We start from the raw sequence: 53,955 nt of genomic DNA, 5'->3' as shown, positions 1-53,955 counted from the left end.
GGTGTCGTCACAGCCCAGCAGCCAGCGGCTGGGCCGCGTGAATGTCTCCCAGGCACGCCCCTCCTCGATCAGGTCCGCCAGGGCCACCGCCCGGGCATGCCCCCCCAGGCGCGCCTCGAGCCGCTCGGTCTCGCCCACCGGGAAGGTGGAATGGTTGACCAGCAGGCGCAGCCCCTCGGCGTCGGCCAGCGCGGTGAACAGGGCCTCGAGCCCGTCGCGCTGCTGCGGGGAGAGCGACAGCCAGACCACCTCCTGGGGACTGGCCACGGCGTCCCGGGCATCCGTCGCCAGGCACAGGTCCCCGGCGACCAGGGCGCTCTCGAGGCGCTCGAGGAGCCCCGGTTCGCGCACCAGCCACTCCGCCTGGCGCAGGGCCTCCCAGGGCTGGTCGGGATGGGGCAGCCAGGTGACACTGTGGCCGACCCAGGAGAGGGCGGCGGCGGCCGCCGCCGCCGACAGTTCGCTGCCGTGGATCAGGACGCGCATGCTTACGCCTCCCCGGCGTAGCGGGCCAGCAGCTCGCGGAAGCCCTGGCCGTAGCGGGGGTGGCGCTGGCCGTAGGCGAGGATCGCCTCGAGGTAGCCGAGCTGGTGGCCGCAGTCGAAGGTCTTGCCGCGCATGCGGTAGGCGTCGACCCCCTCCTGGCGACGCAGGCTCTCGATGGCATCGGTGAGCTGGATCTCGTCGCCGGCGCCGGGCGGCGTCTCGGCGAGCAGCGAGAAGATGCGGCCGGGCAGCGCATAACGACCGATCACCGCCAGGTCGGAGGGGGCCTCCTCCACCGCGGGCTTCTCCACCACCCCCACCAGGGGACGCGACTCGCCAGGCCCCGGCGCGTCGCCGCCGGTGTCCACGATGCCGTACTTATGGGTCATCTCGTGGGGCACCTCCTCGACCATCAGCTGGGCACGGCCGGTGCGCTCGAAGGCCTCCAGCATGCCGGCGAGGTCGTTGCGCGCAAGCCCCTCGTCGTCCACCAGCACATCGGGCAACAGCACCGCGAAGGGAGCGTCGTCGCCCACCACCGGGCGGGCGCAGAGCACGGCGTGGCCCAGGCCCAGGGGCTCGGGCTGACGCACGCTGATGATGTTGACGTCCTCCGGGACGATGGCGCGCAGCTCCTCGATAAGCTCGTGCTTGCCCTTGGCCTCGAGGCTCGCCTCCAGCTCGAAGTGCTTGTCGAAGTGGTTCTCGATGGCGCCCTTGCTGCCATGGGTGACCAGCACGATATCGCGGATCCCGGCGGCCACCGCCTCCTGGACCACGTACTGGATCACCGGGCGATCGACGATGGTGATCATCTCCTTGGGAATCGCCTTGGAGGCCGGCAGGCAGCGGGTGCCGAAACCGGCGACGGGAAGCACGGCCTTGCGAATCATGGTGAAGTCCTTGTCGGTCTCTCAGCGTCAGTGGGTGGCGCCGCGGGTCGCGGCGTCCCTTCCCCGGGAAGCGGCCAGGTCAGTGGCATGGGAATGCCTCCCCGAGAACGGGTATCATGGGCATGATACCGGACGCGACCCGGCCTGCCACTGTGTCGAGCCGACGATGGCGACTGTCGCGTCAGGCCAACAACCTGGCCGGGGACGCACCATGCAGCAGTCCCGCACCATGAACCAGCAACGGAGAGCGCAGATGGGCGCAACATCGACCGCAGCGGACAACGTGGATCCCGGCGAGATCGCCAAGTTCGAGGCCCTGGCCGGCCGCTGGTGGGACCGCGAGGGGGAGTTCAAGCCGCTCCACGACATCAACCCGCTGCGTCTGGACTTCATCGACGCCCGGGCGGGGCTCGCCGAGCGCCGGGTGCTGGACGTGGGCTGCGGTGGCGGCATCCTGGCCGAGGGCATGGCCCACCGCGGTGCCGAGGTGACCGGCATCGACCTGGGCGAGGCACCGCTGGGGGTGGCCCGCCTGCATGCCCAGGAGAGCGGGCTTGCCATCGACTATCGGCGGGTCAGCGTCGAGACGCTGGCCGAGCAGGCGCCGGGAAGCTTCGATGTGGTCACCTGCCTGGAGATGCTCGAGCATGTCCCTGACCCGGCCTCGGTGGTCCGTGCCTGTGCCCGCCTGGTGAAGCCCGGCGGGCAGGTGTTCTTCTCGACCCTCAATCGCAATCCCAAGGCCCTGGCGCTGGGCGTGGTGGCCGCCGAGTACCTGCTGCGCCTGGTGCCGCGGGGCACCCACGACTACAAGCGCTTCATCCGTCCGGCGGAGCTGGCCGGCTGGTGCCGCCAGGCGGGCCTCGCGGTGCGCGAGCAGAGCGGCCTGGTCTACAACCCCCTGACGCGGCGCTACCGGCTCCACCCCACCGATGTCTCGGTCAACTACCTGATGCACTGCCGGCGGGACGCCTCGTGACCGTGCTCTCGCGGCCCGAGGCCCTGCTCTTCGACCTCGACGGCACCCTGGTGGACACCGCGCCGGACCTGGCCCGGGCCACCAACGCCCTGCGCGCTCACCACGGGCTCTCCGCCCTGCCCTACCCGGTGATCCGCGCCCAGGTCTCCAACGGCGGCAGCGCCCTGGTCGAGCTCGCCCTGGGGCTGGCCCGGGAGGCACCGGGCCACGACGAGGCCCGCACCTTCCTGCTCGCCGCCTACGGCGAGGCGGTGGCGGTGGAGAGCCGGGTGTTCCCGTCACTCGGCCCGCTACTGGAGGCCTGGGAGGCCGCCGGCGCGCCCTGGGGCATCGTCACCAACAAGCCCCGCGCCTATGCCGCGCCCCTGGTGGAGGCCCTGGCCCTCGCCCCCGGCGCCCTGCTGTGCGCCGACGACCTGCCGGTCAAGAAGCCCGACCCGGCGCCGCTCCACGAGGCGGCACGGCGCCTCGGGGTAAGCCCGGCGGCGTGCTGGTACATCGGCGATCATCTGCGCGACATCCAGGCGGCGCGCGCCGCCGGCATGGCCGCCGTGGCGGTGGGCTGGGGGTATACGGAGGAGGCGGAGGAGTATCGGCGCTGGCCAGCCGATCTCTGGTTCGAGACCGGCGAGGCGCTGGCGGCGGCGCTGCGTTGAGCCGGCACGCGAGTGGCGGCGGTGACAGGCCTGTCACCGCCGCCACTCGTGTCATCGCCCCGGATCAGGCCTTGGGTGGCTGGGCATTGAAGCGCTCGCCGTTGTGGCCGCGGCTCTCCGGCCCCATCAGCCACAGGTAGGTGGGCATGATCTCCTCGGGGGTGCGCAGCGTCATCTCGTTCTCCCCGGGGTAGGCCGTCTTGCGCATGGCGGTGCGCGTCGCGCCGGGGTTGAGGCTGTTGACGCGGATGCTGCCGAGGTGCTCGAGCTCGTCGGCGAGCAGCTCCATGAAGCCCTCGGTGGCGAACTTGGAGACCGAGTAGGCGCCCCAGTAGGCCCGGCCCCGCCGTCCCACGCTGGAGGAGGTGAAGATCACCGAGGCGTCCGGCGAGCTCTTGAGCAGCGGCAGCAGCGCCTGGGTCATCCAGATCGGGCCGTTGATGTTGACCTGCATCACCTGCTCCCACAGCTCCGGGTTGTACTGCTCGAAGGGCATGATGCGCCCCAGCAGGCCGGCGTTGTGGAGGATGCCGTCGAGACGGCCGAACTCCCGGTCCAGGGTCTCGGCCATGTCGTGGTAGTCCTTGAGCGTGGCCCCCTCGAGGTTGAGCGGGAAGATCGCCGGCTGCGCCCCGCCTGCGGCCTCGATCTCGTCGTACACCGCCTCCAGCTTGGCGATGGTGCGGCCCAGCAGGATCACCGTGGCCCCATGGCGGGCATAGGCTAGGGCCGCCGCCCGGCCGATGCCGTCGCCGGCACCGGTGACCAGGATCACGCGGTCGGCGAGCAGCCCCTCGGGTGCCTGGTAGTCGATCTTGCAGGTGGTCATGCGCTCTCCTCGATGATCAGTTGCCGGCCTGGCGCAGGAAGTCGCCGGCCAGCCCCGCCGCGGTGCTCTCGGGGTACTCCTGGCGCACCCGCTCGAGCAGCTCGCGGCCGGCCTCCGGCTCGCCCTGGCGCGCCTTGAGCAGGCCCAGCTTGTAGAGGGCATCCGGCACCTTGCTGCTCTCCGGGTACGCCTCGAGCACGGTGGTGAAGGCGGCCTCGGCGGGTGCCAGGCGCCCTTCCGCGGCGTGCAGCTCGCCCAGCCAGTAGTGGGCGTTGGGGGTCAGCCGGCTGTCGGGGTGGTCACCGACGAAGGCCTCGAAGGCAGCGATGGCGCGGTCGAACTCGCGGGCCTGGACATGGCCGAAGGCCTGCTGGTAGGCCTCCTGGACGCCAGCGTCGACGGCATTCGGGGCCGGCGCCTCGGCCACCTGGCGGGCGGCCTCCTCGTCCACGGCCTGCTCGGCCGGCGTGGTCATGCCGGCCGATGCCGAGGCCAGGCGATCCTCGAGGTCGAGGTACTGCTGGCGGGTCTGGCTGCGCAGCTGCTCGAGCTGGTGGCGCAGCTCCTCGACTTGACCACGCAGGCGCCGCAGCTCCTCCTGGTGCTGCTGCACCTGGTTGAAGATCACCAGGTTGCCGCCGGCCGACTCGCGGGTATCCGTCTGCTGGTAAAACGAGCTGGGCTGCGCGGTGAGGTCCTCCACCACCGGCTGCTGGGCCAGGGCGGGTAGCCATACGGCGAGCGGGAGCACCAGGGCTCCCGCGCCGCACAGTCCTTTCAGACCGAGTCTCATGTGTCTCTCCCTCGTCGCTTGGGTCGCCTCAGTAGGCGAACACGACACGACGGTTCTGGGCGTAAGCCTCTTCGTTCTGGCCGCGGGCGGCGGGACGCTCTTCGCCGTAGCTCACCACCTCGACCTGGGAGGGGGAGACGCCCTGCACGGAGAGGAACTGCGCCACCGAGTTCGCACGACGCTCGCCCAGCGCCAGGTTGTACTCGCGAGTACCGCGCTCGTCGGTATGCCCCTGGAGCACCACGCGGGCATTGCCGTTCTCGCGCAGGTAGCGGGCGTTGGCGGCCAGCACCGACTCGAACTCGGGGCGGATCACGTCGCTGTCGAAGGCGAAGTAGATGGTGCGCTGCTGGGGGATGCGGCCGTCGGCCTGCTGGCCGGCGGTGCCGCCATAGCCGGACCCGCTGGCCTGGCCACCGCTCACCCCGCTGCTGCTGGCACCGGAGCCGGAGCCGGCGACGCCGCCATCCATGCTGCCGTCCTGGGTGCCGCCGGTGCTGGAGCAGCCGGCCACCAGGGCCAGCGAGAAGGCGATCGCCAGGGAACGGGCGTAGGGCTTGAATTGCATCTCATGCACTCCTGAAAGATCAGTTCAGAAAAGGTGACCACGCGGGCTCGCGCACATCACCCCGAGCCGAGGGCAGGCGGAAGGACGCGCGCCCGTCGGCGGTGACAGCCCCCAGCACCCCGCTGTTACCCTGCTGGGTGGCGAAGAGTACCATGGTGCCGTTGGGGGCAACACTGGGCGACTCGTCCCAGCGTGAATCGCTCAGCGTGACCAGGCGGCCGCTGTCCAGGTCCTGGCGCGCGACCTGGTAGCCGCGATCCGAACGGTGGATCAGGAACAGCGACTCGCCGTCGGGCGAGAAGCGCCCGCGGGCATTGTAGTTGCCGGTGAAGGTGAGGCGCTTCTGCTCACCGCTGGCGAGGTCGTGGCGGTAGAGCTGGGGGCCACCGCTGCGGTCCGAGGTGAACACCAGGCTGCGCCCGTCCGGCGCCCAGGAAGGCTCGGTGTCGATGGCCGAGTCGCGGGTGAGGCGCTGCAGGTTGCGCGAGGCGATATCCATCACGTAGATATCGGGCTGCCCATCTTTGGAGAGCGACATGGCGAGCCGACGGCCGTCCGGTGACCAGGCCGGGGCGCTGTTGAGGCCCTGGAAGTCGGTGAGCCGCGCCCGCTTGCCGGAGCCGAGCTCCTGCACATAGATGGCCGGCCGCTCGGTCTCGAAGGAGACGTAGGCGAGCTTGCCGCCATCCGGCGACCAGCTAGGCGAGAGGATCGGCTCCCGCGAGCTCAGCACCTGCTGGCTGTTGTGGCCGTCGGCGTCCGCCACGTAGAGGGCGAACTGCATATCGTCGCCCACCCCCTGGGAGGTGACGTAGGCGATGCGGGTCGAGAAGGCGCCGCGGATGTCGGTGATCGCCTCGAACACCTGGTCGCTGATGTAGTGGGCGGCGCCGCGCAGCCCGCCGGCATCGGCGGTGACCACCTCACCCAGCATGCGCTGCTCGCCGCTCACGTCGAGCAGCTCATAGCGCAGCCGGTAGCCGTCGCCGTCGCGTTCGGCGCTGCCCACCACCAGGTAGCGGGTGTCGAGGGCCTGCCAGTCGCCGAAGCGGACCTGCTCGCTCTCGCTGGGCTGGTCCATCATCTGGCGGCGTGGCAGCGGCTCGAAGTAGCCGCTGCGCGCGAGGTCGTCGTGCACCACCTGGGCGACATCCTCGGGCAGCCCCTCGCCGCCGGCGAAGGGCACCACGGCGATGGGGGTCGCGCTCTCGTTGCCGCGGGTGATCTCGATGGTCAGGTTGGCCTGGGCAAGCTGGCTCGCCAGCAGCAGGGCGGTGGTCAGCCAGGCGGTCATCATGGCTTTCATCAGCGGACGTCTCCCGGTGTGAAACGCAGGTTGAATTGACGGTAGTCGCGTTGGATGCCGGCTGGCAACTGTCGCAGTTCGGCGAACGGCGCGGCGGCCTCCACGGCCTGCAGGGCGGAGCGGTCGAAGGCACCGTCGCCGCTGGCACGGCGCACCTCGGCGGCGAACAGCTCGCCGGAGGGACCCAGGCGCACCGCGATCTCGACGCTGGTGCCGGCGGTGACGTTGGGCGGGATGCGCCACGCCTGCTCCACCGCACGCCTGACCAGGGCGATGAAGTCGTTGGCCGCCTGCTGACCCTGCTGCGCATTGGCGACACGCTCCTCGGCGCCCTCGATCAGCCGCTGCATCTCGGCCTCGGCCTGCTCGCGGGCGAGCCGGGCCGCTTCCTCTTCCTCCTGGCGGCGGCGTTCGGCCTCGGCCTCCTCCTGGCGGCGACGCTCGGCTTCGGCCTCCTCCTGGCGGCGACGCTCGGCCTCGGCTTCCTCCTGGCGGCGACGCTCGGCCTCGGCCTCCTCCTGGCGGCGACGCTCTGCTTCGGCTTCCTCCTGGCGGCGGCGTTCCGCCTCGGCCTCCTCCTGGCGGCGGCGTTCGGCTTCGGCCTCCTCCTGGCGGCGGCGTTCCGCCTCGGCCTCCTCCTGGCGGCGACGCTCGGCTTCGGCCTCCTCCTGGCGGCGACGTTCGGCCTCGGCTTCCGCGGCCTGGCGCTGCTCCTCGGCCTGCTCACGCTGGCGAGCCTCGGCCTCGGCCTCCTCGGCGCGACGGGCCGCCTCGGCCGCCGCCTCCTCGGCGGCGCGACGCGACGCCTCCTCCGCCTCGGCCGCCGCCTCGCGCTCGGCCTCACGGGCGGCGGCCTCCGCCTCCTGGCGGGCCTGCTCCTCGGCCTGGCGGGCCTCCTCCGCCTGGCGGGCCATGGCACGCTGGCGGGCCTCCTCGGCGCGCTGGGCCTGGTCGGTCACGGTCTCGGTGCTGACCAGGGTCGCCTGGACGATGGAGGCGCTCTCCGGTGGGGTCTCCCGGGCGGGCAGGCTGATCACGCTGACCAGCAGCACCAGGGCGTGGAGCCCGACCGCCAGCAGCGCCGGCAGCCCGTAGCCGACCCGCTCGTGTCGTCTGGCCATGGCGACGCTACTCCTCCCCGCTCGGCGGCTCGGAGATCAGGCCCACGTTGGCCACCCCGGCGGTCTGCAGCGTGCCCATCAGGCTGACCACCTTGCCGTAGGGCACGTTGCGGTCGCCGCGCACCATCACCGGCGTGTCGGGGTTGCGCTCGCGCAGGATGATCACCCGCTCGGCGAGCTCGTCGAGACCAAGCTCCAGCGGGTCATCGCTGCCGAGCTCCAGATAGAAGCGTCCGTCGCGATCCACCGAGACGATCACCGGGTCCTCCTGCTCCTCGACGTCGATGGGCTCCGAGGTCACCTGGGGCAGGTCGACCTGGACCCCCTGGGTCAGCATGGGGGCGGTGATCATGAAGATCACCAGCAGCACCAGCATGACGTCGATGAAGGGCACCACGTTGATCTCGCCCATGGGCTTGCGCCCACCCCCGCGATGAAAGGGACCGTGCATGGCGAAACCTCCCTCAGGCGCCGGCGGCGTCGCCGCGGCCCTGCAGGTTGCGGTGCAGGATGGAGTGAAACTCCTCGGCGAAGTCCTCGTACTTGCCGAGCAGGCGGCCGGACTCCGAGGAGAGGCGGTTGTAGAAGATCACCGCGGGGATCGCTGCGAACAGCCCCATGGCGGTGGCGATCAGCGCCTCGGCGATCCACGGCGCCACGGTGGCCAGCGTCGCCTGCTGGGCCATGGAGAGCGACTGGAAGGAGCCCATGATGCCCCAGACGGTGCCGAACAGGCCGATGTAGGGGCTGGCCGAGGCGACCGTGGCCAGGAACACCAGGTGGCGATTGAGGCGCTCCTCCTCCCGGGACCAGGCCACCCGCATGCTGCGCTGGACGCCGTCGAGGATCGCCTGGGGGCTGCGGGTCTTGCCCAGCAGCCGATTGAACTCGCGGAAGCCGGCGCGGAAGATGTGCTCGCCCCCTTGGGTCTCCTGCTCCGGGGGCACCTCGCGATAGAGCTCGTTGAGGTCGACCCCGGACCAGAAGCGGTCCTCAAAGCGGCGATGGGCCTTGCGCGCCCGGCGCATCACGAAGCTGCGCTGGAAGATCACGACCCAGGAGAGGATCGAGCCCAGCACCAGCAGCAGCATCACCAGCTGCACCACGGTGCTGGCGTTCATGATCAGGTGGGGAATGGACATGGCGTCGTTCACGGGCATCCTCGTCAGGCTTGCGATTGGGCAGAAGGGGTGGCCAGACGCTCGGCGAGCGCCGCCGGCCAGGCGCGCGGGCGCAGGCGCTCGGCGTCCAGACAGGCGATGTCGACCCTGGCCTCGCACAGGGGTTCCCCGCGGCGGGTCACCACCTGGCCGAACTGCAGCCGGGCGCGACCCCGTGACAGGACCTCGGCGCTCACCTCGAGCGCGTCGTCCAGCCGGGCGGGCTTGGCATAGCGACACTCCAGGCGGTGCACCACCAGCTGGATGCCCTGCGCGAACAGCTCGCGCTGGGTGATCCCCTGCGCGCGCAGCCATTCGCTGCGGGCCCGCTCCATGTACTTGAGGTAGTTGACGTAGTAGACGATGCCGCCGGCATCGGTGTCCTCGATGTAGACCCGCACCGGGTGGCGGAAATCGCTCATGGGCGCCGCTCCCCCGCCGCGTCCTCGGCGGTCTCCGACGGCGCCAGGCCGAAGTGCTGCCAGGCCTGGCGGGTCACCACCCGGCCGCGGGCGGTGCGCATCATCAGCCCCTGCTGGATCAGGTAGGGCTCGATGACGTCCTCGATGGTGTCGCGCTCCTCGCCGATGGCGGCGGCCAGGGAGTCGACCCCCACCGGGCCACCGTCGAACTTCTCGATCATCGCCAGCAGCAGGCGCCGGTCCATGTGGTCCAGGCCGTGCTGGTCGACGTGGAGCATGTCCAGGGCACGATCGGCGATGGCGGCATCGATGCGCCCCGAGCCACGCACCTCGGCGTAGTCGCGCACCCGCCGCAGCAGGCGGTTGGCGATGCGCGGGGTGCCCCGGGAGCGGCGCGCCACCTCCAGCGCTCCGGCCGGGTCGGCCTCGACCCCCATCAGCCGCGCGGAGCGGGCGACGATCTCGGTGAGCTCCTCGATGGCATAGAACTCCAGGCGCTGGACGATCCCGAAGCGGTCGCGCAGCGGCGAGGTGAGCAGCCCCGCCCGGGTGGTGGCGCCGACCAGGGTGAAGGGCGGCAGGTCGAGCTTGATGGAGCGCGCCGCCGGCCCCTCGCCGATCACGATGTCGAGCTGGAAGTCCTCCATGGCCGGGTAGAGGACCTCCTCCACCACCGGCGAGAGGCGATGGATCTCGTCGATGAACAGCACGTCCCCGGGTTCGAGGTTGGTGAGCATGGCGGCGAGGTCGCCGGCACGCTCGAGCACCGGCCCGGAGGTGGACTTGAGCCCGACGCTCATCTCTTCGGCGATGATGTTGGCGAGGGTGGTCTTGCCGAGCCCGGGCGGGCCGAACACCAGGGTGTGGTCGAGGCTCTCGCTACGACCGCGCGCGGCGCCGATGAAGATCTCCAGCTGCTCGCGTACCCGCGGCTGGCCGATGTAGTCGGACAGCCGCTTGGGGCGGATGGCGCGATCCACGGGCTCCTCGCCCTCGCGGGCATCGGCGGCGATCAGGCGATCGTTCTCGAGCATCGCCCTACCCCGCCATCCGGCGGCTCAGCGCCGCCTTGATCATCGCCTCGGTGCTGCCCGCCTCCTCGAGCCCGGCCAGCATGCGTGCCGCCTCGGCGGGCTTGTAGCCGAGGCTCACCAGGGCGGCCTCGGCGTCGGCCAGCGGGTCCTGGCGCGGTGTCGCGGCGCCACCCGCCCCCAGCCCGGCCAGCGCCGGCTCCGGCGCCTCCCAGTGGGGGAAGCGGTCGCGCATCTCGATGATCAGGCGCTCGGCGGTCTTCTTGCCGACGCCGGGCAGGCGGGTCAGCGCCTTGACGTCGTCCTCCATCACGCAGCGCTGGAAGGCCGCCTCGTCCATGCCGGAGAGGATCGCCAGGGCCAGCTTGGGGCCCACGCCATTGACCTTGATCAGGGCACGGAACAGCGCGCGCTCCTGCTCGCGGGCGAAGCCGTAGAGCAGGTGGGCGTCGTCGCGCACGGTCAGGTGGGTATGCAGGGAGACCGCCTCGCCGACGGCGGGCAGGGCCACCAGGGTGGTCATGGAGGCCTCGAGCTCGTAGCCGACCCCGGCCACATCCACCACCAGCCAGGGGGGCTGTTTCTCGAGTAGCGTGCCTCGCAGGCGTCCGATCATGGGAAGTCCGTATCCTTGCCTAGCAGGGGGGGCGGCAGGCGCCGCCGATGCCGCCACTATACTGGTCGGCCGCGGGGCTGGCCAGTGTGAGGGAACGCCGTTCGAGAACCCCGAAGTGTCCCCGTGAGGCGACGCCATCAGGGGCGGAAATCGCGCCAGGAGCTCCCCTTGCGGCGGCTCTGGTGGCCACCGAAGCTGCCGCTGGTGAGCAGGCCTCGGCGGGCGTGGGCATGGGCCAGGGCGATGGCCAGGGCGTCGGCGGCGTCGGCCTGTGGCGACGCCGAGAGCCCCAGGATCGCCGTGACCATGTGCTGCACCTGGGCCTTGTCGGCCCGCCCGGAGCCGGTCACCGCCTGCTTGATCTGGCGCGGGCCGTACTCGCTCACCGGCAGGCCGTGGTTGGCCGCGCAGACGATGGCGGTGCCCCGCGCCTGGCCCAGCTTGAGGGCCGAGTCGGCGTTCTTCGACATCACCACCTGCTCGATGGCGAACTCCGCGGGACGGTGCACGGCGATCAGCTCGCTCACCCCCGCATAGACCTGGGCCAGCCTCTGGGCCAGGTCCTCGGCGCGGATGCGGATGCAGCCGCTGGCCACATAGCGCGGCGTGGCGGTGGCGACGTCCAGCACGCCATAGCCGGTGATCCGCGAGCCGGGGTCGATGCCAAGGATCAGCATGCCCACGTCCTAGTCGATGGCGTCGAGCACGGCATCGTCGAACTCCGCGTTGGTGGTGACGTTCTGGACGTCGTCCAGGTCCTCGAGCATGTCGATCAGGCGGATCACCTTGCGGGCCAGCTCCTCGTCCTCGATGGGCGTGGTGGTCTCGGGGAAGAGCCCCAGCTCGCTGCGCTCGGGCTCGATGCCCGCCGCCACCAGGGCCTCCTTGACCTCGTGGTAGGCGTCGGGGGCGGTGACCACCTCCAGGGTGCCGTCGTCGAGGGTGACGATGTCCTCGGGCTCCGCCTCCAGGGTGGCCTCGATCACCGCCTCCTCGCTGACGCCCTCGGGGAGCGCCAGGCGACCCTGGCGATGGAACATGAAGGCCACCGAGCCGGTGGTACCGAGGTTGCCGCCGCTCTTGTTGAAGGCGTGTCGCACCTCGGAGACGGTGCGATTGCGGTTGTCGGTGAGGCACTCCACCATCACCGCCACCCCTTCCGGGCCGTAGCCCTCGTAGACGCCCTCCTCCATGGCATCGCCGTCGGCGTTGCCGGCGCCGCGGTCGATGGCGCGCTGCACGGTGTCCTTGGGCATGTTCTGGCCCAGCGCCTTGTCCACGGCGGTGCGCAGGCGCGGGTTGTCCGCGGTGTCCGGGCCACCCTGGCGCGCGGCCACGGTGAGCTCGCGGATCAGCTTGTTGAAGATCTTGCCGCGCTTGGCGTCCTGGGCCGCCTTGCGGTGCTTGATATTGGACCACTTGCTATGGCCGGCCATGCTACCTCCGTTAATCCGCAAGCGCTGTCAGTCGAAGCGGCCACTATGAAGAGGGGCGCCGGGGGCAAGCCGAAGAGGAGGTCCTATGCCAGGGATGGCATCGGTAGCGCCCAGGGATGGGTTCACAGCGCCTCCTCGTCGGTCCGGCGCCCCGGGGCTTGCCGCCGGATCAGCCCCGGGGGAAGCCACAACACTAGCGCTTCAGTGAAAACAGGATACGACACCGGCGCCCTGGGGCGCCGGTGAGATGCATCGGGTCGGGGTCGGCGTCACTCGCCGGCGGTCTCGACCTTGGCCTTCTGGCGCAGGCGGATGCTAAGCTCCTTGAGCTGGTCGCCGCTGACCTCGCCGGGGGCGTCGGTCATCAGGCAAGCCGCGCTCTGGGTCTTCGGGAAGGCGATCACCTCGCGGATGGTACGCCCGCCGGTCATCAGCATCACCAGGCGGTCGAGGCCGAAGGCCAGGCCACCGTGGGGTGGCGCGCCGTACTGCAGGGCATCGAGCAGAAAGCCGAACTTCTCGCGGGCCTCCTCCTCGCCGATGCCGAGGGTCTCGAACACGCTGCGCTGCATCGCCTGGTCATGAATACGGATCGAGCCGCCGCCCAACTCGGTGCCGTTGAGCACCATGTCGTAGGCGCGCGAGAGCGCCTCGGCGGGGTTCTCCTTGAGCGCCTCGACGCTGCACGCCGGCGAGGTGAAGGGGTGGTGCAGCGGGCTCAGACGACCGTCGTCGTCGGCCTCGAACATCGGGAAGTCCACCACCCACAGCGGCGCCCACTCCCGAGTGTAGAGGTCGAGGTCCTCGCCCAGCCGGACGCGCAGCGCGCCAATCGCCTCGTTGACGATGCGCGCCTTGTCGGCGCCGAAGAAGATGATGTCGCCATCCTCGGCGCCCACCCGCTCGAGCAGCTCCTCGACCACGTTCTCCATGAACTTGACGATGGGCGACTGCAGCCCCTCGAGGCCCTTGGCACGCTCGTTGACCTTGATCCAGGCCAGGCCCTTGGCGCCGTAGATGCCGACGAACTTGGTGTAGTCGTCGATCTCCTTGCGCGAGAGCTTGGCGCCGCCCGGCACGCGCAGCGCCGCCACGCGCCCGTCGTCGGCGCTGGCCGGCCCGGAGAAGACCTTGAAGTCGACCTGCTGCATCAGGTCGTCGACGTCGGTGAGCTCCAGCGGGATGCGCAGGTCCGGCTTGTCGGAGCCGTAGCGGGTCATCGCCTCGTGCCAGGTCATGCGCGGGAACTCGGGCAGCTCGACCGCAAGCACCTCCTGGAACAGCTGGCGGATCATCGCCTCGGTGATCGCCATGATGTCCTCCTCCTCGACGAAGGAGGCCTCAAGATCGATCTGGGTGAATTCCGGCTGGCGGTCGGCGCGCAGGTCCTCGTCGCGGAAGCACTTGGCGATCTGGTAGTAGCGGTCGAAGCCGGCCACCATCAGCAGCTGCTTGAACAGCTGCGGCGACTGGGGCAGCGCGAAGAAGCTGCCCGGATGGGTGCGGCTGGGCACCAGGTAGTCACGGGCGCCCTCGGGGGTGGCGCGGGTCAGGATCGGGGTCTCGATGTCGAGGAAGCCCTGCCCCTCGAGGAAGGCGCGCACGCTGTGGGAGATGCGCGAGCGCAGGCGCAGCTTGTCGATCATCTCGGGACGGCGCAGGTCGATGTAGCGGTGCTTGAGGCGCACCTCCTCGCCCACCTTGCCGTGCTCGTCGAGCTGGAACGGCGGGGTGGCGGCGGTGTTGAGGACCTCGACCTCCTTGGCCAGCACCTCGATCATGCCGGTGGGCATGTTGGGGTTCTGGGTGCCCTCGGGACGCAGCCGGATGCGACCCTGGATGCGCAGCACGTACTCGCTGCGCGCGCGGTCGGCGTTGGCGAAGGCCTCGGCGGTATCGGGGTCGACCACGACCTGGGCGATGCCGTCGCGATCGCGCATGTCGAGGAAGATCACGCCCCCGTGGTCACGGCGGCGGTGAACCCAGCCGCACAGGGTGACCGTCTGGTCCACCAGGGTCTCGTTGAGCTGGCCGCAATAATGGCTGCGCATGGTGTGTCCTGTTCTGTTGCGTCGTGTGAATCGAAATCGGTAGCGGGTCGGCGGCGGCCCTCAGGCCGCCGCGCCATCCTTCTTGCCGCCGGTCGTATCGGCGGGCTTGCCGCCGTCGCCCTTGCCGCCGTCGCCGGCCAGGTTCTTGCGGTTGCCGGCCTTGAAGTCGGTCTCGTACCAGCCGCCACCGGCCAGGCGGAATCCGGCGGCGGAGACCAGGCGGCCGAGTTCGGGGGCCTCGCAGGCGGGGCAGTCGGTCAGCGGCGCGGCGCTCAGCTTCTGGAGCTTCTCCAAGCGGTGGCCGCAGGCCTTGCACTCGTATTCGTAGATGGGCATGGTTTGATCACTCCAAATCGTCATTACCCAGATCAGGACGGCGTCGGGCCGGGCCCGACGTGACCAATATGCGGCCGGCCGTGGCGACTTCCAAGCCTGCCAAAGCCCGCTATTATAGCGCGCCCCCTACCAGTCCCGGCAAGGCGCACCACACAGAGCAAGGAACCTGCGATGAAAGCCGTCATCCTCGATGCCGCCAGCCTCGGTCCCGACGTGGACCTCGGCCCCCTACGCGACCGGGTCAGCGAGCTGGTAGTGCATCAGCAGAGCACCAGCCACCAGGCCCGGGAGCGACTGGCCGACGCCGACGTCGCCATCGTCAACAAGGTGGTGCTGGACGCCGAGACCCTCGATGCCCTGCCCCGCCTCCAGGCGATCTGCGTGCTGGCCACCGGCACCAACAACATCGACATGGCGGCGGCCCGGCGGCTGGGCATCGCGGTCAAGAACGTCACCGGCTACGGCACCGCCAGCGTCGCCCAGCACACCCTGCTGCTGCTGCTGGCCCTGGCCAACCGGCTGCCGCGCTACCAGCGCGACGTGGCGGAGGGACGCTGGGGCGAGAGCCCCTTCTTCTGCCTGATGGACCACCGCACCCTGCAGCTCGAGGGCAAGCACCTGGCGGTCGTCGGCCAGGGCGAGCTAGGCGGACGCGTGGCGCGCCTCGCCGAGGCCTTCGGGATGCGGGTGACCTTCACCGCCCGCCCCGGCAACGAGGCCCACGACAGCCGCCCCGCCCTCGCCGACCTGGCCGGGGAGGTGGATGCCATCAGCCTGCACTGCCCGCTCAACGAGGCCACCCACCACCTGGTGGGCGAGGCGCTGCTGGCCCGGCTCAGGCCCGACACCCTGCTGGTCAACTGCGCCCGGGGCGGCATCATCGACGAGGCGGCGGAGCTTTCCGCCCTGCGCGGTGGGCGCCTGGGCGGGCTCGCCGTGGACGTGCTGCCCGAGGAGCCACCGCGGGACGGCCATCCGCTGATCGATGCTCTCGGCGAGCCCCTCAACCTGATCGTCACGCCCCACAACGCCTGGATCACCCCGGAGGCGCGCCAAACCATCGTGGCCATGACCGCCGACAACCTGGGTGAGCTGCAGACGGCCCGGGGAGATGCCGCCGATGGCCGATAACGGGCCGCCGCTCCTGCACAACTACGGCTCCATCAACCTGGACCATGTCTATCGGGTGCCCCACCTGGTCGCTCCCGGCGAGACCCTGGCCAGCCGCGACTATCGCGTCGGCCTGGGCGGCAAGGGCGCCAACCAGTCGCTGGCCATGGCCCGCGCGGGCGGCCGGGTTCGTCACTGGGGACGGCTGAACCACCGGGACGCCTGGGCCCGGGACACCCTGGCCGAGGCCGGGGTCGACGTCGCCCGGGTGACCCTGGTGGAGGCACCCAGCGGTCACGCCATCATCCAGGTCGACGATGCCGGCGAGAACGCCATCACCCTCTACCCGGGGGCCAACCACGCCACACCACGCGAGGCCCTCGCCGCGCTGGTGGCTGAGGCGACGCCCGGCGACTGGCTGCTGCTGCAGAACGAGTGCTCGGGGCTGGAGGCGCTGCTGCCCCTGGCCGCCGAGCGCGGCCTCAGGGTGGCGTTCAACCCGGCCCCCATGGACGCCGCCGTGGCCAGCCTGCCGCTGGAGGGCTGCGCCCTGCTCTTCGTCAATCGCCCCGAGGCGGCCCGGCTCGCCGGCCTGGCGCCGGAATCCGAGGCGGCGGCGCTGCTCGATGCCCTGGCCGCCCGCCTGCCGCAGACGGAGCTGGTGCTGACCCTGGGCGCCGAAGGCGCCTGGCACCAGCACGCCGGCGAGCGCCGCCACCAGCCGGCGCTCCCGGTGGCGGCGGTGGACACCACCGCCGCCGGCGATACCTTCATCGGCTACTACCTAGCGGCCTGTCAGGCGGGCCTGCCCGTCGAGGCGTGCCTGCGTCGCGCCGCCACTGCCGCCGCCCTGGGGGTGCAGCGCCAGGGCGCGGCGGAGAGCATCCCCACCCTCGACGAGGTGGAGCGGGCCCTCACCCAGGGCCCCGCCGCACCCCAGGCGCCCATCACCCCCGAAGCCCCCTGACATTGGCCCTGCCCCCTGATCCCTGACCCTGGAGAGTGCCGTGACCCATTCCATCATCTTCGATACCGACCCGGGCGTGGACGACGCCCAGGCCATCGCCATCGCCCTGCGCCATCCCGAGATCGAGCTGCTGGGCATGACCACCACCTACGGCAACGTCGACGTGGAGGTCGCCACCCGCAACGCCCTGCTGCTGGCCCAGTTGGCCGGTCGCCGTGAGGTGCCGGTGGCCCAGGGTGCGGCGGCGCCGATGGTCAAGGCACGCCACGCGCCGCCGGCGCATATCCATGGCGCCAACGGCCTGGGCGATATCGCCTTGCCCGAGGTCCAGGGAAAGGCCGATCCCCGCAGCGCGGCGCAGTTCATCGTCGACACCGTCAACGCACGCCCCGGCGAGGTGACCCTGGTGGCCGTGGGCCCGGTGGGTAACCTGGCCGCGGCGCTGCAGCTCGATCCCGACATCATCGGCAGGGTCAAGGGCGTGGTGATCATGGGGGGCTCGATCCGTGAGGGAGGCAACGTGACGCCGGTGGCCGAGGCCAACATGTTCAACGACCCCGACGCCGCGTCGCGGGTGCTGACCGCCGGCTGGCCCCTGACCCTGGTGGGGCTCGACGTCACCCACCGCTGCGTGCTGACGCCGGCACACATGGCACGCATCGAGGCGGGCCAGGGCGAGCTCGGCAAGGTGCTGGCCGGCAGCTACGCCTACTACCGTGACTTCTATCACGAGTTCCTGGGCATCGACGGCTGCTGCCCCCACGACAGCTGTGCCCTGGCGTGGTTGCTGCGCCCGGAGCTCTTCACCACGGCGCGGGGCCACCTCACCGTGGCTACCGAGGGCGATGCCGAGGGGCAGACGATCTTCGCCCCCGAGGGGCGCGGCTTCATCGAGGCGCGCTGGTCGCGCACCCCGGCGGTGGAGGTGTGCCTCGAGGTAGACGGCGAGGCGGTCAGCGACTGGATCGCCGACGTCCTCGCCTGAGGCTCAGCCGGTGCGGAAGTCGTCCGGGGCGTGGGTGTCGAGCACCTCAAACTCCACGTGAGTGACCCGGGCGTTCTCCGGCCCCTTCCACAGCCACTCGGCGACCTCCTTGACGGCGTCGCGGCGGCCGCACAGCAGCACCTCCACGCGGCCGTCGGGGAGGTTGGTGGCATGGCCGGTGAGGCCGTGCTTCAGCGCCTGCTCCTGGGTGGCGCGGCGATACCAGACCCCCTGGACCTTGCCGGTCACCAGGGCCTTCACGCAGGTCGTCTCCATGGCGAACTCCTTGTCTCGATGGCCGCCCCCTTTCTACCAGCCGCCACCGCGCTCGGCCAGCCTCGGTCGCGGAGGCGCTGGTGGCCGCCGCCGCTGCCCTAGGCGCCATCGCGCCGGGGCGAGGTGGCGTTCGGCGTCGCGGCCCCGGCGCCGGCCGGCGAGTGATGGTCACCCTCGAGCAACTCGCGGTGCACCACCACCGCGGTGTTGCGCGGCACCAGCGGCTTGCCGCGTTCGGCCAGGTGGCAGCGGGTGAAGGCCGCGCCGAACAGCAGGATCAGCGAGCTGTAGTAGACCCAGAGGAGGATCATCACCACCGAGCCCGCCGCCCCGTAGGTGGAGGCGGTGGCGGTGTGCGAGAGGTAGAGGGCGATCATCGAGCGTCCCACCGCGAACAGCAGCGCGGTGACCACGGCCCCCACCGCCACGTCCCGCCAGCTCAGCACCACGTCGGGCAGCACTTTGAAGATGGTGGCGAAGAGCGCGGCGATCACCACCAGCGAGACCAGGAACTCGGCCCCGGTGGTGAGCAGGCCGACGTAGGGCAGCAGGGTGTCGGCGGCCTGCAGGGTGGCGCGCAGCATCACCCCAAGCACCAACGACACCAGCAGGATGAAGCCGATGGCCAGCACCACGGTGAGCGAGAGCAGGCGGTTCTTGACGAACACCAGGGCGCTGTTGGCGCTGGGGCGGGCGGTGACGCCCCACAGGGTGTTGAGGGAGAACTGCATCTGGGCGAAGACGGTGGTGGCACCGACCACCAGGGCGCCGATGCCCAGCAGGCTGGGCAGCAGGCCGGACTCCTCGATGCGTGACTGGGCGACGGCGGCCTCGATGGCGGCGGCGGCGTCCTGGCCCATGATACCCTGCAGCTGGGCGACGATCTGGCCGTGGGCGGCCTCCTCCCCCAGTACCAGGCCGATCACCGTGACCGCGATGATCAACGTGGGGGCCAGCGAGAAGAGGGTATAGAAGGCCAGCGACCCGGCGTAGCTGAAGGCGTTGCGCTCCAGCCAGAGACGCAAGGCGCCGTGCAGCACCCGCCACCAGAACCCTATCTCCTCCCGGATCCGCGCCGGCGAGAGTTTCCGTGGATCGAACATCGCGCTCCCCGCTTCCCTGTGTTTTCGACAGCATACCGAAGCCCGCCGCGGGCGTCTTCTCGGCTCACCATCTGCGTTGCAAGCCCCTGTGCGCGCTACCATAATGGGCCGGCCACTCCCCAGCAGGTCACCCCATGCCCCCGCGCCCGGACGCCCCCGACTCCCCGGACTTCGACTGCCTGGTCTTCATCGGCCGCTTCCAGCCGCCCCACCTGGGCCACCTGGCGGTGATCCACGAGGCGCTCAAGCGCGCGCGACAGGTGATCGTGCTGGTGGGCTCCTCGTGGCAGGCCCGCTCGCTGCGCAACCCCTGGCGCTTCGTCGAGCGCCAGGCGATGCTGCGCAGCGCCTTCGACGACGAGGAGAACGCGCGCCTCGCCGTGGTGCCGCTGCTCGACGCCCTCTACAACAACGACGTCTGGGTGCGCGACGTGCAGCGCAAGGTGCGCGATATCGCCAGCCCCCTCGGCGTGCGCCTGCCGCGCATCGGCCTGATCGGCGCAAGCCGCGGCCAGTCGAGCTACTACCTTTCGCTCTTTCCGCAGTGGGAGTCGGTCAGCGTGCCGCTGGTGGAGGGGATCTCGGCCAGCCAGATCCGCGAGCGGCTGTTCCGCTCCGCTTCCTCGGCCGGTGACTACCTGAGCACCGGCGCCTCCCATGACCTGCCGCCCGGCGTGGTGGAGACCCTGCGTGGCTTCTGCCAGGGCGAGGGCTATCGCCAGCTGATCGAGGAGCAGGGGCTGCTGGACCAGTACCGCAGCGCCTGGGCCCAGGCCCCCTACCCGCCCATCTTCGTCACCGTCAACGCCGTGGTGGTGCAGTCCGGTCACGTGCTGCTGGTGCGGCGCACCGCCGCCCCGGGGAAGGGGCTCTACGCCTTGCCCGGCGGCTTCATCAATCCCCATGAGCGGCTGCTGGATGCCTGCCTGCGGGAGCTTCGCGAGCGGGTGCGCCTCAAGGTGCCGGAGCCAGTGCTGAAGGGGTCGCTGCGGGGCCAGCGGCTGTTCGACGAGCCCCACCGCAGCTGGCGGGGGCGTACCCTGGCGGAGGCCTTCTACTTCGCCCTGCGCCCGGAGCAGCAGCTGCCGCGGCTCAAGCCGGTACAGGGGGGCGACCATGCACGCTGGGTCGCCCTGGCGGACCTCGACCCGGAGAGCCTCTTCGAGGACCACTTCTTCATCATCCAGGACTTCCTGGGGCTACCCGCCGACTTCGGCGGCACCTAGTTCAGGAAAAGGATGCGATTTCCGTCGCGAGCGAAGAAGGTGGTCAGGCCTGGAGGAAGTCGCGGGGTAACTTCTGCATCTGCTTCCAGAGCTTCTCGACGCCGGGCTTGTGGACCAGGGAGCAGCGGTAGAGACGGATCTCCAGGGGGATGTCCCACTTCTCGGCCCCGGCGCGTACCAGGCGGCCATCGCGGAGCTCCTCGCGGATGCAGAAGTCCGGGATCCAGGCCATGCCCATACCCTGCATCACCATGCCCTTGAGCCCCTCGGCCATGGCGGTCTCGTAGACGGTGCGCAGGCGCAGGCGCAGCGGGTCGTTCTTGAGCAGCATGCGCACGCTGCGACCCAGGAAGGCGCCCTGGGTGTAGGCGAGATAGGGGACCGGATCCTCCGACTCCAGCGCGAAGCGTGGCTCGCCCTCCTCGTCCGGCAGGCTCACCGGGACCATCTTCACCTGGCCGATGGAGAAGGAGGGAAAGACCTCGGAGTCGAGCTGCATAGTGGCGTGGGAGTCGTGGTAGGCGAGCATCAGGTCGCAGTTGCCCTCGCGCAGCACGTGGATCGCCTCGCCCACGTTCATCGCCACCAGGCGGGTGGGCAGCTCGCCGACGCCCTGCTGCAAGCGCGAGATCCAGGGCGGGAAGAAGCTCAGCGCCAGGGAGTGGGCGGCGACGATATCCAGCGCCTCGTTGGCCATCGCCAGGCCGCGCAGGTGGCCGAGGCTCTCGTTGAGCTGCTCCACCAGGTTGCGGGCGGTGACCAGGAACAGCTGCCCCTCCGGGGTCAGGCCCACCGGGGTGGTGGAGCGGTCCACCAGGGTCGCCCCCACCGCCTGCTCCAGGGAGCGGATGCGGCGGCTGAAGGCCGGCTGGGTGACATGGCGCTGACGCGCCGAGGCGGAAAAACTGCGCGTGTTGGCCAGGGCAACGAAGTCCTCCAGCCACTTGGTCTCGAGGTTCACCGCGACTCCCGATCCGTGTGGTGGGCGTAATGACCGGCCAGGCCGGTCATCGCAAGCCGTTAATATATCACTGAATCGGGGCCAGCAGGTAGGCGGCCCGGGAGACCAGCTTGCGCCACAGCGGGCGCGAGGTGAGCTCCTCCAGGCTGATGCGCCGGCACCGGGCGAAGTCGCGCTCCAGCATCACCCGCACCTCGGCGGCGAAGGCACGGTCGGGCAGGAAGGCGGTGATCTCGAAGTTGAGGCGGAAGGAGCGGTTGTCGAGGTTGACGGTACCGACGCTGGCCGCCTCATGGTCGACCAGCATCACCTTTTGGTGCAGGAAGCCAGGCTGGTAGCGGTAGACCTTGACCCCGGCGCGCAGCATGTCGGGCAGGAAGGAGAAGGCCGAGAGGAACACCAGCAGGTGGTCCGGGCGCTCGGGCATCATGATGCGCACGTCGACGCCGCGCATGGCGGCCAGGCGCAGGGCATCCTGGACCCCCTGGTCGGGCACGAAGTAGGGACTGGTGACCCAGAAGCGCTCGCGGGCGCTGTGGATGGCGTGCTGCACCAGCAGGCTGGCGGTCTCCTGGCGGTCGGCCGGCCCGGAGGGCACGATCACCACCTTGTGGCACTCCTCGCAGGTCACCCTGGGGACCCAGTCCAGGGTGATCATCTCCCCGGTGGCCCAGTGCCAGTCCTCCCAGAAGGCCTCCTGGAGGCCCAGCACGCTGGGACCGGTCAGCTTGAGGTGGGTGTCGCGCCAGGGGCCGTGGCGGGGGTGCTCCCCCAGGTACTCCACCCCCACGTTGAAGCCGCCGACCCAGCCCTCGCGGCCGTCCACCACCACCACCTTGCGATGGTTGCGGAAGTTGAGCTGGAAGCGATGCCGGAAGCCCCGCGAGGAGCGGAAGGCGCTGACCTCGATGCCGGCCTCGGCCAGGTCGCGCAGGTAGCCCCCGTTGAGCTGGTGGCTGCCGATCTCGTCATACAGGAAGTAGACCCGCACCCCGCGTTCGGCGGCCTGCTGCAGATGGCGCTTGAGCTCGGCGCCCAGGGCGTCGTTGCGCACGATGAAGAACTGCACCAGGGCATACTCCTCGGCGCGTGCCAGGCCTGCGAAGATGCTGTCGAAGGTGGCCTGGCCGTCGATCAGCAGCTCGGCGCGATTGCCGCTGGTCATCGGCATCTGGGCGAGCTGCTCCACGGCGCGCACGTCGGGGTCACGGATGTCGGCCAGGTAGGGGTCCACCCGGCTGCGATAGCGGGCCAGCACCCGGCGCAGAACGGTGTCGCGCTCGCCGCGGGCCGAGACGTAGCCGTAGAAGCGCGGGCGGCCGAAGATCCAGTAGGCCGGCACCGCCACATAGGGCAGCGTGACCAGGGAGAGGATCCAGGCGATCGCCCCCTGGGAGGTCCGGCTCGACATCAACGCCAGCACCGCCGAGACCACGCCCAGCAGGTGGATGACGAAGATGGCCAGGCCGATCAGCCAGGAGGTCATGTGCACTCCCCGCAGAAACAATGTATTGCAGCATACCCAAACGGCAGCGGCCCCGCCAGGAGGCGGGGCCGCCGTAGCGCCAGAAGCGACGGGATCACGCCCTCTCGGCGATGATCTCCTTCCACTTGGCCGGACCGGTCTGGTGCACCGAGGTGCCCTGGCTGTCCACCGCCACGGTCACCGGCATGTCCTCGACCTCGAACTCGTAGATCGCCTCCATGCCCAGATCCTCGAAGCCCACCACGCGGGACTTCTTGATCGCCTGGGCGACCAGGTAGGCGGAGCCGCCCACCGCCATCAGGTAGACTGCCTTGTTGTCGCGGATCGCCTCGATGGCCGCCGGGCCGCGCTCGGCCTTACCCACCATGCCCAGCAGGCCGGTCTCCTCCAGCATGGTACGGGTGAACTTGTCCATGCGGGTCGCGGTGGTGGGACCGGCCGGGCCGACCACCTCGTCACCCACCGGGTCCACCGGACCCACGTAGTAGATGAAGCGGCCCTTCAGATCGACGGGGAGGCTCTCCCCTTTCGCGATCATGTCCACCATGCGCTTGTGGGCGGCATCACGACCGGTGAGCAGCTTGCCGTTGAGCAGCAGGGTGTCGCCGGGCTGCCAGGTCTGCACCTCCTCGGGGGTGATGCTGTTGAGGTCGACGCGCTTGACGTTGTCGCCCATCTCGCGGGTGATCTCGGGCCAGTCCTCGAGCCTGGGTGCCGGCAGCGCCGCGGGGCCGGAGCCGTCCAGGGTGAAGTGGGCGTGGCGGGTGGCGGCGCAGTTGGGGATGATCGCCACCGGCTTGTTGGCGGCGTGGGTCGGGTAGTCCTTGACCTTGATGTCGAGCACCGTGGTCAGGCCACCCAGGCCCTGGGCGCCGATGCCGCTCTTGTTGACCCGGTCGTAGAGCTCCAGGCGCAGCTCCTCGGCGCGGTTCGAGGCGCCACGGGCCTGCAGCTCCTGGATGTCGATGGGGTCGAGCAGCGCCTCCTTGGCGATCTCCATGGCCTTCTCGGCGGTGCCGCCGATGCCGATGCCCAGCATGCCGGGCGGACACCAGCCCGCCCCCATCTTGGGCAGCTGCTCCATCACCCAGTCGACCACGCTGTCGGAGGGGTTGAGCATGGCGAACTTGGACTTGGCCTCGCTGCCGCCCCCCTTGGCCGCCACGAACACCTCGACGGTGTCGCCGGGCACGATCTTGTGGTGGATGATCGCCGGCGTATTGTCGCCGGTGTTCTTGCGGGCACCGTCAGGGTCGGCCAGCACCGAGGCACGCAGCACGTTGTCGGGCAGCTGGTAGGCGCGGCGCACGCCCTCGTTGATCATGTCGTCCAGGCTCATCTCGGCGTCCCACTGGACGTTCATGCCCACGTGGACGAAGACGGTGACGATGCCGGTGTCCTGGCAGATCGGCCGGTGGCCCATGGCGCACATGCGCGAGTTGATCAGGATCTGGGCGATGGCGTCCTTGGCCGCGGGATTCTCCTCGCGCTCGTAGGCCGCCGCCATGGCGTCGATGAAGTCCTTGGGGTGGTAGTAGGAGATGTACTGCAGGGCATCGGCGACGCTCTGGATCAGATCGTCCTGGCGAATCACGGTCATCAGCAAGGGACTCCTTGGCGTGGTCGGCTTGCCCGCACGGCCCCGGGGCGGCATGGCGGGTTCGAACGGCGAGCATTATACTCTACCCGCTCCGTTGCCGACACGGCGCCGCACCAAGGCTTACGTCTGAGTGTTGGCGAAGCCAGATAACGGTATAAAATCTGGGTGTCCTCATACCACCCTCGGGCTAAACCGCCCCCAGCGCCAGTTGTCGCTCCTTGAGCTCGTGCAGCCGGTCACGCAGCCGCGCGGCCTCCTCGAACTCGAGGTTCTGGGCGGCCTCGAACATGGCGTCCTCGACCCGGGTCAGCTCGCGTGCGAGCTCCTGGGGCGAGAGGTCGGCGGGAGCGTAGGCCCCGGCCGGTTCGGCCACCTTGCGCTCGCCGCGGCGCCCCTTGCCCTTCTTGCCCGGGGTCTGAGCCGCCTCAAGGATGTCCGCCACCGAGCGGGTCACCGTCTGCGGGGTGATGCCGTGCTCCTCGTTGAAGGCAATCTGTTTGGCGCGGCGGCGCTCGGTCTCCTCCATGGCACGGCGCATGGAGTCGGTGACCCGGTCGGCATAGAGGATCGCCTTGCCATGGGCGTTGCGGGCGGCGCGGCCGATGGTCTGGATCAACGAGCGCTCGTTGCGCAGGAAGCCCTCCTTGTCGGCATCGAGGATCGCCACCAGCGAGACCTCGGGGATGTCAAGCCCCTCGCGCAGCAGGTTGATCCCCACCAGCACGTCGAACTTGCCCAGCCGCAGGTCGCGGATGATCTCCACCCGCTCCACGGTGTCGATGTCGGAGTGCAGGTAGCGCACCCGCACGTCGTGCTCGTCCAGGTACTCGGTGAGGTCCTCCGCCATGCGCTTAGTGAGGGTGGTGACCAGCACCCGCTCGCCGACCTCGGCACGCAGGCGGATCTCGGAGAGCAGGTCGTCCACCTGGGTGGTGGCCGGGCGCACCTCGAGCTCGGGGTCGAGCAGGCCGGTGGGACGCACCACTTGCTCCACCACCTGGCCGGCATGCTCGGCCTCGTAGGGGCCCGGTGTCGCCGAGACGAAGATCGTCTGGGGGCAGATCGCCTCCCACTCCTCGAACTTCATGGGGCGGTTGTCCAGCGCCGAGGGCAGCCGGAAGCCGTACTCCACCAGGGTCTCCTTGCGCGAGCGGTCGCCCTTGTACATGCCCCCCACCTGGGGAACGCTGACGTGGCTCTCGTCGATGAACAGCAGCGCATCGTCGGGCAGGTAGTCGAAGAAGGTGGGCGGCGGCTCACCGGGGTGGCGCCCCGAGAGGTAGCGGGAGTAGTTCTCGATGCCGTTGCAGTAGCCCAGCTCGAGCATCATCTCGATGTCATAGAGGGTGCGCTGCTCCAGGCGCTGGGCCTCCACCAGCCGCTCGTGCTGCCTGAGCCAGGCGAGCCGCTCGGCGAGCTCCGCCTTGATCTGGTCGATGGCGCCAAGGATGGTCTCCCGGGGCGTCACGTAGTGCGACTTGGGGTAGACGGTCATCCGCGGCACCTCGCCTCGCACCTCGCCGGTGAGCGGGTCGAACAGCCGGATCGAGTCGATCTCGTCGTCGAACAGCTCCACCCGCACCGCCTCGTCCTCGGCGTCGGCCGGGAAGATGTCGATGACATCGCCGCGCACCCGGTAAGTACCGCGCTTGAAGTCCATGTCATTGCGGGTGTACTGCAGCTCCGCCAGGCGGCGCAGGAACTTGCGCTGGTCGATCAGCTCGCCGCGGGTGAAGTGCAGGCGCATCTTCAGGTACTGGTCGGGGTCGCCCAGGCCATAGATCGCCGACACCGAGACCACGATCAGGGCGTCGCGGCGTTCCAGCAGCGCCTTGGTGGCGGAGAGGCGCATCTGCTCGATGTGGTCGTTGATGGAGGCGTCCTTCTCGATGAAGGTGTCCGACGACGCCACATAGGCCTCGGGCTGGTAGTAGTCGTAGTAGGAGACGAAGTACTCCACGGCGTTGTCGGGGAAGAACGCCTTGAATTCGCCGTAGAGCTGCGCTGCCAGGGTCTTGTTGGGGGCCATGACGATGGTGGGGCGCTGCAGGCGCTCCACCACGTTGGCCATGGTGAAGGTCTTTCCGGAGCCCGTCACGCCGAGCAGGGTCTGGTGGGCGAGGCCCGCCTCCAGGCCATTCACCAGGCCCGCGATCGCCGTCGGCTGGTCGCCGGCGGGCTGGAACTTCGAGGCGAGGCGAAAGGGCTTGCTCATGGGCTCTCCGCTTACTCTCCGGTCAGGGGCGGCAACGCCGAGGGCCGCCGCAGGGGGACGCTCCCGGTCAGGCCGGGGTCACGGCGCGGGTGCTCACCTCCACCGTGGCGCTGGTCATCAGCCGGTGGATGGGGCACTTGTGGCTGATCTCCTCGAGGCGGGCGACCTGCTCTGGGTCGCTGATGCCGTGAAAGGTCATCGCCACGTCGAGGCGGTAGGTGCCGTGGCGCTCCGCGCTGTCGTCGCGATGCACCGTGACGCTGATGCCCTCCAGCGGCCACTTCTTGCGCCGGGCGTACATCATCGAGGTGATCGCCTTGCAGGCGCCCAGCGAGAGGTCGAAATAGTCATGGGGATCGGGGGCACTACCCTCGCCGCCGTAGGCCTCGGGGACGTCGACGAAGAGGTCCTCGAAGCCGTCCAGCTCGACCCGCTGGCGGTAGATATGGTTGCGAACGCTCTGGATCTCAATGCGCTTCTGCATGCGGATTTTCCCTGCTCACTTGACCTCGATCGGCAGCCCCAGGGCCTCGATCGCCTTGACCAGCGCCTCGCGGCGCACGCGCCCTTCCACCTCGGCGCCGTGGCGCCCCACCTCCACGCTGTCGACACCGTCGAGCATCATCAGCGCCGTGGTGATGCGGTTGACCTGGTCGGCGTCGGTGACGCCCTTGAAGCTCAATGACTGACTGGCCATCGCGCGACTCCCCGCTTGCCTGGCATGGGTGAAGGGCCGAGTCTAGCATGGGCACGCAGGGCACACAGCGGTTGCAATGTCGCATCTCCGCCCGCATAAGAAAGGGAGTTCCCCAAGACGACGAGGCACCCCATGCAAGACTGGATCACCGCCCTGGGCGGACGGCAGGAGGCCGATGACCGCATCGCGTTCGACACTCCGGCGCCGGCGCGCACGGCGCTGGACGCCACGGTGGTGACGCCGCTGGTGCACCTGGGCGTGCTCGACGTGGTCGGCGCCGACGCCGAGCGCTTCCTGCAGGGCCAGACCAGCGCCCAGCTCGGCCTGGTGGATGGCGACCTGGCCCCCCTGACCGTCTTCTGTACCCCCAAGGGACGCATGCTGGCCAACGCCCAGCTGCTGCGCGTCGCCGAGGGCCACTACCGGCTGCTGCTGCACCGAGGGCTGGTGGACTCGCTGGCCGAGCACCTGAAGAAGTTCGCCCCCTTCTACCAGGTCGAGCTGACCCCGCGCGACGACCTGGCGCTGATCGGCCTGATCGGCCAGGAGGCGGCGGCCGTGGCGGAGGCGCGCCTGGCGATCGCCCCGCCGGCGCCCTGGCACCAGGCCGGGGATGGCGAGGCCCAGCTGCTCGCCCACCCCGGCCCGCGGCCAAGGCTGCTCGCCCTGCTTCCCGAGGCAAAGACGGCCGAGGCCTGGTCGCGCCTCGCCGAGCAGGCCACGCCGGTGGGCAACGCCGTCTGGTCCCTCCACGACATCCAGGCGGGCCTGGCGTGGCTCACGCCGACCCATCGCGACGCCCTGCTGCCCCAGATGCTCAACTGGGAGGCGCTGGGCGGCATCAGCTTCAAGAAGGGCTGCTACACCGGCCAGGAGGTGGTGGCGCGTGCGCACTTCCGGGGCCAGGTGAAGCGCCGCCTGGCGCGTGCCCAGCTGGAGGGAAGCGAGCTCCCCGCGCTAGGCAGCCCGGTGGAGACGGCCGAGGGCAAGGCGGTCGGCGAGGTGGTCGCCGCCGAGCTCGACGCCTACGACCAGGCGGAGATCCTGGCGGTGCTGAGCACCAAGGAGGACCTCGGCCCGCTGACGGTGTCGGGCCAGCGGCTCAAGCCGCTGAAGCTGCCCTACCCCATCGAGCGCCTGGATCCCGAGAGCCTGGCCGGCGGCGCCTGAGCCCCAGCGCCTTCAGAGCCCGAACAGCCGACGGGCGGTGGCGGTGCTGGCCCCCGCCACCGCCGCAGGTGCCTGCCCACGTAGCTCGGCGACGACCCGACACACCTCGGCCACCCGGGCCGGCTCGTTGCGCTCCCCCTGATGGCCGGCAAGGGGCATGTCGGGGCTGTCGGTCTCCAGCACAAAGCCGTCATCGGGCAGGTGTGTCACCGCCCGGTGCAGGCGCTTCGCCCGTGCGAAGGTCACCGCCCCACCCAGGCCGACGACGAAGCCGAGGTCGAGGAACTTGCCGGCCTGCTCCGGGGAGCCGGCGAAGGCGTGAATCAGCCCACCGGCGGGCAACGCCAGCTGGCGCAGGCGCTTGGCGACCCGGTCGTTGGCGCGCACGCAGTGGATCACCACCGGCAGCCTGCGTGCCTTGGCGATCCGCAGCTGGGCGTCGAAGAGGCGCCACTGGTCATCCAGTGTGTCGCCGAAACGGGCATCGATGCCGCACTCACCGACTCCCACCACCCTCGGCGCAAGCGCCTCCGGGGGCTCGTCGAGCGCCTGCACCAGCGCCTCGATATCGCCCTCGGCGTGCTCCTTCATGAAGTACGGGTGCAGCCCCAGGCAGACGCTGACGTCGTCCCGCCCCGCCAGCGCCAGCACGCCGGACCAGCGCCGGCGGGTCGTGCCCGGCACCACGAAATGCGCGACGCCCACGCTCCTGGCCCGCTCGAACACCGCCTCGCGGTCGGCATCGAAGTCGGGGAAGTCCAGATGGCAGTGGGCGTCGATCAGCATGGACACAAGCTACAAGAAGCAAGGAGCAAGGAGCAAGGAAAGCACACCAGCCTTGCTAAGCGCTCAAAGCGAGGGGCGCCGGGGGCGGGCCGAAGAGGAGGTCCTATGCCAGGGATGGCATCGGTAGCGCCCAGGGAGGGGTTCACAGCGCCTCCTCGAAGAGCCCGCCGCCGGATCAGCCACGAGCGATCCGGCGACATACCGCCAAGCTATCAGTGCTCGCGGGTAGGCTGGAAGCGAATCTCCGGCCAGCGCTCCTGGGTCATCTGCAGGTTCACGCGCGTGGGGGCGATGTAGGTCAGGTAGCCGCCGCCGTCGATGGCCAGGTTGTTACTGGCCTTGCGCTTGAACTCCTCGAGCTTCCTGGCGTCGTCGCAGTAGACCCAGCGGGCGGTGTAGACGTTCACCCCCTCGTAGACCGCCTCGACCTTGTACTCCTCCTTGAGGCGGTGGGCGACCACGTCGAACTGCAGGGTACCCACGGCGCCGAGGATCAGGTCGTTGTTGTCCAGCGGCATGAAGACCTGGGTGGCGCCCTCCTCGGAGAGCTGCTGCAGCCCCTTCTGCAGCGCCTTCATCTTTAGCGGGTCCTTGAGGCGCACGCGCTTGAAGAGCTCGGGGGCGAAGTGAGGGATGCCGGTGAAGCGCATGTCCTCGCCCTGGGTGAAGGTATCGCCGATCTGGATGGTGCCGTGGTTGTGCAGGCCGATGATGTCGCCGGGCCACGCCTCCTCCACCTGAGAGCGGTCCGAGGCCATGAAGGTGAGGGCGTCGGCGATCTTGACGTCCTTGCCGATGCGCACGTGGCGCATCTTCATGTTCTTCTCGTACTTGCCCGAGCAGACCCGCAGGAAGGCGATGCGGTCGCGGTGGTTGGGGTCCATGTTGGCCTGGATCTTGAACACGAAGCCGGTGAAGCGGTCGTCATCGGCCTTCACCGTGCGGGTGTCGGTCTCGCGGGGCTGGGGCGGCGGGGCATACTCGACGAAGCCGTCGAGCATCTCGCGCACGCCGAAGTTGCCCATGGCGGTACCGAAGTAGACCGGGGTCAGCTCGCCGCGCAGGTAGGCGTCGTGGTCGAAGGCGTGGGAGGCGCCGCGCACCAGCTCCACCTCCATGCGCAGCTCCTCGGCCTGCTCCTCGCCCAGCACCTCGTCCACCTCGGGGCTGTCGAGCCCCTCGATGCGCCGATCATCCGGGATGCGGCTGCCCTGCCCCTGGGTATAGAGGTGGATCACGTCGTTGTAGAGGTGGTAGACCCCCTTGAAGTGGCGCCCCATGCCAATCGGCCAGGTCATCGGCGCGCACTGGATGTTCAGCACCTCCTCGACCTCGTCCATCACCTCGATGGGATCGCGGATGTCGCGGTCCATCTTGTTGACGAAGGTCAGGATCGGCGTGGTGCGCAGCCGGCACACTTCCATCAGCTTGATGGTCCGCGCCTCGACACCCTTGGCGCCGTCGATCACCATCAGGGCCGAGTCCACCGCGGTGAGGGTGCGGTAGGTGTCCTCGGAGAAGTCCTCGTGGCCGGGGGTGTCGAGCAGGTTGACGATGCGTCCGCCGTAGGGGAACTGCATCACCGAGGTGGTCACCGAGATGCCGCGCTCCTGCTCCATCTTCATCCAGTCGGAAGTGGCGTGGCGGTCATCGCGCTTGCTCTTCACCGAGCCGGCCAGCTGGATGGCGTTCCCGAACAGCAGCATCTTCTCGGTGATGGTGGTCTTGCCCGCATCGGGGTGCGAAATGATGGCGAAGGTTCTTCTCAGCCCGACTTCTCGGGCCAGGGTGGCGTCTGACATCGATGGGGGTTCGTCGTCGTGGCACCGGGGCGGTGCGTGAGTGATGGCCGCATGGCGCGATGGCGGCATTCTACGCCCTCGCGGGGCCGAAATGTAGGCCGCCGCGCCCAACGGCTGGCAGCGTCGCGCTATGATGGAGGTCCAGAACCGGGAGTCACCATGCCAGTCACCCAGCCGCTGCCCCTCTCCACCCCCAACCGCAACCTGGTGCGCCTGACCATCGTGCGCGGTATCACCTGGACCGGCTTCCTCGCCGCCATCATCTTCGGCGTCGAGGTGCTCGGCTTCCAGCTGCGGGTCACCGCGGTGATCGGCGTGGTGCTGGCGATGGCGCTGATCAACCTGGCCACCTGGTGGCGCCTGGGCCGCCACCGCGCCGTCAGCGACGACGAGTACCTGCTGCACCTGCTGGCCGACGTCGCCGGGCTGACGCTACTGTTCTACTTCACCGGTGGCGCCAGCAACCCCTTCATCACCTACTACCTGGTGCCGGTGACCATCGCCGCGGCCACCCTGCCCTGGCGCTGCGCCTGGATCATCGCCGCCACCTCCATGGTCGGCTACAGCACCCTGCTCGCCTTCCACCAGCCGGTCCCCCAGCTCACCGGCGGCCATGCCGGCAGCACCGGGCTCAACCTGCACGTGCTCGGCATGTGGCTCAACTTCGCCCTCTCCGCGGGGCTGGTGACCTTCTTCATCTACAAGATGGCCCACGCCCTACGCAGCCGGGAGCAGGCCCTGTCGCGCACCCGCGAGGCGGCGCTGCGCAACGAGCAGGTGCTGGCGGTGGCCACCCAGGCCGCCGGCACCGCCCACGAGCTGGGCACCCCGCTCTCCACCATGGCGGTGCTGCTCGCCGAGATGCGCGAGGAGGCCACGGAAAACCCCATGCTGCAGAAGGACATCGAACTGCTGCGCCGCCAGGTCGACACCTGCAAGCGCCGCCTGCAGGAGCTGGTGGAGAGCGCCGACCGCCGGCGCATGGGCGAACCGCGCATCGAGGACGCCGAGGTGTGGCTGGCGGGCCTGGTACAGCGCTGGCTGGTGCTGCGTCCGGACGTCAGCCACCGGCTGGAGGTGGCCGAGCACCGCGGCCGCCCCTGGCTGGCGGTGGACACCACGCTGGAGCAGGCGCTAACCAACCTGCTCAACAACGCCGCCGACGCCAACCCCGACGACATCGCCATCCGCCTGGACTGGCACGACGAGGAGGTGGTGATCGACATCCGCGACCACGGCCCCGGGGTGGCCCTCTCCATCGCCGACCAGCTCGGCGAGACCTTCGTCTCCACCAAGAGCAAGGGCATGGGCATCGGGCTGTTCCTGACCCACGCCACCATCAACCGTTTCGGCGGCGGCGTCAGCCTCTACAATCACCCGGAGGGCGGCACCCTCACCGAGGTGGTGCTGCCGCGCAGCGCCGCCGCCAACTGAACCCCAACCGTGCGAGAGTCCCATGCAAGAGACGCCCGAACGCCTGCTGATCATCGATGACGACGAGATGTTCTGCCACGTGCTCGACCGCGCCATGACGCGCCGCGGCTACGAGGTGGTGGTGGCGCGCGATGCCCAGGAGGCGCTCTCCCTGGCACGCCAGCACCGGCCGACGCTGGCCACCCTCGACCTCAAGCTGGAGAACGAGTCCGGCCTCAAGCTGCTGCCCGAACTGCTCGAGGTGGTGCCCGCGTGTCGCGTGGTGATCCTCACCGGCTACTCGAGCATCGCCACCGCGGTGGAGGCGATCAAGCTGGGCGCGGTGAACTACCTGTGCAAGCCGGCGGATGCCGACGAGGTGCTGGCCGCCTTCGACAAGGATGCCGGCGACCCGGAGACCGAGGTGGCCGAACAGCCCCCCTCCATCAACCGCATCGCCTGGGAGCATATCCAGAAGGTGCTGCAGGAACACGACGGCAACATCTCGGCCACCGCCCGCGCCCTGGGGATGCACCGGCGCACCCTGCAGCGCAAGCTGCAGAAGCGGCCGGTGAGACGCTAGGAACAAGGGGCAAGGAGCGAGGCATCAAGGGGTTCCTTGCCGCTGGCTCCCTGTGGCGTGCCGCTGGCCGACGGCGCTTACTGCGCCGTCCACCCCAGGTCGATGTTCCAGCTGGCGCCGGTGACGGCGCCGGCGGCGTCGGAGGCGAGGTAGGCCACCAGCTCGGCCACCTCGGCGGGCTCGATCAGACGCTTGACGGCGGCGTTCTTGAGCATGATCTGCTCGATCACCTCCTGCTCCTGCATGCTGTGCAGCCTGGCCTGGTCGGCGATCTGGTTGTCCACCAGCGGCGTCTTCACGTAGGCCGGGCAGATGGCGTTGGCGGTGATACCCTGGGCGCCCCCCTCCAGCGCGGCGGTCTTGGTCAGGCCGATCATGCCGTGCTTGGCGCTGATGTAGGCCGACTTGCCCGGCGAGGCCACCTGGGCGTGGACCGAGGCGATGTTGACGATGCGCCCCCAGCCGTTCTCGCGCATGGAGGGCCAGGCCGCCTGGGTAAGCAGGAAGGGGGCGGTCAGCATCAGGTCGATGATCTGGCGCCACTTCGCCTCGGGGAACGCCTCGATGGGCGAGACGTGCTGGATGCCGGCGTTGTTGACCAGGATATCCACCCGGCCGAAGCGCTTGACCGCCTCCGCCACGGCCGCCTTGCAGGCCTCGCCGTCGGTCAGGTCGGCCTGGAAGAAGGCGGCCCCCGCCTGCTCAGCGACCTCCTGGCCTGCCGGGTTGAAGTCCACGGCCAGCACCTGGTGGCCCAGCGAGCAGAAGTGGCGCACCACTGCCTCGCCGATGCCGCTGCTGGTGCCGGTGACGAGGGCGACGCGGGGGGTGACGGTACCTGACATGGACGACTCCTTGTTCGATTCACGTTGACGGGACAACCGCGCGCCCAGCATAAGGCGCAGGCGGTCGCCCGCGCCACCTCGGCGACGGCCGGACTCAGCCCGGCTCGCCCTCGGGCGGCCCAGACGCCGCCTCCTCTGCCGGCGCCATGACGCGCTCCATCAGCCGCTGGGCCAGGCGGCTGGCGGCCTGGCGGCTGTCGAGGTCGGCCAGGTCATCCAGCAGCACCAGGCGCCAGCAGGAGAGCGAATCGCCCAGGGCAACGGCCTCCAGCGGGTAGCGCCCGGAGGGCAGCGTGAGGGTGGTCCGCGCGCCAGGCTCGGGACCCGGTGCCGCCTCCTCGGCGGGCAGCATCACCAGCCACAGCGACAGCGGCGTCACCAGGGCCCCCACCAGCTGCTCGCCATGCTCGGGCAGGCGGTAGCACTGGAAACAGAGGGCATCGGCGGCCAGGCGCGGGTTGAAGTGGGGCGCGGCCTTGGCCTCGCGCTGGTGGGCGGCAGTCCAGGCGCGGGCCAGGTCTCGCAGCCGACGGTACTGCTCGGGCGTCAGGGCATGCATGGCTCTCTCCTCGGCGACGAATCGCGCCAGTATAGGGAGTCTCTCGGCGAGGGCCCAGCCGCCCTGCCGAAGCGCTGCCCGAGCTGTTAGGCTGTCGCCATAGCCACCGCCCCGGAGAGTGCCCATGAACGACACCGAGCGTCTCGCCATCGTCCTCGAGATCGCGCGGGAGGCCGGCGAGCGGATCCGCCACGCCCGCCGCCACCAGGACTTCGGCCGCCGCTACAAGGGAGGGCAGGAGCTGGTCACCGACATCGACGTGGCGGTGGACCGCCATATCGCCGAGCGGCTGGAGGCTGCCTTCCCCGGCGAGGCGCGCCTCAGCGAGGAGCTGGCCCCGGACAAGGGCGACCTGGCCGCCAGCGGGCCACTCTGGGTGGTGGACCCCATCGACGGCACCGTCAACTTCGCCCACGGCCTGCACCATGTGGCGGTCTCCATGGCCTTCCTGGTGGATGGTGAGACCCGCCTCGGGGTGGTCCACGCCCCCTTCCTTGAGGAGACCTTCACCGCGATCCGCGGCGAGGGCGCCTGGTGCAACGACGCGCCGATCCATGCCAGCCGCCGCCGCGAGCTCGGGCGCAGCCTGGTGGCCACCGGCTTCCCCTATCGCCGCGACAGCCGCCCGCCCCTGCTGCGCCGCCTGGCGGCCGTGCTGGACCACTGCCAGGACGTGCGCCGCAACGGCTCCGCGGCCCTCGACCTCTGCGACGTAGCGTGCGGGCGGCTGGATGCCTACTACGAGAGCGTCTCGCCCTGGGACTTCGCCGCCGGCTGGCTGATCGCCGCCGAGGCGGGCGCGCGGGTCGGCCACCTCTACCCCTGCCCCAAGGGCATTCCCCCCGCGCTCTTCGGCCACAACCTGCTGGTGTCGAGCCCCGGCATCCATGCCGAACTGGGCGAGCTGTTGCGCCGCGCTGACGCCGGCGAGCTCGCAGCGCCCTGACCCGGGCTGCGCCGGCGACGCGATAGCGCCTGCCAATGGCCGGCCTCGACAGCCCCTATTGGCCTCAGGGCGGCGGATCACCGACAATAGGCCCCACGTCCATTTTCATGCGCCGCGTGCGCAAGGAGAGCCCATGTTCGTGACCCTCTACGGCCGCCCCGGCTGCCCCTTCTGCGTCTTCGCCAAGGACCTCGCCCAACGCCTCGAGGCCGCCGGCGCCATCGACGGCTTTCGCTATGTCGACATGCCGACCGAGGGGCTGACCAAGGCCGACCTCACCGCCAAGGTGGGTAAGCCGGTGCACACCGTGCCCCAGGTGTTCCTCGACGACACCCCCATCGGCGGCTTCTCCGAGTTCGACCAGTATGTGCGCGACCACGACCTGATGGCCGCTGCCCAGCCCCACTGATCCCGACCGCCCGGCTGCGTGGTCGTGGCGTTGAAAGGCTCTCTGCCCAGGCTGCCTATACTTCCCGCCAGTCTCGACGACAAGGGAAGGAAGTTCGATGCAGAGGGAAGAGTTCATCCAGCAGCTGTGGCTGGATTTCGTTCACCAGCACCCGGAGATCGGCGGCCTGCGGCTATGGCCGGTCGACGCCCCCGCCGAGTACCTGGCGCTGCTGACCCTCAACCATCGCCATCACGGCATGGATGCCCTGCTCCCCTCCCTAGAACACTTCGGTTATCGCGTCCGCCACCGCCATGCTATGGCCGACCGTGGCCTGCTGGTCAACCTGCTGGCCGGTCCCGACGAGGGCCCCTGGCTGGTGGTGGCCGAACTGCAGCTGGGCACCCTGGCCAGGGCCCCGCGGGAGCGGCTCGAGGCGCTGGTCAACCAAGCCAGCGAGACGGCCCACCGCGGCCCCAACCGGCTGTGCCGCGGCCGCCCCTGGCCGATGCCCGACTGGGCCACCTACCAGGCGCTCTACCAGGCCCACCCGCTGGCGGCGCTGCTGGCGGTCAACGGACCACGGCTGCACCACGTGGGCTATGACTGCCAGCGTCTGGGCGACGCCCTGACGCGCCTCGACGAGGGCCTCGAGCAAGCCGGCTTCGCCGGCACCGACGACCGCCATCATGGCCTCTTCCCGGTATCGCCCCTGCTCGACTACCGCTTCTACCCGACCGGCTCGCGACGCCTGCCCTTCGCCGAGGGCGACGAGCACCGCATCGAGACCGGCGGCCTGGCGCTGGTGCAGAAGGCGGTCAGCGCCAACCAGGAGCGCGCGGTGGAGCTGCTGCTGCCACATCACACTCGCTGCGAGCTATCATGATCGCTATCCACAGAATCTGTGGATAACGCTGTGCAACATCCCCGTGCGCCCCCGATGCCGCAGGCCCTGGCGCCGGATGGTCAGCGAATCGCCAGCCGCGAGGCGGCAAAGTGGCGGGTCGCTCGATGATGGCCCCAAACGCCAGCGGCCCGGACAGTCGTCCGGGCCGCTGGCGTTCACGGGGTCCCATGGCGGGAGCCGCGAGACTCAGTCGAAGGTCATCTCCGGCACATGGTCCGGCACCACCAGCTTGCCGGCGGTCAGCGTCCGGATCTCCTCGACAGAGACGCCCGGGGCGCGCTCCTTGAGGTGGAAGGCGCCATCCTTGATCTCCAGGTAGGCGAGGTCGGTCAGCACCCGGTTGATGCAGCCGGCGCCGGTCAGCGGCAGGTTGCAGCTCTCCAGCAGCTTGGACTCGCCATGCTTGGAGGCGTGGGTCATGGTGCAGATGATGTTCTCCGCGCCGGCCACCAGGTCCATGGCACCGCCCATGCCCTTGATCAGCTTGCCGGGAATCATCCAGGAGGCGATGTTGCCGTTCTGGTCGACCTCGAAGGCGCCCAGCACGGTCAGGTCGACGTGGCCGCCGCGGATCATGGCGAAGGATTCCGCGGAGTCGAAGATCGCCGCGCCGGGACGAGCGGTGACGGTCTGCTTGCCGGCGTTGATCATGTCCGGGTCGACCTCCGCCTCGGTGGGGAAGCGCCCCATGCCCAACAGACCGTTCTCGGATTGCAGCATGACGTCGATGCCGTCGGGGACGTAGTTGGCCACCAGGGTGGGAATGCCGATGCCGAGGTTGACGTAGAAGCCGTCTTCCAGCTCACGCGCCACGCGCATTGCCATCTGTTCGCGAGTCAGTGCCATCTTGTTGCCTCTTTGTTCGGTAAGAAACGATCGTTGAGAAACGCTTGCCGCGGGGGGGATCACGCCTCGCGCACGGTGCGCTTCTCGATGCGCTTCTCGAAGGAGCCCTGGATGATACGATCGACGTAGATCCCCGGGGTGTGGATCTGGTCCGGCTTGAGCTCGCCCGGCTCGACGATCTCCTCGACCTCCACTACGGTGATCTTGCCGCAGGTGGCCGCCAGCGGGTTGAAGTTCTGGGCGGTGTCGCGATAAATCACGTTGCCGTAGCGGTCGGCCTTCCACCCCTTGACGATGGCGAAGTCGGCGTGGAACGCCTCCTCGAGGATGTAGTGGCGGCCGTTGAACTCGCGCACCTCCTTGCCCTCGCCGATCGGCGTGCCGTAGCCGGTGGCGGTGTAGAAGGCGGGGATCCCGGCGCCGCCGGCGCGCATCTTCTCGGCCAGGGTGCCCTGGGGGGTGAGGATCACCTCGATCTCGTCGTTGAGCATCTGCTGCTCGAAGAGGGCGTTCTCGCCCACGTAGGAGGCGTAGATGCGCGAGATCTGCTTGTCCTCCAGCAGCAGGCCCAGGCCGAAGCCGTCCACGCCGCAGTTGTTGGAGATGACGGTGAGATCCTTGACCCCGAGCCGCTTGATCTCGGCGATCAGGTTCTCGGGGATGCCGCAGAGGCCGAAGCCACCGGCAGCGACGGTCATGCCGCTGTCAATGCCTGCCATCGCCTCTTCGTAGGAGTTAACGCGCTTGTCGAATCCGGCCATAGGGCGCCTCGTGTTCTTGTGGATGAAGGTCTCGGGACTGCATACCCCGGAAAGGATACCGGGTCGAGGTGGTAACGTCGCCCCAGTGTTGTCCCGCACGATATATTTGTTAAGTTTGTTTTTCTTATCGTTTGATCGGGCAGACTTATTAATTACACCTTCGTCGTAGGTCGCCGGGAGGCATCATGACCGTCAAGCAGCTGCGTGCCTTCCTCGCCGTCGCCAGGACCCTGAGCTTCACCCAGGCCTGCGAACACCTGCACCTCTCCCAGCCAGCGCTGAGCCTAGCCATCAAGGGGCTCGAGGAGAGCCTCGGTGGCCGCCTGCTGACACGCAGCACCCGCAGCGTGCGCCTTACCCCCGAAGGGGAGTCGCTGGTGCCGCTGGCCAAGCAGCTGCTGGCCGAGTGGGACAACACCGAGGAGCTGATGCGCCAGCGCTTCACCCTGCAGATGGGTCGCCTGGGGGTCGCGGCCATGCCCTCCTTCGCCGGCACCCTGCTGCCGCCGGCGCTGATGGCGTTCCGCAGCCGCTACCCGCGCATCAACGTCACGGTGCACGACGTAATCAACGAGCAGGTGATCGAGATGGTACGCAACCGCCAGGTGGAGCTGGGCATCGCCTTCGAGCCCGAGGCCAGCGGCAGCCTGGCCTTCACCCCGCTGTTCCGCGACTGCTTCGTCGCCGTGGTGCCACCGGACTCGCTGCTGGCGGGGCACGCCCGGCTCGCCTGGGCGACCCTGCTGACCCGCGACTTCATCGCCCTGCAGCGCCCCTCCATGGTACGCCGCCTGCTGGAGCAGCAACTGACCGCCGAGGGCATGCGCCTGCCCACCGCCTTCGAGAGCCACCAGCTGGCCACCGTGGGGCGGATGGTGGCCAGCGGCCTCGGGGTGAGCGCTGTGCCCTCGCTGTGTCGCCGCCAGATGGAGGAGCTGGGCGCCCGCTGCCTGCCCCTGGAGGGGCCGGTGATCGAACGCGACGTGGGCATCCTGGTGCAGGGTGAGCTCTCCACCTCCGCCCTGGCGCTGCGCGAGGTGATCGTCGACACCCTGGGCACGCCCAGTGAGGCATAGCCCTGGCCTTGCCCCCTTATAGCCTTCCCTGGCGCCTTCGCGATCGCCGCCTGGCTGGCGGCGTTGGCACCGGGCGTTGGCCGCCACCGCTGGGCAGCCGTCGGACGATCCTTTAGCATTGCCGGCATTTCCTCGACAACCCATGGAGATCGGCATGTCGACCCTCAGGGGCATCGTCAGCCTGCTGCTGCTCACCCTGACTACCCTGGTGTGGGGCCTGCCCCTGCTGGCGATGACGCTGGTGAAGCTGGTCACCCCCGGGCACCGCCCGCGCCTGGCGGTGCTCCGGGTGCTCAATGCCATCGCCCTCAACTGGATCGGCCTCAACCTGTGGTGGATGCGCCGCTGGCTCAGGCCACAGCTGGAGATCGAGGTGCCGGAGGGCCTCTCCCGCCGGCAGGGCTGGCTGGTGCTCTCCAACCACCGCAGCTGGACCGACATCTTCGTGCTGTTCTTCGCCCTGCACCGGCGCATCCCCATGCCGCGCTTCTTCCTCAAGCGCCAGCTGATCTGGATCCCCATCGTGGGGCTCGCCTGGTGGGCGCTGGAGTTTCCCTTCATGCGCCGCATGACCGCCGCGCAGCGCGCCCGCCACCCCCCTCTCGCCCGCCGCGACCAGGAGGCGACCGAGCGCATGTGCGAGCGCGCCCGGGAGGTGCCTATCGCCATCTTCAACTTCGTGGAGGGCACCCGCTTTACCCCGGCCAAGCATGACGCCCAGGCCTCGCCCTACCACCACCTGCTGCGCCCCCGCGCCGGCGGGGTCGCCCAGGTCCTCGGCCTGCTCGGCGACCAGCTCGCCGGCATCCTCGATGTCACCCTGCACTACGACAATCCGGCCCCCACCTTCTGGGGCTACCTGTGCGGGCGCGAGGGGCGCATCGTGATGCGGGCCCGCCGACTGCCGGTGGAGGCGTGGATGCCCGGCAGCGACTACCAGGACAACCCCGGCGACAAGGAACGCTTCCACGCATGGATCAACGCGCTGTGGCACCAGAAGGACGAGCAACTCTCGCGCTTTTGATCGGCCTGCTGCTGATGCTGGCCGGCTGCGCCTCCCCGTCGACGGAGCGCGCCACCCGTGACGCCGCCCAGGCGGCACGCAGCGGCGGCTGGGTGGTCGTGCAGCGCGGCGACACCCTCGGCGAGCTGGCCCGCGAGGCCGGCGTGCCGCTGGAGCGCCTGCAGCGCTTCAACCCCGGGGTGGACGCTCGCCGCCTCGCCGTGGGCCAGCTCCTGCTGATGCCCACGCACCGCGAGCGCGCCCCCTCCGGCGGCCCCTACCGCTACCAGGTGCGCCCCGGCGACACCTACTCCAGCATCGCGCGGCGCTTCAAGACCCGCGCCTCGCGCCTGCAGGCGGCCAATCCCGGGGTCACCCCCACCCGGCTGGCGGTGGGCCAGCTGATCAGCGTCCCCCTGGGCGGGTCGCCGTCCGCCTCGCCCCGGCGCAGCGTGGCCGACGGCGCCTCTCGCCCCACCTCGCGCCCCTCCCCCTCGGCGAACCGGCCCGACCCCGGCGACCTGCCCGCCTCCTCCCGGCGCTGGCCCTGGCCGCTGGAGGACTATCGCGTGGTGCGCGCCTACGGCACCGACAGCCGCGGCACCCTGCAGCCGATGCTGCTGGCCACCCAGGCGGGCGCTCGGGCCAGGGCGGTGGCCGATGGCGACGTCCGCTTCGCCGGCAGCATGCGCCAGCTCGGCCAGGTGGTGATCGTCCATCACCCCGACAACCTGCAGAGCGTCTACGCCCTCTGCGAGAGGCTGCTGGTCGCCGACGGCAGCGCCGTGACAAGGGGCACCCCCCTCTGCGAGGTGGGCTACAGCAACGCCACCCAGCGCCATGACCTGCTCTTCGACCTGCGCCACGGCGGCAAGCCGGTGGACCCGCGCCGCGTGCTGCGTTGACACCGAACCGTCATGGGTTGGTCGCCTGCCGGTCATCCCCCCTGCCCATCCTGAGGAGCTACCGGGCGCGAAGCCCCGATGGCGACGAGGATGACGATGCGACTCTGTGTGGTCAGCGAGACCTGGGCCCCCGAGATCAACGGGGTCGCCCATACCCTGGGGCAACTGAGCGAGGCGCTGGTCGCCCGCGGCCATGACCTGCAGCTGGTCCGGCCCCGACCGCCCATCCCCGCCAGGGCGGCCGGCGTGGCGCAGGAGCTGCAGGTGGCTGGGCTCGGCGTGCCGGGCTATCGCCAGGTGCGCCTCGGGCTACCCGCCGGACGGCGCATCGCACGGCTGTGGCAGGTGTCGCGGCCCGACGTGGTCTACCTGGCCACCCAGGGCCCCCTGGGCTGGTCCGCGCAACGCATCGCCCGGCGCCTGGGGGTGCCCACGGTGGCGGGCTGGCACACCAACTTCGACCACTACTGCCGCGACTATGGCGTGGCGTGGCTCGCCCCGCTGGTGGAGCGGCACCTGCGAACCTTCCACAATCGCAGCGCGGCCACCCTGGTACCCACCCTGGCACTGGCCGACCGACTCGCCGCACGCGGCTTCCGGGGGCTTGGCACCATGGCACGCGGCATCGACGCCGAGCGCTTCTCGCCCGACCGGCGGGACGAGGCGCTGCGCCGTGAGCTGGGCGCCGATCCCCACACCCCCATCGCCCTCTACGTCGGCCGCCTGGCCCCAGAGAAGAACCTCGACCTGCTCCGCGACACCTGCCTGGCGATGCGCGCCGCGCGCCCCGATCTGCGCCTGGTGATCGTCGGCGATGGGCCCTCCCGGCGGGCCCTGGCCCGCAGCCTGCCCGACGCCCACTTCCCCGGGTTCGTGACGCCCGAGGACCTGCCGCGCTACTACGCCAGCGCCGACCTCTTCCTGTTCCCCTCGCTCTCGGAGACCTGGGGTAACGTGCTGCCCGAGGCCATGGCCAGCGGCCTGGCGGCCATCGCCTTCGCCCATGCGGCCGGCGCCGAGCTCATCGACCCTGGCCACGACGGCCTGGCCCTGCCGCCCGGTGATAGCGACGCCTTCCGCGAGGCCGCGGTGGCGCTGTGCCAGGAACCGGCGCGCTGGGCCCGGATCGGCCGCGCCGCCCGCCAGCGGGCACTGGGCCTTGGCTGGCCCGCCATCGCCGATACCTTCATCGCCACCCTCGAGGATGCCCGGGAGAGATGCCATGCGAGCCCTGCCCCCTGCCGTGTTTGAGCGCCTGGACCTGATCGAGTGGCAGCTGTGCCGCCGCCTGGCGCGCTACAACCTCTATCGGCCCTGGCTCGCCACCCTGCGCCTGGCCAGCGGCCTGGGCGACTGGCCCGCCTGGGTGGCGCTGATCGCCGCCCAGCCGCTGCTGCAGCCCGAACGGGGCTGGCAATACCTGCTGCAGTACGCTGTCACCGCCCTGCTCGCCATCGGCGTCTACCGCCTGCTCAAGACCCGCCTGTGCCGCGAGCGACCCTTCATCACCTTTGTCGGCAACGTCAGTCGCGAGGCGCCGGCCCGGGATCGTTACAGTTTCCCCAGTGGGCACACCATGCATGCGGTGATGTTCCTGCTGCTCACAGCCAGCCACCTGCCCTGGCTGGCACCCTGGCTGCTGCCCCTGGTCGTGCTGATCGCCCTCTCCCGCGTCGCCCTAGGGCTGCACTATGCCAGCGACGTGCTGGCCGGCGGGCTGCTGGGCCTGGGCTTCGCCGGCCTCAGCCTGTGGCTGGCAGGGTGACCCGGGGCGTGGCATCCTCGTCCCATGCTGGAGACCCTGCTCGACGACCCGCCCCTGTGGCTCATCCCGGCGCTGCTGAGCGCTGACGAGGCCGACCGCCTACTCCACCACCTGGACCGGGGGCTGGCCTGGGAGCGGCCCACCCTGCGCCTCTATGGACGCGAGCACCCCATCCCGCGGCGCCAGCTGTGGATGGGCGACCCCGAGGCCCGCTACCGCTACTCGGGACGCGCCTTCGCCCCCTCTCCATGGGAGCCGGCGATCGTCGCGCTCCGCCGCCGCCTCGAGGCACGGCTCGCCGACGCCGGCATCGCCACCGGCTTCAACAGCGTGCTGCTCAATCGCTACGCCGATGGCGAGGAGCGCATGGGCTGGCACAGCGACGACGAGCCCGAGCTCGGCCCGGACCCCGTGATCGCCGCGGTGAGTCTCGGCGCCGAGCGACCGCTGCGCTTCCGCTGGCGCCACCGCGAGGCGCCAGCGTTCAATGTCTGGTTGCCCCATGGCAGCCTGCTGGTGATGGGACCTGGGGTCCAGGCACGCCTGCAGCACGCCCTGCTGCCGCGTCGGCTGCCGGGCCTGCGCATCAGCCTGACCTTCCGTCGGGTGCTCCTGGGGCGGTCGACCGAGCGCTGATCCCTTTCCGGTTTCCGCCAGTCGATGCCTGTGTCGGTTTTAACGAGAAGGATAACGGTATATTTAAGGATATGACACCGGCCTCGTCCGCATGGGCCTCTGGCCGTGCGCCCTGAGGGGCCCAGACGAGAAGAGGCGCCCCGCGGGGCGCCTCTTCGGCCGTCATGGCGAGCGGAGCATCACGACTTGTCGTGATCCAGCTCCTCGCCCGGCAGCACGTCCTCACCGTTGAAGTAGGCTCGGGCCAGCTTGAACACCACCGGCGAAAGCAGCGCCAGGGCGATCAGGTTGGGGATGGCCATCATGGCGTTGAAGGTGTCGGCCATCAGCCAGATGAAGCCCAGGTTGGCCAGGGCACCCAGCGGGATCGCCAGCACGAACAGCACCCGATAGAGCATGATGGAGCGGGTACCAAACAGGAACTGGAAGCACTTCTCGCCGTAGAAGGACCAGCCCAGGATGGTGGTGAAGGCGAACACCGCCAGCGCCAGCGATACCACCTCGTTACCCATGCCCGGCAGCGCCGCGTCGAAGGAGAGCGCGGTGAGCGAGGCACCCGCCTCGCCGGTCTCCCAGACGCCGGCGGTGAGGATCACCAGGGCGGTGATGGAGCAGACGATGATGGTGTCGATGAAGGTGCCGAGCATGGCAATCAGGCCCTGACGCACCGGGTTCTTGGTCTGCGCCGCGGCGTGGGCGATGGGCGCGCTGCCCAGGCCCGCCTCGTTGGAGAAGACCCCACGCGCCACGCCGAAGCGGATGGCCGCCATCACCGCCGCACCGGCGAAGCCACCGACCGCGGCATGGGGGTTGAAGGCGTAGTAAAAGATCATGCCGAAGGCGTCACCGATCTGGCCGGCGTTGATGGCCAGCACGATCAGGCCGGCGCTCACATAGGCGATACCCATGATCGGCACCAGCTTGCCCGCCACCTTGGCGATACGCTTGATGCCGCCCAGGATCACCGCCCCGGCCAGCACCATGATCACCACGCCGGTCACCCAGTGGGGCAGCCCGAAGGTGCTGTCCAGGGCGTCGGCCACGGAGTTGGACTGCACGGTGTTGCCGATCCCGAAGGCCGCCACCGCCCCGAAGAAGGCGAAGGCGCCGCCCAGCCACAGCCACTTACGTCCCAGGCCGTTCTTGATGTAGAACATCGGCCCGCCGACGTGGTAGCCGGTGCTGTCGGTCTCGCGGTAGCGCACCGCCAGCACGGCCTCGGAGAACTTGGTGGCCATGCCCACCAGGGCCGTGATCCACATCCAGAACACCGCGCCAGGCCCCCCCAGGGCAATGGCGGTGGCCACGCCGGCGATGTTGCCGGTGCCGATGGTGGCGGAGAGCGCCGTCATCAGGGCGTTGAAGGGCGAGATCTCGCCGTCATCGTCGCCCTTGGTCTTGCCATCCGGCGTGTGCTTGCCGTCACGGCCCTGCCACATCAGCTTGAAGCCCTCGCCGAGCTTGCGGATCGGCATCAGCTTCAGTCCGGCCTGCAGGTAGAGGCCCACCCCCAGCAGCAGGATGAGCATCACCGGCCCCCATACCAGGCCGTTGATGGCGCCGAAGATACTGTTCAAGGTTTCCACGTGAATCTCCCTAAGCGGTTTGTTGTTGTGCGCCCTGGCTCCCCGCGACGGCCGGGCCGCCGAGTGTCGCGTCTGCCGAACGATCCACCATGATCTGGCAAGACGAACGCAGGAACCACAGCACAGGCCCGCGTAACATAGCGGATTCGATGGCCATGCGGCCACCCAGACGAACGACGCATCTTCAACCCTGCTGCCTGCCAGGGACAGCCGAGTTTCCGATGCGAAACTCGCCCGGGCGCGAGGCGTGCCACACCGAAGCAGCATAGCGCCTTCACCGCGTCGCGTCCTGCCCGGCAGCCTCCGCGCCGCCATACCGGTCCCGGCGTCGCCTGAAGCACCGCAATCCGCCGGGGAGAATGCCGCGGGGGACTGGACGCCTCGGACGCGGCGGGCCACTCTGAATGGCGAGCCATCGCCGCGCTGCCACGGCGGCGGGCGACGGGCTCGCCAAACGCCGCCAATGGCGGTAGCATTCGCCCTGCCCGGAAACTCTTTTCTTATAGGAAATCTCGATGAGCTCTATTCCCGCGAACCTGCGTTACGCCGAAAGCCACGAGTGGGTCCTCGACAACGGCGACGGCACCGTGACCATCGGCATCAGCGACCACGCCCAGGAGGCGCTGGGCGACGTGGTCTTCGTCGAACTGCCCGAGGTCGGTCGCAGCCTCGAGTTGAAGGAGGAGTTCGGCGTGGTCGAGTCGGTCAAGGCCGCCTCCGACCTCTATGCGCCCGTGGCCGGCGAGATCATCGCCGTCAACGAGGCCCTCGAGGATGCGCCCGAGACCCTCAACGAGTCGCCCTACGAGGACGGCTGGATCATGAAGGTCCGCGTCGCGGACGCCGCGCAGCTCGACGACCTGCTCGACGCCGATGGCTACCAGGCCGTGGCCAGCGCCGACGACTGATCCACGCCCCTTGAGCCGGCCCCGCCCGAACGGACGGGGCCGCCGAGGCGTGCTGCCTACTTCGCGTAGGACGCAACCGGTTTTTTCCTAGATATCGACAGGGTGTGACATGGCTCTCGACAATCGCCGCCTGGCCGACCTGGCCGCCCATGATGCCTTCATCCAACGCCACAACGGCCCCCGCGAGGAGGACGTGACGGCCATGCTCGAGGCGCTCGGCGAACCGAGCCTGGATGCCCTGCTCGAGCGCACCATCCCCGCCGACATCCGGCTGGGCCGCGAGCTCGACCTCGACCCGCCCAAGAGCGAGGCCGAGTCGCTCGAATACCTCAGGCGCCTGGCGGCCCAGAACCGCCCCTTCAAGAGCTACCTGGGCCAGGGCTACCACGGCACCCACCTGCCCACGGTGATCCAGCGTAACGTGCTGGAGAACCCCGGCTGGTACACCGCCTACACCCCCTATCAGCCGGAGATCTCCCAGGGCCGCCTCGAGGGCCTGCTCAACTTCCAGCAGATGGTGATGGACCTCACCGGCATGGAGCTGGCCAACGCCTCGATGCTCGACGAGGCCACCGCCGCGGCCGAGGCCATGGCGCTGTGCCGCCGTGCCAACAAGAAGGCCAAGAGCGACGTCTTCTTCGTCGCCGATGACGTCCTGGCCCAGACCCTGGACGTGGTGCGCACCCGTGCCGCCTACTTCGGCTTCGAGCTGGTGGTCGCCCCGGCCGAACAGCTGGCTGAGATCGAGGCCTTCGGTGCCCTGCTCCAGTACCCCGGCGAGAGCGGACGCATCCGCGACCTCGCCCCGCTGCTGGCCGATGCCCGCGAGCGCGGCATCATGACCTGCGTGGCCGCCGACATCATGAGCCTGGTGCTGCTGACCGAGCCCGGCGCGCTGGGCGCCGACATCGTGGTCGGCTCCACCCAGCGCTTCGGCGTGCCGATGGGCTTCGGCGGCCCGCATGCCGCCTACTTCGCCACCACCGACAAGCTCAAGCGCTCGATCCCCGGGCGGATCATCGGCGTCAGCAAGGACAGCCGTGACGGCCAGGCGCTGCGCATGGCGATGCAGACCCGCGAGCAGCATATCCGCCGCGAGAAGGCGACCTCCAACATCTGTACCGCCCAGGCCCTGCTGGCCAACATCGCCGGCTTCTACGCCGTCTACCACGGCGCCGAGGGGCTCACCACCATCGCCAGCCGCATCCACCGCCTGACCACCATCCTGGCCCTCGGGCTTCAGGAGAAGGGCGTCGCCCTGGCCCACGACAGCTGGTTCGACACCCTGCGCCTGACCGGCGTGGACGCCGGCAAGATCCATGGCCGCGCCCTCACCCACGCCATCAACGTGCGCTACTTCGACGGCGGCGACGTGGGCATCAGCCTGGACGAGACCACCACCGCCCATGACCTCGACGTGCTGTTCGACGTGCTGCTGGGCGAGGATCATGGCCTCTCGGTGCGCGAGCTCGACGAGCGCGTGGTGGCCGAGGGCGCGAGCGGCATCCCCGCCGCCTGCCGACGCCAGAGCGACTTCCTGACCCACCCGACCTTCAAGCGCTACCGCAGCGAGACCGAGATGCTGCGCTACCTCAAGCGCCTGGAGAACAAGGACCTGTCGCTGGCCCACGCCATGATCCCGCTGGGCTCCTGCACCATGAAGCTCAACGCCACCAGCGAGATGATCCCCATCACCTGGCCCGAGTTCGCCGAGGTGCACCCCTTCGTGCCCCGCGACCAGGTGGCCGGCTACAAGCAGATGATCGACGAGCTGTCCGCCTTCCTGGTGGAGATCACCGGCTACGACCATATCTCCATGCAGCCCAACTCCGGCGCCCAGGGCGAGTATCTCGGCCTCGTCGCCATCCGCCGCTACCAGGCGGCCAACGGCGAGGGCCACCGCAACGTCTGCCTGATCCCGAGCTCCGCCCACGGCACCAACCCCGCCTCGGCGGCCATGGTGGGCATGAAGGTCGTGGTGGTGGAATGCGACGAGAACGGCAACATCGACATCGATGACCTGCGTGCCAAGGCGGAGCAGCATGCCGATGCGCTCTCGGCGATCATGATCACCTATCCCTCCACCCACGGCGTCTTCGAGGCCGGGGTACGCGAGGTGTGCCGGATCGTCCACGATCACGGCGGCCAGGTCTACGTGGATGGCGCCAACATGAACGCCCAGGTGGGCCTGACCCGCCCCGGCGACTTCGGCGGCGACGTCAGCCACCTCAACCTGCACAAGACCTTCTGCATCCCCCATGGCGGTGGCGGCCCGGGCATGGGTCCGATCGGCGTCAAGGCCCACCTCGCCCCCTACGTGGCCAACCACGTGGTCACCCCCATCGAGGGGGTCAACGACGACTGCGGCGCGGTCTCGGCGGCGGCCTACGGCAGCGCCTCGATCCTGCCGATCTCGTGGGGCTACATCAAGATGATGGGCGCCCGCGGCCTGCGCGAGGCCACGGAGCTGGCGATCCTCAACGCCAACTACATCGCCCGGCGCCTGGGCGAGCACTACCCGGTGCTCTATAAGGGCGAGAACGGCACCGTGGCCCACGAGTGCATCATCGACATCCGCCCGCTCAAGGCCGCCTCCGGCATCAGCGAGGAGGATATCGCCAAGCGCCTGATGGACTACGGCTTCCACGCTCCCACCATGTCCTTCCCGGTCGCCGGCACCCTGATGATCGAGCCCACCGAGTCGGAGTCCCGCTACGAGATCGACCGCTTCTGCGACGCCATGATCGCGATCCGCGAGGAGATCGCCCGGGTCGAGGCCGGCGAATGGCCCGCCGACGACAACCCGCTGGTCAATGCCCCGCACACCATGGCCGACCTGATGGACGACGGCTGGGAGCGCCCCTACTCCCGTGAGCTGGGTGCCTTCCCCACCGAGGCGGTCAAGGCGGCCAAGTACTGGCCGGCGGTCAACCGGGTCGACAACGTCTTCGGCGACCGTCAGCTGATCTGCTCCTGCCCGAGCATCGACGAGTATCGCGACTGAGGGACGCGACTGACCTCGCAGCGGCAGGTAACGCCCGCCCGACACGACCAGGCCCCGCTTCGGCGGGGCCTGGTCGTTTTACGTCGTCGGCGCCGCCGCGTCGCCCTCGGACGCCGGTACCCCGCAGCCGCGAGGCGGCGGGATCTCCTGGGGATCGCCGTAGCCGTGAAGGGCCAGGCGGCGCTGCTCGCGGAAGTCCTCCAGTAGACGCACGTAGCGACGCGGCATCTCGCTGCCCGCCCGGGTCACGCAGTAGTGGGTCTCGTGCACCGCCACCGGCAGCTCCAGCGCCTTGACCTGGCGCTGCCAGGGCGAGGTCTCCAGCACCGGGCGCGACACCACGGTGAAACCCAGCCCCCGGGCCACCGCATCCAGCACCATGCCCACCTCGTTGGTGAAGCCCTGGCGGCGGAAGTGGCTCATGGAGCGGAACTCCTGGGGGAAGTTGCCCCGCAGCAGGGCACTAGCATGGCTCAGCCCATCGAAGTAGCTGATGAAGCCGATGCCCATCAGCTCGGACAGCCCGGTGCCGGCGAAGTCCGCCGGCACCACCAGGCAGAGCGGCTCGCGATGCCAGGGCACCACCTCCAGGTCCGGGTGGCGGATCGGCTCGGTGACGATGCCCAGGTCGTAGCGCCCCGCCAGCACGTCCTGGGTGATCTCCTGGTTGAAGGCGAAGCTGTAGCTCACCGTCAGCCCCGGGTACATCTGCTGCTGCCCCAGCAGGAAGGGATAGAGCATCACCCCGAGGCTGCCGGGCGAGGCCAGGCGGCAGTCCCCGGAGTAGGTGGAGTCGGCGTCCAGGGAGTGACGGAACTGCTCGTGCTCGGCGAACAGCTTGAGCGCGTAGTCGTAGGCACGACGCCCCGCCTCGGTGAGGGTGAAGCGGCGGCCGTGGCGCTCCAGCAGCGGCTTGTCCAGGTAGCGTTCCAGCTTGCGCACGTGCTGGCTCACCCCGGGCTGGGTCATCTCCAGGCGGCGTGCGGTCTGGGTGAAGCTGCCGGTCTCGACCAGGGTGATGAAGGTACGGAAGTAGATCGCGTTGAACATGGCGGGCCACACGACGGGGAATGAGAGCAGGGCTATCGCAGTTACCGAACCAAGGGGCGCTGGGGATAAGCCGAAGAGGAGGTCCGAGGACCAGGGACGGCCGAGGTAGCGTACAGGGAGGTATTTACAGCGCCTCCTCGTAGGCTTATCGCCAGATCAGCCCCGAGCTATCGAGCAGCCAGGCTATCTGCGATAGCCCTGGGAATGAGAGGATTCTATCACCGCCGGAGGAGGCGGCGTGATAGCATCGCCGGGTAAGTCACCGCACGACAAGGATGCCCGCATGCCCGACACCATCTCCAGCACCATCTCGCCGGAAGGCAGCCTCGAGATCCTCTCCCAGCACGAGGTGGCGCGCCTCCACGACACCTCCCGCGCCGGCCTGCACGACCTGCTGCGCCAGTGCGCCCTGGCGGTGCTCAACTGCGGCTCGCCTACCGACGACGGCCTGGCGCTGATGGAGGCCTACGCCGACTTCGACATCGAGGTGGTGCCCCAGGACCGCGGCATCCGCCTCAAGCTGACCAATGCCCCGGCCGAGGCCTTCGTCGACGGCAAGATGATCCGCGGCATCCGCGAGCACCTCTCCGCGGTGCTGCGCGACATCGTCTATGTCTACAACGAGATCCAGGGCCACCAGCGCTTCGACCTGACCACCGGCGAGGGCACCACCAACGCGGTGTTCCATATCCTGCGCAAGGCCGGCACCCTCAAGCCCGGCGTCGACCCCAGCCTGGTGGTGTGCTGGGGCGGCCACTCCATCTCCCGGGAGGAGTACGACTACAGCAAGGACGTGGGCTACCACCTCGGGCTGCGCGAGCTGGACATCTGCACCGGCTGCGGCCCCGGCGCCATGAAGGGGCCCATGAAGGGCGCCAACGTCGCCCACGCCAAGCAGCGCCGCCACCAGGGTCGCTACCTGGGGGTCTCGGAGCCCGGCATCATCGCCGCCGAAGCGCCCAACCCCATCGTCAACGAGCTGGTGGTGATGCCGGACATCGAGAAGCGCCTGGAGGCCTTCGTGCGTCTCGGCCACGGCATCATCGTCTTCCCCGGCGGCGTGGGCACCGCCGAGGAGATCCTCTACCTGCTGGGGATCCTGCTGCACCCGGACAACGCCGACATGGCGCTGCCGGTGATCTTCACCGGCCCGGCCAGCAGCGCGGAGTACTTCCAGCGCATCGACGAATTCCTCGCCTATACCCTGGGCGAGGAGGCGCGCCGGCGCTACCGCATCATCGTCGATGACCCCACCGAGGTCGCCCGCGCCATGCGTAAGGGCGTCGACGAGGTCGCCGAGTACCGCCGCGCCCGCCAGGATGCCTTCTACTTCAACTGGCGGCTGACCATCGACCGCCCCTTCCAGGCGCCCTTCGCGCCCACCCACGAGGCCATGGCCAGCCTGGCCCTCAACCGCGACCAGCCGGTGCATGAGCTGGCGGCCAACCTGCGCCGCGCCTTCTCCGGCATCGTCGCCGGCAACGTCAAGGAGCACGGCATCCGCGCCATCAAGGCGCATGGCCCCTTCCGGCTCAGCGCCGAACCCGAGCTGATGGCGCGCCTGGACGCCCTGCTCGACTCCTTCGTTGCCCAGGGGCGGATGAAGCTCTCCGGCGAGTACGAGCCCTGCTATACGCTGGGATAGAAGGAAGGGGCAAGGGGCAAGGGGCAAGGGGCAAGGGGCAAGCCAGGATGATCAAGCATCAAAGCCTGTAACTGAGGGAGGACGCCCTGCCCCTTGCGTCCTTGCTTCCTTGAACCTGTCCTAGCCTGGCGCCTTGACCCATAGCGACAGGGCATGCAGCAGCAGCCCCAGGGTGGCGCCGTGGGCGATCAGCAGCTCCCAGCCGATGAAGTCGGTGAACAGCGCATGGTAGAGCCCCATGCCGGCAAGACCGGCCGCCAGGCAGCCCCCCAGGCGGCCCAGCAGCCGCGGCAGGCGCTTCCGCGCCTCGGCCTCGAGCAGGCGCCACTGGACCACGGCCACCGCGGCCACGACCGCCAGGGCGAGCAGGATCAGGTTCAGGCGGCTGTCATGGCCGCCGACCAGGTAGCGGGGGATGGTGGCGAGCATCAGCAGAAGTAGCCCCAGCACCAGGCTGAGGCGCTCCGGCGTGGGGGACGCTCCCATCTCAGGCCACCTTGAGCTGCTGGGCGTCGATCCACTCCTCCACCCAGGGCAGCGCGGCGTCATCGGCCATGAAGGTCTCCATGGCGTCGACCTCCAGGCGCTCGCCCAGGCGCGTGGCGCCCTGCCCCGCCAGCAGCTCGTCGAGCTGGCGCCCGGCACCGCAGAAGGTCTCGCCGTAGGAACTGTCGCCCAGGGCGATCAGCCCGTAACGCAGCCAGCCGAGGCCGGGGCTCTTCTCGGCGATGGCGTTGGCGAAGGGGGCGAAGGCCCCGGGATAGTCGCCGCTGCCGGTGGTGGAGACGCAGAACAGCGCGAGATCGGTGGTCTCGGCGTCGAGGTCGTCCAGGGTGGGGTTCTCGAGGATGGCCACCTCGTGACCGGCCTCCTCGAACAGCGGCTTGACCTGCTCGGCGACGTCCAGCGCGCCGCCATACATGGTACCAACGAAGATCTTCAGCATGGGCATGTCGCGGTATTACCTGAGAAATTTTCTCGGATATTACCATGTCTCGCGCCGCCCACGCATCCTCCTGGGCGGTCCCCAGGACAGGGCGAGGATCTCGACCCAGATCAAGCCCGGGACATTTCGTCGCACCCGTGCGGCAGGCCCGCACGCCTGCGGCGCTCCTCATACCCGAGTATGATGGTCGGGAAAACACCCCCTGACGGAGACCCCATGCAACAGACCTTCGAGGCGTGGATCACCCCGCTGATGATCGGCGGCCTGATCGTGTTCATGTGTTTCATCATCTGGGACCTGGCGAAGAAGTCCAACGCCGGTCGCTTCGGCACCATCATGCTGTTCGTGGTGCTGGGCGCCGGCATGCTGGGCTATGTGCTCAAGGTGGTGATCACCTGGGCACTGGAGAACGGCGGCGGGGTCTGACAGGCCCCATCGGCGGCCAGCGGGCCAGACACGCGGAAGGGCCACCCCTGGGGGTGGCCCTTCTGCATGGGACGCACGCTGCGCGGCGACGGCTCAGAGATGCCCTGAACCAAGAATGACGGGGCTCTGTGGTGCTAGCCCTGGTACCCCTCCACCCGGCTCTTCAGCTTCTGGCCGGGGCGGAAGGTCACCACCCGGCGGGCGGAGATGGGGATCTCCTCGCCGGTCTTGGGGTTGCGGCCGGGCCGCTCGCGCTTGTCGCGCAGGTCGAAGTTACCGAACCCCGACAGCTTGACCTGCTCGTTCTCGCGCAGGCAGCCGCGGATCTCTTCGAAGAAGGCCTCCACCATCGCCTTGGCCTCGCGCTTGGAGAGGCCAAGCTCCGCGTGCAGGTGCTCGGCGAGCTCCGCCTTGGTCAGTGCGCCCATCGTCTCTCCCTCTTCCGGCTCGGCAAGCCGGTCGACACCCCGCGGGAGCGTCCCGCCCCCGGCCGGGTCAGCCACGCAGCTCGGCCCCCAGATGCTGACGGGACTCATTGACGATGGCGTCGACCAACTCATTGATTTCCTCGTCATTAAGCGTGCGCGATGGATGCTGCCAGGTCAAGCCCAGGGCCACGCTCTTGCGTCCTTCGGGTACGCCCTTGCCCTGATAGACATCGAACAGGCGGCACTCGGAGAGCCACTCGCC

At 69.6% G+C, this 53,955-nt stretch carries 58 protein-coding genes (2 of these 58 running past the window's edge); 22 read left to right on the top strand and 36 right to left on the bottom strand.

What is annotated here, in order from left to right:
• Together Q673_RS32270 and galU are read right to left on the bottom strand one after the other, a co-directional pair.
• Positions 1-486, bottom strand: partial view of a nucleotide sugar dehydrogenase gene (locus Q673_RS32270; protein WP_023006896.1) — the 5' portion only. 801 nt of this gene lie to the left of the window's left edge; only the first 486 of its 1,287 coding nucleotides appear in the window; it begins with the start codon at positions 484-486; its stop codon lies off the left edge, out of view.
• 2 nt (positions 487-488) lie between these two features.
• Entirely contained in the window at positions 489-1,379 is an 891-nt protein-coding gene (gene galU, locus Q673_RS32265) for a UTP--glucose-1-phosphate uridylyltransferase GalU (RefSeq protein WP_023006895.1), read from the bottom strand.
• A 253-nt stretch (positions 1,380-1,632) separates the two neighbouring features.
• Between galU and ubiG the strand changes: the two genes are divergently transcribed.
• Together ubiG and Q673_RS32255 are read left to right on the top strand one after the other, a co-directional pair.
• Positions 1,633-2,358, top strand: a complete 726-nt coding sequence (ubiG, locus tag Q673_RS32260; RefSeq protein ID WP_023006894.1) for a bifunctional 2-polyprenyl-6-hydroxyphenol methylase/3-demethylubiquinol 3-O-methyltransferase UbiG — start codon at positions 1,633-1,635, stop codon at positions 2,356-2,358.
• Positions 2,355-3,014, top strand: a complete 660-nt coding sequence (locus Q673_RS32255; protein ID WP_023006893.1) for an HAD-IA family hydrolase — start codon at positions 2,355-2,357, stop codon at positions 3,012-3,014. The genes ubiG and Q673_RS32255 overlap by 4 nt, the downstream gene beginning before the upstream one ends.
• Positions 3,015-3,078: 64 nt before the next feature.
• On the opposite strand, the gene Q673_RS32250 is transcribed toward Q673_RS32255, so the two are convergent.
• From Q673_RS32250 to Q673_RS32185, 14 genes are all read right to left on the bottom strand, one after another.
• The gene (locus tag Q673_RS32250; protein ID WP_023006892.1) at positions 3,079-3,843 is read right to left on the bottom strand and encodes a YciK family oxidoreductase; all 765 of its coding nucleotides are present in this window, start codon (positions 3,841-3,843) and stop codon (positions 3,079-3,081) included.
• 16 nt (positions 3,844-3,859) lie between these two features.
• Positions 3,860-4,636 carry a tol-pal system protein YbgF gene (gene ybgF, locus Q673_RS32245; RefSeq protein WP_031218523.1) on the bottom strand — a complete coding sequence of 259 codons (777 nt, stop codon included), beginning with the start codon at positions 4,634-4,636 and terminating at the stop codon, positions 3,860-3,862.
• A 28-nt stretch (positions 4,637-4,664) separates the two neighbouring features.
• Positions 4,665-5,204, bottom strand: a complete 540-nt coding sequence (gene pal / locus Q673_RS32240) for a peptidoglycan-associated lipoprotein Pal (RefSeq protein ID WP_023006890.1) — start codon at positions 5,202-5,204, stop codon at positions 4,665-4,667.
• A gap of 19 nt (positions 5,205-5,223) precedes the next feature.
• Positions 5,224-6,510: a Tol-Pal system beta propeller repeat protein TolB gene (tolB, locus tag Q673_RS32235; RefSeq protein ID WP_023006889.1), complete on the bottom strand. Its 1,287-nt coding sequence runs from the start codon at positions 6,508-6,510 to the stop codon at positions 5,224-5,226.
• The gene (gene tolA / locus Q673_RS32230; protein WP_023006888.1) at positions 6,510-7,631 is read right to left on the bottom strand and encodes a cell envelope integrity protein TolA; all 1,122 of its coding nucleotides are present in this window, start codon (positions 7,629-7,631) and stop codon (positions 6,510-6,512) included. The genes tolB and tolA overlap by 1 nt, the downstream gene beginning before the upstream one ends.
• Before the next feature lie 7 nt (positions 7,632-7,638).
• Entirely contained in the window at positions 7,639-8,082 is a 444-nt protein-coding gene (gene tolR / locus Q673_RS32225; protein WP_023006887.1) for a protein TolR, read from the bottom strand.
• Positions 8,083-8,095: 13 nt separating this feature from the next.
• A complete protein-coding gene (gene tolQ, locus Q673_RS32220) occupies positions 8,096-8,785 on the bottom strand; it encodes a protein TolQ (RefSeq protein ID WP_023006886.1) in 690 nt (229 codons plus the stop codon).
• 11 nt (positions 8,786-8,796) lie between these two features.
• Positions 8,797-9,213 carry a tol-pal system-associated acyl-CoA thioesterase gene (ybgC, locus tag Q673_RS32215; RefSeq protein ID WP_023006885.1) on the bottom strand — a complete coding sequence of 139 codons (417 nt, stop codon included), beginning with the start codon at positions 9,211-9,213 and terminating at the stop codon, positions 8,797-8,799.
• Positions 9,210-10,247, bottom strand: a complete 1,038-nt coding sequence (gene ruvB, locus Q673_RS32210; protein ID WP_023006884.1) for a Holliday junction branch migration DNA helicase RuvB — start codon at positions 10,245-10,247, stop codon at positions 9,210-9,212. Before ruvB ends, ybgC begins: the two co-directional genes overlap by 4 nt.
• A 4-nt stretch (positions 10,248-10,251) precedes the next feature.
• Entirely contained in the window at positions 10,252-10,860 is a 609-nt protein-coding gene (gene ruvA, locus Q673_RS32205; RefSeq protein WP_023006883.1) for a Holliday junction branch migration protein RuvA, read from the bottom strand.
• Positions 10,861-10,997: 137 nt separating this feature from the next.
• Complete coding sequence (gene ruvC / locus Q673_RS32200) at positions 10,998-11,537, bottom strand: crossover junction endodeoxyribonuclease RuvC (protein ID WP_023006882.1); 540 nt, start codon at positions 11,535-11,537, stop codon at positions 10,998-11,000.
• Positions 11,538-11,546: 9 nt separating this feature from the next.
• The gene (locus tag Q673_RS32195; RefSeq protein WP_023006881.1) at positions 11,547-12,296 is read right to left on the bottom strand and encodes a YebC/PmpR family DNA-binding transcriptional regulator; all 750 of its coding nucleotides are present in this window, start codon (positions 12,294-12,296) and stop codon (positions 11,547-11,549) included.
• 269 nt (positions 12,297-12,565) lie between these two features.
• Positions 12,566-14,347 (bottom strand): aspartate--tRNA ligase, encoded by a 1,782-nt coding sequence (gene aspS, locus Q673_RS32190; RefSeq protein WP_023006880.1) that lies wholly within the window; start codon positions 14,345-14,347, stop codon positions 12,566-12,568.
• Positions 14,348-14,407: 60 nt separating this feature from the next.
• On the bottom strand, positions 14,408-14,683 hold the full coding sequence (locus Q673_RS32185) for an FmdB family zinc ribbon protein (RefSeq protein WP_023006879.1): 276 nt from the start codon (positions 14,681-14,683) through the stop codon (positions 14,408-14,410).
• Between the two features lie 171 nt (positions 14,684-14,854).
• On the opposite strand from Q673_RS32185, the gene Q673_RS32180 reads away from it, so the two are divergent.
• The 3 genes from Q673_RS32180 to Q673_RS32170 are packed head-to-tail and all read left to right on the top strand — an operon-like array spanning position 14,855 to position 17,745.
• A complete protein-coding gene (locus Q673_RS32180) occupies positions 14,855-15,814 on the top strand; it encodes an NAD(P)-dependent oxidoreductase (protein ID WP_023006878.1) in 960 nt (319 codons plus the stop codon).
• On the top strand, positions 15,804-16,760 hold the full coding sequence (locus Q673_RS32175; protein ID WP_023006877.1) for a ribokinase: 957 nt from the start codon (positions 15,804-15,806) through the stop codon (positions 16,758-16,760). The genes Q673_RS32180 and Q673_RS32175 overlap by 11 nt, the downstream gene beginning before the upstream one ends.
• Positions 16,761-16,800: 40 nt before the next feature.
• The gene (locus Q673_RS32170) at positions 16,801-17,745 is read left to right on the top strand and encodes a nucleoside hydrolase (RefSeq protein WP_023006876.1); all 945 of its coding nucleotides are present in this window, start codon (positions 16,801-16,803) and stop codon (positions 17,743-17,745) included.
• A 3-nt stretch (positions 17,746-17,748) separates the two neighbouring features.
• Here Q673_RS32170 and Q673_RS32165 read toward each other — a convergent pair whose 3' ends face one another.
• Positions 17,749-18,021: an acylphosphatase gene (locus Q673_RS32165; RefSeq protein ID WP_023006875.1), complete on the bottom strand. Its 273-nt coding sequence runs from the start codon at positions 18,019-18,021 to the stop codon at positions 17,749-17,751.
• A gap of 98 nt (positions 18,022-18,119) precedes the next feature.
• The gene (locus tag Q673_RS32160) at positions 18,120-19,124 is read right to left on the bottom strand and encodes a YihY/virulence factor BrkB family protein (RefSeq protein WP_023006874.1); all 1,005 of its coding nucleotides are present in this window, start codon (positions 19,122-19,124) and stop codon (positions 18,120-18,122) included.
• Positions 19,125-19,258: 134 nt separating this feature from the next.
• Here Q673_RS32160 and Q673_RS32155 point away from each other — a divergent pair, with 134 nt between their 5' ends.
• Complete coding sequence (locus tag Q673_RS32155; protein WP_023006873.1) at positions 19,259-20,350, top strand: bifunctional nicotinamide-nucleotide adenylyltransferase/Nudix hydroxylase; 1,092 nt, start codon at positions 19,259-19,261, stop codon at positions 20,348-20,350.
• Positions 20,351-20,393: 43 nt separating this feature from the next.
• Here the strand turns inward: Q673_RS32155 and Q673_RS32150 are convergent, their stop codons facing one another.
• The 6 genes from Q673_RS32150 to Q673_RS32125 form a co-directional block, all read right to left on the bottom strand.
• Positions 20,394-21,311: a LysR substrate-binding domain-containing protein gene (locus Q673_RS32150; protein ID WP_023006872.1), complete on the bottom strand. Its 918-nt coding sequence runs from the start codon at positions 21,309-21,311 to the stop codon at positions 20,394-20,396.
• 67 nt (positions 21,312-21,378) lie between these two features.
• A complete protein-coding gene (cls, locus tag Q673_RS32145; protein WP_023006871.1) occupies positions 21,379-22,797 on the bottom strand; it encodes a cardiolipin synthase in 1,419 nt (472 codons plus the stop codon).
• Between the two features lie 94 nt (positions 22,798-22,891).
• Positions 22,892-24,397, bottom strand: a complete 1,506-nt coding sequence (locus Q673_RS32140; RefSeq protein WP_023006870.1) for a fumarate hydratase — start codon at positions 24,395-24,397, stop codon at positions 22,892-22,894.
• A 187-nt stretch (positions 24,398-24,584) separates the two neighbouring features.
• Positions 24,585-26,612 carry an excinuclease ABC subunit UvrB gene (gene uvrB / locus Q673_RS32135; protein WP_023006869.1) on the bottom strand — a complete coding sequence of 676 codons (2,028 nt, stop codon included), beginning with the start codon at positions 26,610-26,612 and terminating at the stop codon, positions 24,585-24,587.
• 67 nt (positions 26,613-26,679) lie between these two features.
• Positions 26,680-27,096, bottom strand: a complete 417-nt coding sequence (locus tag Q673_RS32130; protein ID WP_023006868.1) for an OsmC family protein — start codon at positions 27,094-27,096, stop codon at positions 26,680-26,682.
• 15 nt (positions 27,097-27,111) lie between these two features.
• Positions 27,112-27,309 carry a hypothetical protein gene (locus Q673_RS32125; RefSeq protein ID WP_023006867.1) on the bottom strand — a complete coding sequence of 66 codons (198 nt, stop codon included), beginning with the start codon at positions 27,307-27,309 and terminating at the stop codon, positions 27,112-27,114.
• A 132-nt stretch (positions 27,310-27,441) separates the two neighbouring features.
• On the opposite strand from Q673_RS32125, the gene ygfZ reads away from it, so the two are divergent.
• On the top strand, positions 27,442-28,479 hold the full coding sequence (gene ygfZ, locus Q673_RS32120; protein ID WP_023006866.1) for a CAF17-like 4Fe-4S cluster assembly/insertion protein YgfZ: 1,038 nt from the start codon (positions 27,442-27,444) through the stop codon (positions 28,477-28,479).
• Between the two features lie 12 nt (positions 28,480-28,491).
• Here ygfZ and Q673_RS32115 read toward each other — a convergent pair whose 3' ends face one another.
• Together Q673_RS32115 and Q673_RS32110 are read right to left on the bottom strand one after the other, a co-directional pair.
• Positions 28,492-29,265: a TatD family hydrolase gene (locus Q673_RS32115; protein ID WP_023006865.1), complete on the bottom strand. Its 774-nt coding sequence runs from the start codon at positions 29,263-29,265 to the stop codon at positions 28,492-28,494.
• Positions 29,266-29,477: 212 nt separating this feature from the next.
• Entirely contained in the window at positions 29,478-31,067 is a 1,590-nt protein-coding gene (locus tag Q673_RS32110; RefSeq protein ID WP_023006864.1) for a peptide chain release factor 3, read from the bottom strand.
• A gap of 159 nt (positions 31,068-31,226) precedes the next feature.
• On the opposite strand from Q673_RS32110, the gene Q673_RS32105 reads away from it, so the two are divergent.
• Positions 31,227-32,501 (top strand): ATP-binding protein, encoded by a 1,275-nt coding sequence (locus Q673_RS32105; protein WP_023006863.1) that lies wholly within the window; start codon positions 31,227-31,229, stop codon positions 32,499-32,501.
• Positions 32,502-32,523: 22 nt separating this feature from the next.
• Positions 32,524-33,063, top strand: a complete 540-nt coding sequence (locus Q673_RS32100; RefSeq protein WP_023006862.1) for a response regulator transcription factor — start codon at positions 32,524-32,526, stop codon at positions 33,061-33,063.
• Positions 33,064-33,140: 77 nt separating this feature from the next.
• Here Q673_RS32100 and Q673_RS32095 read toward each other — a convergent pair whose 3' ends face one another.
• Together Q673_RS32095 and hybE are read right to left on the bottom strand one after the other, a co-directional pair.
• A complete protein-coding gene (locus tag Q673_RS32095; protein WP_023006861.1) occupies positions 33,141-33,908 on the bottom strand; it encodes a 3-hydroxybutyrate dehydrogenase in 768 nt (255 codons plus the stop codon).
• Between the two features lie 94 nt (positions 33,909-34,002).
• Positions 34,003-34,467: a [NiFe]-hydrogenase assembly chaperone HybE gene (gene hybE / locus Q673_RS32090; protein ID WP_023006860.1), complete on the bottom strand. Its 465-nt coding sequence runs from the start codon at positions 34,465-34,467 to the stop codon at positions 34,003-34,005.
• Positions 34,468-34,591: 124 nt separating this feature from the next.
• Between hybE and Q673_RS32085 the strand changes: the two genes are divergently transcribed.
• The 3 genes from Q673_RS32085 (at position 34,592) to Q673_RS32075 (ending at position 36,687) form a co-directional block, all read left to right on the top strand.
• The gene (locus tag Q673_RS32085) at positions 34,592-35,413 is read left to right on the top strand and encodes an inositol monophosphatase family protein (RefSeq protein WP_023006859.1); all 822 of its coding nucleotides are present in this window, start codon (positions 34,592-34,594) and stop codon (positions 35,411-35,413) included.
• A gap of 133 nt (positions 35,414-35,546) precedes the next feature.
• Positions 35,547-35,822: a GrxA family glutaredoxin gene (locus Q673_RS32080; protein ID WP_023006858.1), complete on the top strand. Its 276-nt coding sequence runs from the start codon at positions 35,547-35,549 to the stop codon at positions 35,820-35,822.
• 97 nt (positions 35,823-35,919) lie between these two features.
• Entirely contained in the window at positions 35,920-36,687 is a 768-nt protein-coding gene (locus Q673_RS32075; RefSeq protein WP_023006857.1) for a hypothetical protein, read from the top strand.
• 207 nt (positions 36,688-36,894) lie between these two features.
• Here the strand turns inward: Q673_RS32075 and Q673_RS32070 are convergent, their stop codons facing one another.
• Both Q673_RS32070 and Q673_RS32065 read right to left on the bottom strand, forming a co-directional pair.
• Positions 36,895-37,554, bottom strand: coding sequence for a CoA transferase subunit B (locus Q673_RS32070; protein ID WP_023006856.1), 660 nt, complete (start codon positions 37,552-37,554; stop codon positions 36,895-36,897).
• Positions 37,555-37,613: 59 nt separating this feature from the next.
• Positions 37,614-38,315, bottom strand: a complete 702-nt coding sequence (locus Q673_RS32065; protein WP_023006855.1) for a CoA transferase subunit A — start codon at positions 38,313-38,315, stop codon at positions 37,614-37,616.
• A gap of 185 nt (positions 38,316-38,500) precedes the next feature.
• Between Q673_RS32065 and Q673_RS32060 the strand changes: the two genes are divergently transcribed.
• From Q673_RS32060 to Q673_RS32035, 6 genes are all read left to right on the top strand, one after another.
• The gene (locus Q673_RS32060) at positions 38,501-39,391 is read left to right on the top strand and encodes a LysR family transcriptional regulator (RefSeq protein WP_023006854.1); all 891 of its coding nucleotides are present in this window, start codon (positions 38,501-38,503) and stop codon (positions 39,389-39,391) included.
• A 154-nt stretch (positions 39,392-39,545) separates the two neighbouring features.
• A complete protein-coding gene (locus Q673_RS32055) occupies positions 39,546-40,415 on the top strand; it encodes an acyltransferase (protein ID WP_023006853.1) in 870 nt (289 codons plus the stop codon).
• Positions 40,364-41,299 (top strand): LysM peptidoglycan-binding domain-containing protein, encoded by a 936-nt coding sequence (locus Q673_RS32050; RefSeq protein WP_235048529.1) that lies wholly within the window; start codon positions 40,364-40,366, stop codon positions 41,297-41,299. The genes Q673_RS32055 and Q673_RS32050 overlap by 52 nt, the downstream gene beginning before the upstream one ends.
• A 96-nt stretch (positions 41,300-41,395) precedes the next feature.
• Positions 41,396-42,550 carry a glycosyltransferase family 4 protein gene (locus Q673_RS32045; protein WP_023006851.1) on the top strand — a complete coding sequence of 385 codons (1,155 nt, stop codon included), beginning with the start codon at positions 41,396-41,398 and terminating at the stop codon, positions 42,548-42,550.
• Entirely contained in the window at positions 42,522-43,064 is a 543-nt protein-coding gene (locus Q673_RS32040) for a phosphatase PAP2 family protein (RefSeq protein WP_023006850.1), read from the top strand. The genes Q673_RS32045 and Q673_RS32040 overlap by 29 nt, the downstream gene beginning before the upstream one ends.
• Positions 43,065-43,088: 24 nt before the next feature.
• Positions 43,089-43,700, top strand: coding sequence for an alpha-ketoglutarate-dependent dioxygenase AlkB family protein (locus Q673_RS32035; protein ID WP_023006849.1), 612 nt, complete (start codon positions 43,089-43,091; stop codon positions 43,698-43,700).
• A 179-nt stretch (positions 43,701-43,879) separates the two neighbouring features.
• On the opposite strand, the gene Q673_RS32030 is transcribed toward Q673_RS32035, so the two are convergent.
• The gene (locus tag Q673_RS32030) at positions 43,880-45,286 is read right to left on the bottom strand and encodes an alanine/glycine:cation symporter family protein (RefSeq protein WP_023006848.1); all 1,407 of its coding nucleotides are present in this window, start codon (positions 45,284-45,286) and stop codon (positions 43,880-43,882) included.
• Positions 45,287-45,801: 515 nt separating this feature from the next.
• Between Q673_RS32030 and gcvH the strand changes: the two genes are divergently transcribed.
• Together gcvH and gcvP are read left to right on the top strand one after the other, a co-directional pair.
• Positions 45,802-46,194 carry a glycine cleavage system protein GcvH gene (gene gcvH / locus Q673_RS32025; protein ID WP_023006847.1) on the top strand — a complete coding sequence of 131 codons (393 nt, stop codon included), beginning with the start codon at positions 45,802-45,804 and terminating at the stop codon, positions 46,192-46,194.
• 109 nt (positions 46,195-46,303) lie between these two features.
• Complete coding sequence (gene gcvP / locus Q673_RS32020) at positions 46,304-49,198, top strand: aminomethyl-transferring glycine dehydrogenase (RefSeq protein WP_023006846.1); 2,895 nt, start codon at positions 46,304-46,306, stop codon at positions 49,196-49,198.
• A 78-nt stretch (positions 49,199-49,276) separates the two neighbouring features.
• Here gcvP and Q673_RS32015 read toward each other — a convergent pair whose 3' ends face one another.
• On the bottom strand, positions 49,277-50,248 hold the full coding sequence (locus tag Q673_RS32015; RefSeq protein WP_023006845.1) for a LysR family transcriptional regulator: 972 nt from the start codon (positions 50,246-50,248) through the stop codon (positions 49,277-49,279).
• A 283-nt stretch (positions 50,249-50,531) separates the two neighbouring features.
• Between Q673_RS32015 and ppnN the strand changes: the two genes are divergently transcribed.
• Positions 50,532-51,893, top strand: coding sequence for a nucleotide 5'-monophosphate nucleosidase PpnN (gene ppnN / locus Q673_RS32010; RefSeq protein WP_023006844.1), 1,362 nt, complete (start codon positions 50,532-50,534; stop codon positions 51,891-51,893).
• Positions 51,894-52,013: 120 nt separating this feature from the next.
• On the opposite strand, the gene Q673_RS32005 is transcribed toward ppnN, so the two are convergent.
• Together Q673_RS32005 and Q673_RS32000 are read right to left on the bottom strand one after the other, a co-directional pair.
• Complete coding sequence (locus Q673_RS32005; RefSeq protein WP_023006843.1) at positions 52,014-52,379, bottom strand: hypothetical protein; 366 nt, start codon at positions 52,377-52,379, stop codon at positions 52,014-52,016.
• A 1-nt stretch (position 52,380) separates the two neighbouring features.
• Positions 52,381-52,845, bottom strand: a complete 465-nt coding sequence (locus tag Q673_RS32000) for a flavodoxin domain-containing protein (RefSeq protein ID WP_023006842.1) — start codon at positions 52,843-52,845, stop codon at positions 52,381-52,383.
• A gap of 210 nt (positions 52,846-53,055) precedes the next feature.
• Between Q673_RS32000 and Q673_RS31995 the strand changes: the two genes are divergently transcribed.
• A complete protein-coding gene (locus Q673_RS31995) occupies positions 53,056-53,265 on the top strand; it encodes a DUF2788 domain-containing protein (RefSeq protein WP_023006841.1) in 210 nt (69 codons plus the stop codon).
• Positions 53,266-53,399: 134 nt separating this feature from the next.
• Here the strand turns inward: Q673_RS31995 and ihfA are convergent, their stop codons facing one another.
• Entirely contained in the window at positions 53,400-53,693 is a 294-nt protein-coding gene (gene ihfA, locus Q673_RS31990) for an integration host factor subunit alpha (protein ID WP_023006840.1), read from the bottom strand.
• Positions 53,694-53,760: 67 nt separating this feature from the next.
• Positions 53,761-53,955, bottom strand: the final stretch of a protein-coding gene (gene pheT / locus Q673_RS31985; RefSeq protein WP_023006839.1) for a phenylalanine--tRNA ligase subunit beta. The gene runs 2,187 nt beyond the window's last position; the window shows 195 of its 2,382 coding nt (coding positions 2,188-2,382); its start codon lies beyond the right edge, outside the window — the gene reads right to left on this strand; it ends in the stop codon at positions 53,761-53,763.

Origin of the sequence: Halomonas sp. PBN3 (assembly GCF_000475415.1) — a bacterium.
In the GTDB taxonomy this organism is placed as follows: Bacteria; Pseudomonadota; Gammaproteobacteria; order Pseudomonadales; family Halomonadaceae; genus Halomonas; species Halomonas shengliensis.
This window is presented reverse-complemented; position numbering and strand designations above follow the sequence as displayed.

Coding starts and splice junctions, on each gene's coding strand:
- galU (WP_023006895.1), bottom strand. CDS start 1,379: ATGATTCGCAAGGCCGTGCTTCCCGTCGCCGGTTTCGGCACCCGCTGC.
- ubiG (WP_023006894.1), top strand. CDS start 1,633: ATGGGCGCAACATCGACCGCAGCGGACAACGTGGATCCCGGCGAGATC.
- Q673_RS32250 (WP_023006892.1), bottom strand. CDS start 3,843: ATGACCACCTGCAAGATCGACTACCAGGCACCCGAGGGGCTGCTCGCC.
- ybgF (WP_031218523.1), bottom strand. CDS start 4,636: ATGAGACTCGGTCTGAAAGGACTGTGCGGCGCGGGAGCCCTGGTGCTC.
- pal (WP_023006890.1), bottom strand. CDS start 5,204: ATGCAATTCAAGCCCTACGCCCGTTCCCTGGCGATCGCCTTCTCGCTG.
- tolB (WP_023006889.1), bottom strand. CDS start 6,510: ATGAAAGCCATGATGACCGCCTGGCTGACCACCGCCCTGCTGCTGGCG.
- tolA (WP_023006888.1), bottom strand. CDS start 7,631: ATGGCCAGACGACACGAGCGGGTCGGCTACGGGCTGCCGGCGCTGCTG.
- tolR (WP_023006887.1), bottom strand. CDS start 8,082: ATGCACGGTCCCTTTCATCGCGGGGGTGGGCGCAAGCCCATGGGCGAG.
- ybgC (WP_023006885.1), bottom strand. CDS start 9,213: ATGAGCGATTTCCGCCACCCGGTGCGGGTCTACATCGAGGACACCGAT.
- ruvB (WP_023006884.1), bottom strand. CDS start 10,247: ATGCTCGAGAACGATCGCCTGATCGCCGCCGATGCCCGCGAGGGCGAG.
- ruvA (WP_023006883.1), bottom strand. CDS start 10,860: ATGATCGGACGCCTGCGAGGCACGCTACTCGAGAAACAGCCCCCCTGG.
- ruvC (WP_023006882.1), bottom strand. CDS start 11,537: ATGCTGATCCTTGGCATCGACCCCGGCTCGCGGATCACCGGCTATGGC.
- Q673_RS32195 (WP_023006881.1), bottom strand. CDS start 12,296: ATGGCCGGCCATAGCAAGTGGTCCAATATCAAGCACCGCAAGGCGGCC.
- aspS (WP_023006880.1), bottom strand. CDS start 14,347: ATGCGCAGCCATTATTGCGGCCAGCTCAACGAGACCCTGGTGGACCAG.
- Q673_RS32185 (WP_023006879.1), bottom strand. CDS start 14,683: ATGCCCATCTACGAATACGAGTGCAAGGCCTGCGGCCACCGCTTGGAG.
- Q673_RS32180 (WP_023006878.1), top strand. CDS start 14,855: ATGAAAGCCGTCATCCTCGATGCCGCCAGCCTCGGTCCCGACGTGGAC.
- Q673_RS32175 (WP_023006877.1), top strand. CDS start 15,804: ATGGCCGATAACGGGCCGCCGCTCCTGCACAACTACGGCTCCATCAAC.
- Q673_RS32165 (WP_023006875.1), bottom strand. CDS start 18,021: ATGGAGACGACCTGCGTGAAGGCCCTGGTGACCGGCAAGGTCCAGGGG.
- Q673_RS32160 (WP_023006874.1), bottom strand. CDS start 19,124: ATGTTCGATCCACGGAAACTCTCGCCGGCGCGGATCCGGGAGGAGATA.
- Q673_RS32155 (WP_023006873.1), top strand. CDS start 19,259: ATGCCCCCGCGCCCGGACGCCCCCGACTCCCCGGACTTCGACTGCCTG.
- cls (WP_023006871.1), bottom strand. CDS start 22,797: ATGACCTCCTGGCTGATCGGCCTGGCCATCTTCGTCATCCACCTGCTG.
- Q673_RS32140 (WP_023006870.1), bottom strand. CDS start 24,397: ATGACCGTGATTCGCCAGGACGATCTGATCCAGAGCGTCGCCGATGCC.
- uvrB (WP_023006869.1), bottom strand. CDS start 26,612: ATGAGCAAGCCCTTTCGCCTCGCCTCGAAGTTCCAGCCCGCCGGCGAC.
- Q673_RS32130 (WP_023006868.1), bottom strand. CDS start 27,096: ATGCAGAAGCGCATTGAGATCCAGAGCGTTCGCAACCATATCTACCGC.
- Q673_RS32125 (WP_023006867.1), bottom strand. CDS start 27,309: ATGGCCAGTCAGTCATTGAGCTTCAAGGGCGTCACCGACGCCGACCAG.
- ygfZ (WP_023006866.1), top strand. CDS start 27,442: ATGCAAGACTGGATCACCGCCCTGGGCGGACGGCAGGAGGCCGATGAC.
- Q673_RS32115 (WP_023006865.1), bottom strand. CDS start 29,265: ATGCTGATCGACGCCCACTGCCATCTGGACTTCCCCGACTTCGATGCC.
- Q673_RS32110 (WP_023006864.1), bottom strand. CDS start 31,067: ATGTCAGACGCCACCCTGGCCCGAGAAGTCGGGCTGAGAAGAACCTTC.
- Q673_RS32105 (WP_023006863.1), top strand. CDS start 31,227: ATGCCAGTCACCCAGCCGCTGCCCCTCTCCACCCCCAACCGCAACCTG.
- Q673_RS32100 (WP_023006862.1), top strand. CDS start 32,524: ATGCAAGAGACGCCCGAACGCCTGCTGATCATCGATGACGACGAGATG.
- Q673_RS32095 (WP_023006861.1), bottom strand. CDS start 33,908: ATGTCAGGTACCGTCACCCCCCGCGTCGCCCTCGTCACCGGCACCAGC.
- hybE (WP_023006860.1), bottom strand. CDS start 34,467: ATGCATGCCCTGACGCCCGAGCAGTACCGTCGGCTGCGAGACCTGGCC.
- Q673_RS32085 (WP_023006859.1), top strand. CDS start 34,592: ATGAACGACACCGAGCGTCTCGCCATCGTCCTCGAGATCGCGCGGGAG.
- Q673_RS32080 (WP_023006858.1), top strand. CDS start 35,547: ATGTTCGTGACCCTCTACGGCCGCCCCGGCTGCCCCTTCTGCGTCTTC.
- Q673_RS32075 (WP_023006857.1), top strand. CDS start 35,920: ATGCAGAGGGAAGAGTTCATCCAGCAGCTGTGGCTGGATTTCGTTCAC.
- Q673_RS32070 (WP_023006856.1), bottom strand. CDS start 37,554: ATGGCACTGACTCGCGAACAGATGGCAATGCGCGTGGCGCGTGAGCTG.
- Q673_RS32065 (WP_023006855.1), bottom strand. CDS start 38,315: ATGGCCGGATTCGACAAGCGCGTTAACTCCTACGAAGAGGCGATGGCA.
- Q673_RS32060 (WP_023006854.1), top strand. CDS start 38,501: ATGACCGTCAAGCAGCTGCGTGCCTTCCTCGCCGTCGCCAGGACCCTG.
- Q673_RS32055 (WP_023006853.1), top strand. CDS start 39,546: ATGTCGACCCTCAGGGGCATCGTCAGCCTGCTGCTGCTCACCCTGACT.
- Q673_RS32050 (WP_235048529.1), top strand. CDS start 40,364: ATGGATCAACGCGCTGTGGCACCAGAAGGACGAGCAACTCTCGCGCTT.
- Q673_RS32045 (WP_023006851.1), top strand. CDS start 41,396: ATGCGACTCTGTGTGGTCAGCGAGACCTGGGCCCCCGAGATCAACGGG.
- Q673_RS32040 (WP_023006850.1), top strand. CDS start 42,522: ATGCGAGCCCTGCCCCCTGCCGTGTTTGAGCGCCTGGACCTGATCGAG.
- Q673_RS32035 (WP_023006849.1), top strand. CDS start 43,089: ATGCTGGAGACCCTGCTCGACGACCCGCCCCTGTGGCTCATCCCGGCG.
- gcvH (WP_023006847.1), top strand. CDS start 45,802: ATGAGCTCTATTCCCGCGAACCTGCGTTACGCCGAAAGCCACGAGTGG.
- gcvP (WP_023006846.1), top strand. CDS start 46,304: ATGGCTCTCGACAATCGCCGCCTGGCCGACCTGGCCGCCCATGATGCC.
- Q673_RS32015 (WP_023006845.1), bottom strand. CDS start 50,248: ATGTTCAACGCGATCTACTTCCGTACCTTCATCACCCTGGTCGAGACC.
- ppnN (WP_023006844.1), top strand. CDS start 50,532: ATGCCCGACACCATCTCCAGCACCATCTCGCCGGAAGGCAGCCTCGAG.
- Q673_RS32005 (WP_023006843.1), bottom strand. CDS start 52,379: ATGGGAGCGTCCCCCACGCCGGAGCGCCTCAGCCTGGTGCTGGGGCTA.
- Q673_RS32000 (WP_023006842.1), bottom strand. CDS start 52,845: ATGCCCATGCTGAAGATCTTCGTTGGTACCATGTATGGCGGCGCGCTG.
- Q673_RS31995 (WP_023006841.1), top strand. CDS start 53,056: ATGCAACAGACCTTCGAGGCGTGGATCACCCCGCTGATGATCGGCGGC.
- ihfA (WP_023006840.1), bottom strand. CDS start 53,693: ATGGGCGCACTGACCAAGGCGGAGCTCGCCGAGCACCTGCACGCGGAG.